The 56613-nt window shown below is 67.6% G+C and carries 53 protein-coding genes and 5 pseudogenes (1 of these 58 only partly in view); 30 read left to right on the top strand and 28 right to left on the bottom strand.

Annotated features, from left to right (window positions below; all coding sequences use genetic code 11):
• Both Raf01_RS51005 and Raf01_RS35300 read right to left on the bottom strand, forming a co-directional pair.
• Positions 1–559, bottom strand: the 5' portion of a protein-coding gene (locus Raf01_RS51005) for an alpha/beta fold hydrolase (protein ID WP_373319668.1). It extends 125 nt beyond the left edge of the window; 559 of the gene's 684 nt are visible here — the first part of the coding sequence; the start codon lies at positions 557–559; the stop codon falls past the left edge of the window.
• 481 nt (positions 560–1040) lie between these two features.
• Positions 1041–1610: a DinB family protein gene (locus tag Raf01_RS35300; RefSeq protein ID WP_203922440.1), complete on the bottom strand. Its 570-nt coding sequence runs from the start codon at positions 1608–1610 to the stop codon at positions 1041–1043.
• Positions 1611–1705: 95 nt separating this feature from the next.
• On the opposite strand from Raf01_RS35300, the gene Raf01_RS35295 reads away from it, so the two are divergent.
• Entirely contained in the window at positions 1706–2668 is a 963-nt protein-coding gene (locus Raf01_RS35295; protein WP_203922439.1) for a helix-turn-helix transcriptional regulator, read from the top strand.
• A gap of 327 nt (positions 2669–2995) precedes the next feature.
• On the opposite strand, the gene Raf01_RS35290 is transcribed toward Raf01_RS35295, so the two are convergent.
• Complete coding sequence (locus Raf01_RS35290; protein ID WP_203922438.1) at positions 2996–3193, bottom strand: hypothetical protein; 198 nt, start codon at positions 3191–3193, stop codon at positions 2996–2998.
• Positions 3194–3901: 708 nt separating this feature from the next.
• Positions 3902–4315: a VOC family protein gene (locus Raf01_RS35285; RefSeq protein WP_203922437.1), complete on the bottom strand. Its 414-nt coding sequence runs from the start codon at positions 4313–4315 to the stop codon at positions 3902–3904.
• Positions 4316–4626: 311 nt separating this feature from the next.
• Between Raf01_RS35285 and Raf01_RS35280 the strand changes: the two genes are divergently transcribed.
• The 5 genes and pseudogenes from Raf01_RS35280 (at position 4627) to Raf01_RS35260 (ending at position 8877) form a co-directional block, all read left to right on the top strand.
• A complete protein-coding gene (locus tag Raf01_RS35280) occupies positions 4627–5133 on the top strand; it encodes a hypothetical protein (protein WP_203922436.1) in 507 nt (168 codons plus the stop codon).
• Between the two features lie 188 nt (positions 5134–5321).
• Positions 5322–5627, top strand: coding sequence for a recombinase family protein (locus Raf01_RS51000; RefSeq protein ID WP_203922435.1), 306 nt, complete (start codon positions 5322–5324; stop codon positions 5625–5627).
• A 169-nt stretch (positions 5628–5796) separates the two neighbouring features.
• A complete protein-coding gene (locus Raf01_RS35270) occupies positions 5797–6708 on the top strand; it encodes a dienelactone hydrolase family protein (RefSeq protein WP_203922434.1) in 912 nt (303 codons plus the stop codon).
• A gap of 141 nt (positions 6709–6849) precedes the next feature.
• Positions 6850–7206: a hypothetical protein gene (locus tag Raf01_RS35265; protein WP_203922433.1), complete on the top strand. Its 357-nt coding sequence runs from the start codon at positions 6850–6852 to the stop codon at positions 7204–7206.
• Between the two features lie 612 nt (positions 7207–7818).
• A pseudogene (locus Raf01_RS35260) lies at positions 7819–8877 on the top strand (IS630 family transposase).
• Positions 8878–8884: 7 nt separating this feature from the next.
• Here the strand turns inward: Raf01_RS35260 and Raf01_RS35255 are convergent.
• Positions 8885–9283, bottom strand: a complete 399-nt coding sequence (locus Raf01_RS35255) for a nuclear transport factor 2 family protein (RefSeq protein ID WP_203922432.1) — start codon at positions 9281–9283, stop codon at positions 8885–8887.
• 661 nt (positions 9284–9944) lie between these two features.
• Between Raf01_RS35255 and Raf01_RS35250 the strand changes: the two genes are divergently transcribed.
• From Raf01_RS35250 to Raf01_RS35235, 4 genes are all read left to right on the top strand, one after another.
• Positions 9945–10553: a hypothetical protein gene (locus Raf01_RS35250; RefSeq protein ID WP_203922431.1), complete on the top strand. Its 609-nt coding sequence runs from the start codon at positions 9945–9947 to the stop codon at positions 10551–10553.
• Complete coding sequence (locus Raf01_RS35245; protein ID WP_239134232.1) at positions 10450–11664, top strand: sensor histidine kinase; 1215 nt, start codon at positions 10450–10452, stop codon at positions 11662–11664. The genes Raf01_RS35250 and Raf01_RS35245 overlap by 104 nt, the downstream gene beginning before the upstream one ends.
• Positions 11661–12305, top strand: a complete 645-nt coding sequence (locus tag Raf01_RS35240; protein ID WP_203922429.1) for a response regulator transcription factor — start codon at positions 11661–11663, stop codon at positions 12303–12305. The genes Raf01_RS35245 and Raf01_RS35240 overlap by 4 nt, the downstream gene beginning before the upstream one ends.
• A gap of 1062 nt (positions 12306–13367) precedes the next feature.
• On the top strand, positions 13368–14237 hold the full coding sequence (locus Raf01_RS35235) for an alpha/beta fold hydrolase (RefSeq protein ID WP_203922428.1): 870 nt from the start codon (positions 13368–13370) through the stop codon (positions 14235–14237).
• 479 nt (positions 14238–14716) lie between these two features.
• Here the strand turns inward: Raf01_RS35235 and Raf01_RS35230 are convergent, their stop codons facing one another.
• From Raf01_RS35230 to Raf01_RS35215, 4 genes and pseudogenes are all read right to left on the bottom strand, one after another.
• Positions 14717–15388: a response regulator gene (locus Raf01_RS35230; RefSeq protein WP_203922427.1), complete on the bottom strand. Its 672-nt coding sequence runs from the start codon at positions 15386–15388 to the stop codon at positions 14717–14719.
• Complete coding sequence (locus tag Raf01_RS35225) at positions 15385–17343, bottom strand: sensor histidine kinase (RefSeq protein WP_203922426.1); 1959 nt, start codon at positions 17341–17343, stop codon at positions 15385–15387. The genes Raf01_RS35230 and Raf01_RS35225 overlap by 4 nt, the downstream gene beginning before the upstream one ends.
• Before the next feature lie 56 nt (positions 17344–17399).
• Entirely contained in the window at positions 17400–18095 is a 696-nt protein-coding gene (locus Raf01_RS35220) for a hypothetical protein (RefSeq protein WP_203922425.1), read from the bottom strand.
• Between the two features lie 188 nt (positions 18096–18283).
• Positions 18284–19652: pseudogene (locus Raf01_RS35215) on the bottom strand (ISNCY family transposase); the annotation flags it as partial.
• Between the two features lie 748 nt (positions 19653–20400).
• Here Raf01_RS35215 and Raf01_RS35210 point away from each other — a divergent pair.
• The 10 genes from Raf01_RS35210 to Raf01_RS35165 all read left to right on the top strand — a co-directional run bounded on the left by Raf01_RS35210 (position 20401) and on the right by Raf01_RS35165 (position 33144).
• On the top strand, positions 20401–21444 hold the full coding sequence (locus tag Raf01_RS35210; protein ID WP_239134218.1) for a LacI family DNA-binding transcriptional regulator: 1044 nt from the start codon (positions 20401–20403) through the stop codon (positions 21442–21444).
• A 209-nt stretch (positions 21445–21653) separates the two neighbouring features.
• Positions 21654–23543: a GH39 family glycosyl hydrolase gene (locus Raf01_RS35205; protein WP_203922423.1), complete on the top strand. Its 1890-nt coding sequence runs from the start codon at positions 21654–21656 to the stop codon at positions 23541–23543.
• 14 nt (positions 23544–23557) lie between these two features.
• Positions 23558–25216, top strand: coding sequence for an ABC transporter substrate-binding protein (locus Raf01_RS35200; RefSeq protein ID WP_203922422.1), 1659 nt, complete (start codon positions 23558–23560; stop codon positions 25214–25216).
• A gap of 8 nt (positions 25217–25224) precedes the next feature.
• Positions 25225–26208: an ABC transporter permease gene (locus Raf01_RS35195; RefSeq protein WP_203922421.1), complete on the top strand. Its 984-nt coding sequence runs from the start codon at positions 25225–25227 to the stop codon at positions 26206–26208.
• A 35-nt stretch (positions 26209–26243) separates the two neighbouring features.
• Positions 26244–27149 (top strand): ABC transporter permease, encoded by a 906-nt coding sequence (locus Raf01_RS35190; protein WP_203922420.1) that lies wholly within the window; start codon positions 26244–26246, stop codon positions 27147–27149.
• Positions 27149–28324, top strand: coding sequence for an ABC transporter ATP-binding protein (locus Raf01_RS35185; protein WP_239134231.1), 1176 nt, complete (start codon positions 27149–27151; stop codon positions 28322–28324). The genes Raf01_RS35190 and Raf01_RS35185 overlap by 1 nt, the downstream gene beginning before the upstream one ends.
• Complete coding sequence (locus tag Raf01_RS35180; protein WP_203922418.1) at positions 28314–29216, top strand: ABC transporter ATP-binding protein; 903 nt, start codon at positions 28314–28316, stop codon at positions 29214–29216. Before Raf01_RS35185 ends, Raf01_RS35180 begins: the two co-directional genes overlap by 11 nt.
• 147 nt (positions 29217–29363) lie before the next feature.
• Entirely contained in the window at positions 29364–31034 is a 1671-nt protein-coding gene (locus tag Raf01_RS35175) for a glucoamylase family protein (RefSeq protein WP_203922417.1), read from the top strand.
• A 33-nt stretch (positions 31035–31067) separates the two neighbouring features.
• Positions 31068–31901, top strand: a complete 834-nt coding sequence (locus Raf01_RS50995) for a serine hydrolase (protein ID WP_203922416.1) — start codon at positions 31068–31070, stop codon at positions 31899–31901.
• A 139-nt stretch (positions 31902–32040) separates the two neighbouring features.
• Positions 32041–33144 (top strand): hypothetical protein, encoded by a 1104-nt coding sequence (locus Raf01_RS35165; RefSeq protein WP_203922415.1) that lies wholly within the window; start codon positions 32041–32043, stop codon positions 33142–33144.
• Between the two features lie 203 nt (positions 33145–33347).
• On the opposite strand, the gene Raf01_RS35160 is transcribed toward Raf01_RS35165, so the two are convergent.
• Both Raf01_RS35160 and Raf01_RS35155 read right to left on the bottom strand, forming a co-directional pair.
• On the bottom strand, positions 33348–33512 hold the full coding sequence (locus tag Raf01_RS35160) for a hypothetical protein (RefSeq protein WP_203922414.1): 165 nt from the start codon (positions 33510–33512) through the stop codon (positions 33348–33350).
• 753 nt (positions 33513–34265) lie between these two features.
• Positions 34266–35234: a glycoside hydrolase family 113 protein gene (locus Raf01_RS35155; RefSeq protein ID WP_203922413.1), complete on the bottom strand. Its 969-nt coding sequence runs from the start codon at positions 35232–35234 to the stop codon at positions 34266–34268.
• A 406-nt stretch (positions 35235–35640) separates the two neighbouring features.
• Between Raf01_RS35155 and Raf01_RS50990 the strand changes: the two genes are divergently transcribed.
• On the top strand, positions 35641–36390 hold the full coding sequence (locus Raf01_RS50990) for a GbsR/MarR family transcriptional regulator (RefSeq protein WP_203922412.1): 750 nt from the start codon (positions 35641–35643) through the stop codon (positions 36388–36390).
• Between the two features lie 42 nt (positions 36391–36432).
• On the opposite strand, the gene Raf01_RS35145 is transcribed toward Raf01_RS50990, so the two are convergent.
• Positions 36433–37581: an IS630 family transposase gene (locus Raf01_RS35145; protein WP_203922411.1), complete on the bottom strand. Its 1149-nt coding sequence runs from the start codon at positions 37579–37581 to the stop codon at positions 36433–36435.
• 72 nt (positions 37582–37653) lie between these two features.
• Here Raf01_RS35145 and Raf01_RS35140 point away from each other — a divergent pair, with 72 nt between their 5' ends.
• Entirely contained in the window at positions 37654–38004 is a 351-nt protein-coding gene (locus tag Raf01_RS35140; RefSeq protein ID WP_203922410.1) for a hypothetical protein, read from the top strand.
• Positions 38005–38429: 425 nt separating this feature from the next.
• Here Raf01_RS35140 and Raf01_RS35135 read toward each other — a convergent pair whose 3' ends face one another.
• The 3 genes from Raf01_RS35135 to Raf01_RS35125 all read right to left on the bottom strand — a co-directional run bounded on the left by Raf01_RS35135 (position 38430) and on the right by Raf01_RS35125 (position 40730).
• Positions 38430–38897 (bottom strand): hypothetical protein, encoded by a 468-nt coding sequence (locus tag Raf01_RS35135; RefSeq protein ID WP_203922409.1) that lies wholly within the window; start codon positions 38895–38897, stop codon positions 38430–38432.
• Between the two features lie 198 nt (positions 38898–39095).
• Positions 39096–39524, bottom strand: coding sequence for a hypothetical protein (locus tag Raf01_RS35130; RefSeq protein ID WP_203922408.1), 429 nt, complete (start codon positions 39522–39524; stop codon positions 39096–39098).
• 309 nt (positions 39525–39833) lie between these two features.
• On the bottom strand, positions 39834–40730 hold the full coding sequence (locus Raf01_RS35125; RefSeq protein ID WP_203922407.1) for an SDR family oxidoreductase: 897 nt from the start codon (positions 40728–40730) through the stop codon (positions 39834–39836).
• 128 nt (positions 40731–40858) lie between these two features.
• Between Raf01_RS35125 and Raf01_RS35120 the strand changes: the two genes are divergently transcribed.
• A complete protein-coding gene (locus Raf01_RS35120; protein ID WP_239134229.1) occupies positions 40859–41524 on the top strand; it encodes a winged helix-turn-helix transcriptional regulator in 666 nt (221 codons plus the stop codon).
• On the opposite strand, the gene Raf01_RS35115 is transcribed toward Raf01_RS35120, so the two are convergent.
• A complete protein-coding gene (locus Raf01_RS35115) occupies positions 41466–42116 on the bottom strand; it encodes a recombinase family protein (protein WP_239134216.1) in 651 nt (216 codons plus the stop codon). The genes Raf01_RS35120 and Raf01_RS35115 overlap by 59 nt on opposite strands.
• 718 nt (positions 42117–42834) lie before the next feature.
• Here Raf01_RS35115 and Raf01_RS35110 point away from each other — a divergent pair.
• Positions 42835–43692 (top strand): SAM-dependent methyltransferase, encoded by an 858-nt coding sequence (locus Raf01_RS35110; RefSeq protein WP_203922405.1) that lies wholly within the window; start codon positions 42835–42837, stop codon positions 43690–43692.
• Between the two features lie 234 nt (positions 43693–43926).
• Here the strand turns inward: Raf01_RS35110 and Raf01_RS35105 are convergent, their stop codons facing one another.
• From Raf01_RS35105 to Raf01_RS35095, 3 genes and pseudogenes are all read right to left on the bottom strand, one after another.
• Positions 43927–44775 carry an ATP-binding protein gene (locus Raf01_RS35105; protein ID WP_203922404.1) on the bottom strand — a complete coding sequence of 283 codons (849 nt, stop codon included), beginning with the start codon at positions 44773–44775 and terminating at the stop codon, positions 43927–43929.
• A 176-nt stretch (positions 44776–44951) separates the two neighbouring features.
• Entirely contained in the window at positions 44952–45992 is a 1041-nt protein-coding gene (locus Raf01_RS35100; protein WP_203922403.1) for a cytochrome c oxidase assembly protein, read from the bottom strand.
• Between the two features lie 111 nt (positions 45993–46103).
• Positions 46104–46241 (bottom strand): annotated as a pseudogene (locus Raf01_RS35095) (IS6 family transposase); the annotation flags it as partial.
• A gap of 364 nt (positions 46242–46605) precedes the next feature.
• Here Raf01_RS35095 and Raf01_RS35090 point away from each other — a divergent pair.
• Positions 46606–47796, top strand: coding sequence for a low temperature requirement protein A (locus Raf01_RS35090; RefSeq protein WP_203922402.1), 1191 nt, complete (start codon positions 46606–46608; stop codon positions 47794–47796).
• Positions 47797–48088: 292 nt separating this feature from the next.
• Here Raf01_RS35090 and Raf01_RS35085 read toward each other — a convergent pair whose 3' ends face one another.
• The 5 genes from Raf01_RS35085 to Raf01_RS35070 form a co-directional block, all read right to left on the bottom strand.
• Positions 48089–48712 carry an NADPH-dependent F420 reductase gene (locus Raf01_RS35085; RefSeq protein ID WP_203922401.1) on the bottom strand — a complete coding sequence of 208 codons (624 nt, stop codon included), beginning with the start codon at positions 48710–48712 and terminating at the stop codon, positions 48089–48091.
• Between the two features lie 238 nt (positions 48713–48950).
• Positions 48951–49073 (bottom strand): hypothetical protein, encoded by a 123-nt coding sequence (locus Raf01_RS50675; protein WP_275413122.1) that lies wholly within the window; start codon positions 49071–49073, stop codon positions 48951–48953.
• Positions 49074–49176: 103 nt separating this feature from the next.
• Entirely contained in the window at positions 49177–49911 is a 735-nt protein-coding gene (locus Raf01_RS35080; protein ID WP_203922400.1) for an SDR family NAD(P)-dependent oxidoreductase, read from the bottom strand.
• Positions 49912–49987: 76 nt separating this feature from the next.
• Positions 49988–50929 (bottom strand): SDR family oxidoreductase, encoded by a 942-nt coding sequence (locus tag Raf01_RS35075; RefSeq protein ID WP_203922399.1) that lies wholly within the window; start codon positions 50927–50929, stop codon positions 49988–49990.
• Positions 50930–51026: 97 nt separating this feature from the next.
• Positions 51027–51650, bottom strand: coding sequence for an NADPH-dependent F420 reductase (locus Raf01_RS35070; protein WP_203922398.1), 624 nt, complete (start codon positions 51648–51650; stop codon positions 51027–51029).
• A 284-nt stretch (positions 51651–51934) separates the two neighbouring features.
• On the opposite strand from Raf01_RS35070, the gene Raf01_RS35065 reads away from it, so the two are divergent.
• The gene (locus Raf01_RS35065; RefSeq protein ID WP_203922397.1) at positions 51935–52846 is read left to right on the top strand and encodes a LysR family transcriptional regulator; all 912 of its coding nucleotides are present in this window, start codon (positions 51935–51937) and stop codon (positions 52844–52846) included.
• Between the two features lie 517 nt (positions 52847–53363).
• Here the strand turns inward: Raf01_RS35065 and Raf01_RS35060 are convergent.
• Together Raf01_RS35060 and Raf01_RS35055 are read right to left on the bottom strand one after the other, a co-directional pair.
• Positions 53364–53447 (bottom strand): annotated as a pseudogene (locus Raf01_RS35060) (NUDIX domain-containing protein); the annotation flags it as partial.
• 69 nt (positions 53448–53516) lie between these two features.
• Positions 53517–53759 (bottom strand): annotated as a pseudogene (locus Raf01_RS35055) (IS30 family transposase); the annotation flags it as partial.
• Here Raf01_RS35055 and Raf01_RS35050 point away from each other — a divergent pair.
• On the top strand, positions 53739–54128 hold the full coding sequence (locus Raf01_RS35050; RefSeq protein ID WP_203922396.1) for a hypothetical protein: 390 nt from the start codon (positions 53739–53741) through the stop codon (positions 54126–54128). The pseudogene Raf01_RS35055 and the gene Raf01_RS35050 sit on opposite strands and share 21 nt — an antisense overlap.
• Before the next feature lie 365 nt (positions 54129–54493).
• Positions 54494–55339 carry a class I SAM-dependent methyltransferase gene (locus Raf01_RS35045; protein ID WP_203922395.1) on the top strand — a complete coding sequence of 282 codons (846 nt, stop codon included), beginning with the start codon at positions 54494–54496 and terminating at the stop codon, positions 55337–55339.
• A gap of 66 nt (positions 55340–55405) precedes the next feature.
• Here Raf01_RS35045 and Raf01_RS50670 read toward each other — a convergent pair whose 3' ends face one another.
• Both Raf01_RS50670 and Raf01_RS50985 read right to left on the bottom strand, forming a co-directional pair.
• Positions 55406–55705, bottom strand: a complete 300-nt coding sequence (locus Raf01_RS50670; protein WP_203922394.1) for a low temperature requirement protein A — start codon at positions 55703–55705, stop codon at positions 55406–55408.
• A complete protein-coding gene (locus tag Raf01_RS50985) occupies positions 55654–56097 on the bottom strand; it encodes a low temperature requirement protein A (protein ID WP_373319665.1) in 444 nt (147 codons plus the stop codon). The genes Raf01_RS50670 and Raf01_RS50985 overlap by 52 nt, the downstream gene beginning before the upstream one ends.
• Before the next feature lie 125 nt (positions 56098–56222).
• Here Raf01_RS50985 and Raf01_RS50980 point away from each other — a divergent pair, with 125 nt between their 5' ends.
• Both Raf01_RS50980 and Raf01_RS35030 read left to right on the top strand, forming a co-directional pair.
• The gene (locus tag Raf01_RS50980) at positions 56223–56357 is read left to right on the top strand and encodes a hypothetical protein (protein WP_373319664.1); all 135 of its coding nucleotides are present in this window, start codon (positions 56223–56225) and stop codon (positions 56355–56357) included.
• Positions 56358–56362: 5 nt separating this feature from the next.
• Positions 56363–56560 carry a hypothetical protein gene (locus Raf01_RS35030; protein WP_203922393.1) on the top strand — a complete coding sequence of 66 codons (198 nt, stop codon included), beginning with the start codon at positions 56363–56365 and terminating at the stop codon, positions 56558–56560.
• Positions 56561–56613: the final 53 nt, after the last annotated feature.

Here is a 56613-nt window from a genome sequence, read left to right as displayed (position 1 = left end):
CGGCAAGACGCCGACCGGTGGATCGGGCCACGACGTCACGACCGGGGACCACAACTGCTGCACCGTGCACGGCAGCGGCAACAACAGCGGCCGCGGCGCGTCGAAATCGAAGCCGAAGAAGTGTGGCACGTTCGACCTGAAGTGCCACGCCAAGAAGCTGGCTCACGCGGCGAACACGTTCTACCAGGCACACAAGGCAATCATCGCCACCGTCGCCGACTACGCGGTCGGCACGCTCGCCTTCGGGCTCTACGAGGCCGCCACGGACGGGGCCGGAACCATCGCCTGCGCGGCCCTCGGCGGAGCCCTCGGCAACCTGGTCAACCACGCCCTGAACCCACAAGCCGGCGACGACAGCGATGGCGGGCGGCCCGGAGGCGTCGTGTGCCACCAGCACGACCCGATCGGCGTCTAGCTGGCTACCGACGGCGTCGATGACCGCGGCCAGGTCGCCGGCCTGGTTGGTCGCGGTGTACGGGTAGCCGGCCGGCTTGTTCGACCGGCCCCAGCCGAGGAAGTCGACCCTCACCACTGGTACCCGGCCCGCGAGGTGCGGCATGAGCCGGTCGTAGAGGTGCAGGCTGTCCGGGAAGCCGTGCATCAGGATCACCGGTACCCCGGGTGCCGGGCGTCACCTCGGCGTGCATGCGGTGCGGTCCACGAGGCACGCTCAGCGCCCGCTGCCTGCGTTGTCGTGTCCATCGGTACCGTCCACAGAGCGCGCGTAGCAACTCCCGCTCGGTCGTGGCGGCAGGAAACCAAACTGTGAGTTTCGGTCAGGCGACAGCGTGGGGTAGCTCTCCGGATCGCCACGCCAGTGCCGGACCTGTGCATTGTCGAACATCTCCAGGCTACGAGGGCGTCATTCGCCGGTCGCGCCATCGGTCGGTTCGCGGGCGGGTGTCGAGCGGCGCCGGGGCCCGCCGGCTGTACTTTGGTGGCCGGTGCGCCTGGGCGCAGACCGGCCCACCCGCGCAGCCGGGTCCGCCAGACCAACCCCGCCCTCACCCTGAACAGGCATTCCTTTACCACGCCGCTGGTTAGCCCATACTTTTAGCGCCGTCGAGTGACTCGCGAATGATGTCGGCGTGGCCGGCGTGCTGAGCGGTCTCGGCGATGATGTGTATCAGCACCCGGCGGGCCGACCACCGCGCGCCGGGCTCGAACCACGGGGCCTTCGGTAGCGGCTGGGTGGCGTCCAGGTCGGGCAGGGCGGCGACCAGCTCGTCGGTCTGGCGGGCCACCTCGGCGTAGTTGGCCAGCACTTGGGCCAGTGTCTCATCGGGTAGTAGCCGGAATTCGTCGGCCCGTCGGGCCCAGTCGGCCTCGGTCATGGTGGTGAAGTCGCCCATCGCCGATGGCCCCTTCAGGATGAAGTCCGCCCAGGTCCGCTCGACCGTGGTGACGTGTTTGATCAGGCCGCCCAGGCACAGCTCGCTGGCGGTGGTCCGCCGCCCGGCCTGCTCGTCGGTGAGGTCGCGGGTGGTGAAGCGCAGAAAGTGCCGGTGTTTGGCCAGCATCGCCAGCAGGTCGGCGCGCTCGCTCGTGGCGGGCGGCGCGTCGGCCAGGTCGTGGGTCGTCCGCTCATCGACGGTCGTGGTCTCGCTCATGGTCTGCGCCTTCCTTGTCCTGTTCCGTCGGTCGGGATCCACGCTAGGCTGCACTGCGGACACTTTCTGACCTAAATAGCGCGAGAATCGAAGATATGGCGAACACCAGCACCCGGACGCTGCGGCTGCTGTCCCTGCTGCAGACCCACCGGTACTGGCCGGGCGCCGAACTGGCGCAGCGGCTGGAGGTCTCGGTCCGCACCCTGCGCCGGGACATCGACCGGCTGCGCGAGCTGGGCTATCCGGTTGAAGCCCAGCGCGGCGTGGACGGCGGCTACCAGCTCACCGCGGGCGCGGCACTGCCGCCGCTCGTGGTCGACGACGAGGAGGCGGTCGCCCTGGCGGTAGGGCTGCAGGCCGCCGCGCGAAGCGCCGTGGAGGGCCTCGCCGAGTCCTCGGTGCGGGTGCTGGCCAAGGTGGTGCAGGTGATGCCGGCCCGGCTACGGCGCCAGGTCGAGGCGCTGGGCGCGATGACAACGCCCGCCGGCTGGGACGGCCCGGCCAGGCCAGGCGTCGACCCCGGTGTGCTCACCGTGGTCGCGCTGGCATGCCGGGACAGCGAGTACCTCCGCTTCTCCTACACCGCCGCCGGCGGCCAGCACACCGACCGGCACGTCGAACCGCATCGGCTGGTCTCCCTCGGCCGCCGCTGGTACCTGGCCGCCTACGACCTCACCCGGCACCAGTGGCGCAGCTTCCGGGTCGACCGCCTCACCGCGCCATACGGCACCGGCTCCCGGTTCCGCCCCCGCGACCTGCCCGCTGCCGACGCCGCCGAGTTCGTCCGCACCAGCCTGGGCGACCTGCCCCACCCGTACCGGGTGGAGGTCTTGGTCGACGCCCCAGCCGCGGCGGTGCGCGAGCGGATCGGCCGGTGGAGCACAGTCGAGCAACTCGACGCCGAGCACTGCCGGGTGCGTATGACCGCCGACTCCCTGGACTGGCCGACCATGGCACTGGGCACGCTCGGCGCCGACTTCCACGTCGTCGATCCGCCCGAACTGCTTGAGCAGATCCACGAATGGGGAGCCCGGTTCAAACGGGCCACGGGCGCGTGACTGTTGGCTGATACCCCGATCCGCCGACGACCATGGTTGCTGAACACGCCGTTAGATGAGAATGCCCTTTGGCGGCAGCAGAATCAGGCTTGCTGAAGGTCCATGCCTGCTGAGAACGGAGGGACATCTCGTAGGTGCGACTTTCTCATACTCGGGCGGTGGGTGCCGCCGAGTTCGACAAGTCGAATCTGGCGTCGGCGGCCGGTCTGGTGCCGGTGCTCGCGTTGGCTGGACGGTGTGGGCCCAGGCGCGACTGGGTGAGGTCGTGTTCCGTGGAACTTCAGTGATGGTCGACAACGGCAGCGGACGCATGCCGCCGGCCAGTACCTACTCATACGGCAAGCCCCTGGAGCTGAGCGAGATCGGTTGTTCGTCGATGTGGTCCACGTCGAAGACCCGCGACAGCGCGTCGAGAGAGGGCCCGTCGTCCCGGTCACCGTCGGCGGGGCACGGAACGCCAGCGGCCATCGCCGCCGTCCGGTAGGACGCCACCGCACGGCGCAGAACTTGCATGTCGTCGAGCATCAGACCTACCTTGACCGGGGCCCAGCACGGGCCACAGCTGCGAAACTGCGCCGGTGCTCATCCTGCCGGAAGCACGCGGAGCGCTGGTGTCGCATCGCCGTCCGGTAGGCCGCAGCTCTTGGCCCGGATCGAGCCATCGAAGCTTTCGCGGACAGGTCGGCGTGGCCGGCGCTCACATCACGAATCCAGGAGCTCGAGTGGTTGCGACAGGCGGCCGAGGTCGGGGTGCCCTTGGGCTGACGCTTCACCAGTTGCGGATACACCCGCTCGAGGTGCAGACCTTTACGTCACCGAGAACTCGGCCATTCTCCGAGCGGCGTACGGACGGCTCACGGACCTCGTCGGGCACTTCTTCAGTGCTGGCATCACTCCTACCTCCGTGACGTTGAGAATTTCCGACGAACCCCGAGCGGATCAGCGCGAGCAAAGATGTCGCGCTGAGTCCGTGCGACACACGGAACCACTGGGGGAATGCTGAGAGTCGATCAGCCTTTGCTTGCCAGACGTGCCGCCCGGCGGAGCAGGGCGTTGCCGCGCGCGGTCAGCGAGGTGAGCTTCCCGTGCGACGGTCACAGGGTCCAGGTGACCGCGGCCCGGCCGGATGATGAGACGCTCGTTCGGCCTCGACGCGATTCCCGCGTCGAGGCCGAACGACCGTGATCGGCCGGGGTCGAGTCGCCAGCACTCGCCAGAATTTCTCCTTGGCGACTACTCCGCGTAGGGCTGGTCCTTTCCCTGGGCGCTGTAACCGATGTCCCAGATGTAGCCGTCCAGGTCGGCGAAGGAACCGCCGTACCCACCCCACGGCTTGTTGGCGGCGGGCTTGAGGATCGTGGCGCCGGCCTTCTCAGCCTCCGCGATGATTTCGTCGACCCGCGCTTCGCTGCGGACTACGTACTTGAGGACCAGCCCGCTGAACCCGCTGCCCTCCGGACTCGCGCCCACCTCGGAGGCCAGGCCCTCGCGGCCGTAGAAGCCAACGAGCGAGCCGCCGTCCGAGACGAAGAACACCGAGACGCCGTAGTCCTGCTCAACCTTCCAGCCGAGACCCTCTGTGTAGAACCGCTTGGAGCGATCCATGTCGCGGACGCCGAGGAGGATCGAACTCACATGCGCTTTCATGCCTTGTCTCCTTTGATACGTGGCGGTCATGCACATGGCACGCTACGGACGCCTCCCTGACCGGCGCTTCTCGAATCCTGATCGATTCGGTCGCCTGTTTCGCCATCCAGCCCGCGGCCACCTTGGGCATCCTGCTGCGGGAGTCCACCCACGGGCATACCCGGACAGCAGGTCCATTACGGTCGCCCGGCGCCTCCGCCTCCATGCCCAGCAGAAACGCTGACCGCGGACCGGGCCCTGTCCGGTCTTGACGACCGATCATGAGTAGCGGAAACTCGTCCGGACGTGATGACGTTCGGGGAGGTAGCGCGGTGAAGATCCATCAGGTCAACAGCGCGACCATCTCGAAGCGTCTCGCGGTTAACGGCGTGTTCTTCCTGTTCCTCGCCCTTATTGTCAGGCTAGCTATCGACCGCGACGCGCACGCCGTCGCGGTCGGGCTGTACGTCTTCCTCGCCGTGGGGTTCGTCGTTCTTTTCTTCCGTTTGCTGTCGTTGCCAGGCAAGTGCTGGGTGGAGGTTACGTCCGAGAAGATCAGCTGGCGTGCCCCAGGCAAGCCGCGCCGGTTCGTGACGCCCACCGGCTCGGTGCCCCTGGCTGCGGTCGCAGGCTTCGAGGTCATGCCGCAGCAGCTCGAGATGCGCAAGGGTCGTCCGCTCAACGGCGAAACGGTCCGTCTGACCTTGACCGATGGCGGTACGGTCACGCTGCCACTTTGGTGCTCTGCGCTGCGTCGGACCCAACCATTCGAAGTACTTCTGGCGCAGCTGCGGTCAGCCACGAAAGATCACACCAACCGAGCCGACGCCACCCCCTGAGCCGTCGGATCGCAAGGCCAAACCTGTCGAACCACACTGACGGCAACTGGGCACATGCCTGATGTCCGGCTTTGTGTTATGGGCCAGCGACGTGAATGCGCTGCCGCTCGTGGTGCGATCGCCGATACTCGCCTGGGGAAACAAGTACACGTACGAGGTGAAGACCTTCTTCCACTGACAGGGACGGAATGCTGGAGGAAGAGTTGCCGCAGGTCCCTGACAGGAAGGACAAGGCGTCTGGACTGCGTGAGGACCGGCCGGGATTGGCCCGACTGCTGAAGGCCGGGGTGGCCGGCGAGTTCACGATGGTCAGGGTGACTGGTCAGGACCGTTTGGCCCGGTTCTGCACCCAGTGGCTTCCGGCGTTGCTGGCCCGTGATGGGTCAGTGTGGAGGTGCTGCATCCGAAGGTCCGTGCGGTCCTTGACGAGACGATCTCGCGTACGCCGGCGGCCGCACCGGACCCGATCAGCATCTCGCCGTTGGAGACGGTGAGCAGCTGACGAGCCCGGTGTCGCCGGACCGCCCGGCCTTCAGCCTGCGCACCGTGGCCTCCGCGACGTTGTACCTCGATCGGGACTCGGCGTCGCTGCTGTGACCCGATGGCGGTGCCAGCCGCCGGCCGGCGTCGCGCTGCCGTCCGAGGCAGTCGCATGATGTTGGCATGGACAGCCAGACAGCGCGACGCACCGAGCTTCGAGCCCTGCTGGGCGACCTGCCGGACCTCGACACCACCCCGACTGCCACCGTCGTCGCGATCGAGCACTATCCCGGGTACGAGGTACACCGGCTGCTGCTCGACCTCAACGGCATCGAGCCCGTGCCGGCCTGCTTCGTCAAGCCCGTCGACCGGGAGCGCGACCGGCTGCCGGTCGTGCTCTACACCCACGCGCACGGCGGCGACCTCACGATCGGCAAGGAGGAGCTGCTGCGCGGGCGACCCGAGTTGAGGACTCCACCGTACGCGCACGCGCTGACCCGGGCCGGGTACGCCGCGCTGTGTCTGGACATGTGGGGCTTCGGCGAGCGCCGCGGCCGCAGCCTCGACGAGCTGTTCAAGGTGATGATCTGGCACGGCCAGGTGCTGTGGGGGATGATGGTGTACGACAGTCTGAGGGCCGTGGACTACTTGGCTTCACGCTCCGATGTGGACACCGGCCGGATCGCCATCCTCGGCATGTCCATGGGCAGCACGATGGCGTGGTGGACGGCGGCGCTGGACACCCGGATCGCTGTCTGCGTTGACATCTGCTGCCTGACCGACTACCAGGCGCTGATCCGCGCCGGGGGGCTGGACCGGCACGGCGTCTACTACTATGTGCCGCGCCTTCTCACCCGCTTCACCACCGCCGGCATCAACGCGCTCATTGCGCCGCGACCGCACCTGGGGCTGGCCGGCCGGTACGACCCGCTCACCCCGGACGATGGCCTTGATGTCATCGACGAGCAGTTGCGGCGGGTCTACGCCGCGCTGGACGCGCCGGACGCCTGGCGGCTGTCGCGCTACCACTGTGGACACATCGAAACCGATGGCATGCGCGCTGAGGCGCTCGCGTTCCTGGCGACCTGGCTCTGACCCGGCCTGCTGCGGCCGGCCTGTGCCGCGCCTCGGCGACCCGGTTTCCGACCCGCTGCCGCGGCTTCCGGTGGGCGGGGAGTGGCTCGACGCTCGCGGCGCTCGCCAGTTGCGGTCAGGACCGTTAATCGGCCCGGAGGGATGGACGCTGCTGGGGTACTGGGTGTCGCCCCGGCGGTCGCCGCAGCACTGGCGAAGCCCGGCGCGAATGAGCGGGTCTGGCCGGCATTTCAGTTCATTCCCCGGGTGGACCTCCCGAACACGGTCGCCGATCCGGTGCTCCGGTTCGTGGCGCTGGCCGAGGGGCAGCAACCCGCGCGGCCGGTACCGCTGCCTCTGCTGTGGACGGTGCGGCAGGAGGACCGCGTGTATGGCTACGTCTCGTACGACAGCGAGGTGTTTGACTCGGACTGCGCGGCCGAGCGGATCCGGGCAAACCTCGCGCTGCTGGACGAACTCACGGTGGGTATCCCGGCGCCACAGACCGAGCCCCGATGACCGGTACCGCCCTCACCAGCCCAAGCGAGAGGTAGCGAGCGCTGGGCACGGCCCGTACCACCTGCTCTGCCGCGGTCATGAGCCGCGGGAAGGTGTCGGACCCGGCGATCACCAACGGCGGGACCTGGATGCCGGCCACGTGGTCGGCGGGCGCCGGGCAGCCCGGTAGCGCTCGCGATCGGAGTATCGCCGGCCGGCGACCGGTCCGGGTCGGGCCGGCGGCCCTGGATGAAGTTGCCGTCGGTGTCGTATGGCCAGACGTTGGGCGTGCGGCCGTTGAGTCCGGGCCCGGCGTCGCGTCACAGGGAACCTATCCGCCCCGGTGGAGGCGGCACGGTCAACCCAGACGCGAACCAGGGCCGCACCGACGTCGAAGCCCGCACCCAGGAAACCCGCTACCCCAACGGACGTCCGGCAGCCAACCAGGCGTAAGACCGGACCGCCCAGACGGGCCCCGGCGGCAACCAGGCAGCCCAAGACCGTTCGGGGCCGCCGGCTACCCAGGACACACTCCTGTTAGCTCACTAGTGTTCCGTGATCCTGTTTGCGTTACTCGGGGTTGTGGCTGATGCTGGCGTGGTGTTGACCGAGGAACACTCCGTAGAGCTGCGGATGTTGATCAACAGTCGGGATGTGTCGGCGACGGTTGCGACTCGGGCGCGGATCGTGTTGTGGACGGCCGAGCGCCGGCGTCGTAAGGATGTCGGCGAGTTAGCTGCGGTGTCACTGCCCACTGTGGATCGTTGGGTCAGGCGGTACCTCGAACGGGGACTGGACGGGTTGCATGACGATCCGCGTGGTGCTGGGCGAGAGCAAGTGCCGGGCTGGGTAGCGGCGCGGATCTTGGCATTGACCCGTATGACACCGCCCGCGGATACCGGGTTGTCACACTGGTCGAGCCGGGAGATGGCCAACTATCTCAGGCGCACTGAGAGAGTGTCGGTGTCCTGGCACTACGTTGCGAAGCTGTGGCGGGACAATGATCTCAGACCGCACCGGCAGGGCACGTTCAAACTGTCGCGGGACCCGCGCTTCGCGGACAAGGTCGCCGATGTGGTCGGGTTGTACCTCGACCCTCCTGGCGGGGCGGTGGTCCTATCGGTCGACGAGAAGACCCAGATCCAGGCATTGGACCGCAGCTAGCCGTTGCTGCCGTTGGACTTCGGTGTCACGGAGCAACGCACTCACGAATACCAGCGCCATGGCATCACCAACCTGTTCGCCGCCCTGGACGTGCGCTCGGGACGCGTGACCGCTACCTGCTACCCCGAACGCACCGGGCGACGGTTCCTGCAATTCCTTCGCGACGCCGTCAGGCCCCACACCGGTAAAGAGATCCATGTGGTGCTGGACAACCTGTCTACCCACACCACCCCGGACGTCAAGGCGTGGCTGGCCGTCAATCCAAACATCACGTTCCACTTCACTCCAGTCGGATCCAGCTGGTTGAACCAGATCGAAATCTGGTTCGGGATCATCACCCGCCGGTCGATCCGCCGTGGCACCTTCACCTCAGTCAACGCTCTCATCACGCGCATCCGCGATTACGTCGCGCATTGGAACACTGACGCCCAGCCGTTCGCATGGACCGCCACAGCCGACGAGATCCTCGCCAAGGTCCGCCTGGTCCAGACCAGCCTCAGGCAACTCGTCGACAACAACCAGAGTTAAGACGCCGTCAGAATTCGCTGCGATCGCAGTCGATCGGTTCGACCCAGCGCGCGCGATATGCGGGAGGATCCCAAGGCTCGGCGATGTAGATCCGTTCCCGGACCGTCTTCCCGCCGCGGAATTCCATAATCGCCACAACCGGGTGGGGGTCGTCGCCGTCGAATCGGAGCGTGAGCTCGACGACCTGTAGGTCAGGGGTACCCACACAACGATGAAGCTCGAACGCGGCGGGTCGTCCCGGGTATGCCTGACGTGAGGCGACGATGTTCGCCTTACCGCGGATACGTTCGCCGCTCTGGACGTACTCGAGAACGGCATCGTCGGCGTAGATCTCGCCGGCCAGCAGTTCGTCGTTGCCGATCGCCTCGAAGTGGCGCGTGATCGCTTGTGCCATCGTGCCGTCCAACTGATCCTCCCTCAGCCTCGCCTTCAGGAAGATAACCGACATCGGACCCGCCGCGCCGGCCCCACAAACGCGGAGACGTCGCAACGCCCAGCGGTGGCCACCAGCCGGCTCACCCGCTCGGCCCCGGATCCCCTTCGACACACCTGGGCCTGCCGTGGTCTTCGTCCTGCTATTCACCAGCAGTAATGGAACCACGGTCGAGTCCGCCGTCCCGGCATGCCAGGCACGGCGTTCTGCCATCCGTCTGCCACCCCGTCCCCGTGAGCAAGCGTCGCAATGACGCCCCGCGAGCATCGTTACCACCTGCTTCTCGGTCAACACCGGGCCGGCGTCAACCAAACCGAAGTAACACAAACAGACTCACGGGACACTAGGAACGGTGCGAGATCCCTCGCCGGAGGGAGCAGATTCCCTCCGGCCAGTGATGAATGCGGGGCAATAGCTCGGCACTGTGGGAGTACGGCGGCCGGACATCCTGGCCTGGCCTGAAGGCCGGAGTATCCACGGAAGGAATCCGATGACGACAGTGACAAAGACACCCGCTACCGGGCGGGGGGCGCCGCCTGCCGGGGGGATCCGGGCGGCCTGGGTGGCCGCTCACGCCCCCGCGGCGGGGGTTCCCCGGTGGGCCCGGGTCGCAGCCTGTGCTGTTCCGTTTACCGTGCTTCCCGCCAGCCTGTGGCGGATCGCCACGTGCACCTTCCACGTGCCGATCGTGCGCGGCGATGTTCTCTCCGGCGTCACCTCCTCAGGGGTGCCGGGACTGCCGCTCTGGCTGTACGTGATACTGCTGTCCATCGTCTCCGAATTGCTCGCGTTCACTGCGGTGGGATTGATTTCCACCTGGGGCGAGGTATTCCCGCGCTGGGTTCCGGTGCTGCGCGGGCGGCGGGTGCCGACCCTGGTCGCGGTCGTCCCCGCCGCGCTGGGCGCGGCCGTGCTGACGCTGCTGTGGACGTGGGTGGCGGTGACCTTGTCGCTGGGGCTGCGCATCGACGGTCGCCCGCAGCTTCAGGATGCCCCGGTGAGCTTCGGCGACTGGAAGGGACTCGTCGCGGTCGCGGCCTACGCGCCGTTGCTACTGTGGGGCCCGCTGCTGGCAGCGGTGACGGTAAGCTACTGGAGGCGCCGCCGCCGTGGCGGATGGCAGGGTGAGAGCCGTGAGCATGTTGCGTTCGGTGCTGAGGTTGCTGCTGGCGCCGGAAAGCTACCTGCGGGCGGTGTTCGTGCTGACCGGCGCGGCGCTCGCGCTGGCGCTCGGTGTCACTGACTTCACTATTGTTTTCCTGATGGCGGCGGCCGGCCCTCCGGTGTGGGTGACGGTTCTCGCCGGGGTGGTGCTCGTCGGCGGGCCGCTGTTAGTGGGCCTGGTCCCGGCGGTGCGGCAGGTCGAGGGCATGGCGGTGCAGAGTCTGCTGGCCGTCGAGTTCAGGGACGGACTGCCGGGGCCGGCCAGCAGCTGGCCCCAACGCCTGCGGACGCTGGGGTGGTTCCTCCTGCACGTGTTCACCGGCGCCGCGGTCGTCGGTGCCGTGCTGGCGCTGATCGCGATGGCGGGCAGCTGGTGGACGCTCCCGGCCGCGGCGGCGACGTTGCTCGGCACGCTGCTGACCGGCCGGTTCCTGGGCCGTCTCGGGCCGGTCCTGCTGGGGCCGTCCTATGCCGAGCGCCTGCAGCGCCTGGAGGCCGCCGCAGTCCGCGCCACCGAACGCAACCGGATCGCCCGCGAGATCCATGACAGCGTGGGGCATGCCCTGTCGGTGGTGAGCGTGCAGGCTGCCGCGGCCCGCAGGCTCATCGGGCGCGATCCCGGGTTCGCCGCCGACGCGCTCGGGACCATCGAGGCGGTCTCGCGCCGAGCGGCGGCGGAACTCGACGACATGCTCGGCTTGCTGCGCGACGAGACGCAGCGCCCCGCCGCGACGCCAACGCCGGATCTGGGCTCCCTCGACGGCCTCCTCGCCACGGCCCGGTCGTCCGGACTGGCCGTCGATGCGGCCGTGTCCGGTGACCTGTCCCTGCTGCCCGCGCTGATCAGCCGGGAGGCATACCGGGTGGTGCAGGAAGGTCTGACCAACGCGTTGAAGTACTCGGCTGACGGCACGGGGAAGCTCCGCCTGTCGCTCGGCCGTGACACCCTCGACATCCGGCTCGGCAACCCGGTCGGCCCGCGGGCGGGCCGCGGGGGCCGGGGGCTGGGCGGGATCAGCGAACGCGCCGCCGCTCTCGGCGGCACCGCCACCGCCGGCCGGCACGGCGCGGCGTGGACGCTTCGCGTGGTCCTGCCGGTCCGCCCGGCCCCACCCGATCACGCCCATCCGGCCGCCTGGCAACAGGGTGATGGGCCCCACCGCCGCGCTGGTCGCGAGGCCCCGCGGTGAGCCAGATCAGGGTCCTGCTGGCCGATGACGAGCCGCTCGTCCGCCGGGGCCTGCGGGCGATCCTGGAGTCCGAACCCGACCTCATCGTGGTTGGGGAGGCGGATGACGGCGCGGCCGTGGTCGCGCAAGCCCGACGGACGCGTCCCGACATCGTGCTGATGGACGTCCGGATGCCGCGCGTCGACGGGATCGCGGCTACCAGGCAGCTCGGTCGGTTCGACGGCGGCGGCCCGGCGGTCATCGTGGTGACCACGTTCGAGAACGACGAGTACGTCTACGACGCGCTGCAGGCGGGTGCACGGGGGTTCCTGCTCAAACGCTCCACCGCCGACGACTTCATCCAGGCGATCCGCGTGGTGCACAACGGCGAGTCACTGCTCTTCCCCGCCGCCATCCGCAGGCTCGCCACGCGCCGCGGCGGGCCGGAAGGCCGCAGACTCGCCGAAGCCAACCTCACCGACCGCGAAGCCGAGGTCCTGCGCCTGGTCGCGCAGGGCCGGTCCAACTCCGAAATCGCGGACGAGCTGTTCCTCGGAGTGGAGACTGTGAAGACCCACGTGCGCAACGTGCTGGCGAAGGTCGGCGTCCGGGACCGGGTCCAAGCCGTCATCGCGGCCTACGAAAGTGGCTTCATCCGCTGATGTGCTCAGCCGGGGGCGCGATGTAGGCCGGCTCTGCACGCCGTGCAGCAGCCGATCGCAGTCTCGTGCTTGTCTGACCCGATGGGCATCCCGGTCTGGAAGTCGTTACCTCCTGGTACCTGGTCGCCAGCGAGGACCACGCGATCCCGCCGGAGGGGCAGCGCAAGTTCGCCACCCGCATGGGCGCAACCACCATCGAGGTCTCTTCCGGCCACCTCGCGATGGTCTCCCGCCCCGGCGAGACGGTGCAGCTCATCGAGATAGCAGCCGAATCCAGCGTTGCGATGCCGGCAGGACGAGCGGGCGGATGACGGCTGCCGATCCAACTGCCCGATCTGCCAAACTGGCCTGGGACTCAGCGAGCTGTGCTGGCAGCGGCCAGACCGTGCTGAACTCCTCGCCAGGCTCGACAACCTTTCAAGCCGAAGGGCCGTGGTTGGACCTGGCCGTACCCGGGGTTGCCGGCCGTTGTCGCACCCGGCCTCGCCCGGGTAGTCGTTGTCGCCGACGAACAGATGGCAGGCGGGGATGGGCGCGCCGGTGTATCCGGAGATCAGTTCGTTGTCGTGCAAGAGGTTGCCGTGCGTCGCGCACTCCCTTGTGTGCCCGGGGTTGGCCGCCACGCAGGTCTCGTCGCAGAACCAGTCGGTGAGGAACCCGTCGGCGCCGGAAATGCCCGCGATTCTTGATGATCTTGCGGAGTTGAACGGCTGCGGCGGGGGCTCGGAATGCCGGGCGAGGTGCTCGGACTCGCCGAGGGGCAGTGCCCCGGATTGGACCCGGTGCGTCTGGGCCGGTCTTGCGGCCAGGTGCACCGGTCGCCAAAGCACGGTCGCGCCGAGCGTCATCGCTGGACAGCCGCCCGCGAATCGGCCGACGGCGAGACCGGCGAATGACGCTCTCCGAGCCCGGAAATGTTCGACAATGAACAGGTCGGGCACTGACGTGGCGATCCGGGAAGCACCCGACGCTGTCGACCGTCCGATCCTCACTGCTTGGTCTGCTGGCGCAACGCGCTCCGCTACGCGGGAGTTGCTTCGCGCATGCTTGCGGAGGGCATCGATGGGCACGACGACGCAGGCAATGCGGGTGCTGAGCGTGGCTCGTGGATCGCACCGCATACACGCCGAGGTGACGCCTGGTGCCGGAGCACCGGTGATCCTGATGCACGGCTTCCCGGACAGCCTGCACCTCTATGACCGGCTCATGCCGCACCTGGCGGGCCGGGTTCCGGTGGTCCGGTTCGACTTCCTCGGCTGGGGCCGGTCGGACAAGCCGGCCGGCTACCCGTACACCGCGACCAACCAGGCCGGCGACCTCGCCGCGGTCATCGACGCCGTGGGTAATCACGTGGACGCCGATCGGGTTGTGCTGGTGGCGCACGATGCCTCTGGGCCGCCGGCCATCGACTGGGCGCTGGCCAATCCCGGCCGGGTCGCCGGGCTGGTGCTGCTCAACACCTACTACCACTGGATCCCGAGCCTGCGGCGGCCGCCGGCCATCGCGCTCTACTCCACGCCGGTGCTGCGTTCCCTGGCCCGCGCGGCGGCACGGCGCTGGCCGGAACTGGATCGCCGTCTGTATCGGTGGCAGGTGGGCCGGTTCGTCGTTGACCCGGCGATCCGCGGACCGCTCGTGGACGAGTTCTATCCCCGGTACCTTCGGGCGCAGCCGGCTTTCTGGCGTCTGAACGACGACCTGCTCGGTGCGGTGATCAGCCGCCGCCGGCGCATCGGCGACATGCGTTGCTTCCAGCCGCCGGTGCGGGTGATCTTCGGCGCTCGCGACCGCTCGCTCAACCCTCGGGTGGCCCACCGATTCGCCACCCTGTTCCCGCACAGCGAGCGGCACCTCCTGCCCAACGCCGGACACTACGTGCAAGTCGACGAACCGGCCCGGGTCGGCGACCTGATTGCCACCTTTCAGCGCTGATCGGGTATCCCGGGTGAGACAACCAGCTACGGGGTGCCTCTCCGGGGCGGTCACGAGCAGTTCCTACGTCTCGGTGTCGAACTGGCCGGCAAGCGACACCAATATCTGGCGCTTCGACCACCAGTGCAGCAGATCCTCACTGGGGCGGACGTTCCTCAGCGTTGGCACATTCCTCGGGTCAAGCGATTGCACGCGGAGTTCAGCAGGTCCGGACCGCTTTGCTGGCGCCCGGCGTCCGTGCTGTCCAGCGGGCCGCTCCAGTGGAGACCGTAGGCGTCCCAGGTGTTGCGGTCGTGGTCGTAGGCCGAAGCGACCTGGCGAGCCAGGTAGGTGCTGTACAGGTGGTCGGACAGCGCTGTGTTGAAGATACGCAGGTCGCGCGCGTAGATGCCCTTGAACGAGAGTTGGTCCCCGTCGCATCCACTTGCCCTTCCGGTCGTCGATCGCGTCGTTTGATGTGTTCGCGGCTGAGCCGTGTGCTACGGCTGGGCGTGTGCGGGGGGTTCGCCGAGGCCGGCTCGCCGGGCGCGGACGATGGCCTGTGCCCGGTCCTCGACGCGCAGTTTCGTGAAGATGTTCGAGACGTTGTTGCGGATCGTCTTGTCGGACAGGTGTAGTCGCCGTGCGATGTCGGTGTTGTTGAATCCCTCCGCGATCAGTTGCAGTACCTCGATTTCGCGGTTGGTCAATTCGGGGAACGGGCGCGCCGCCCGGCCGGGCGCCCCGGCGGTGGCGAAATAGGCGAGTGCGCGGCTTGCCACGCCTGCGCCGAAGACGACCTCACCGGAGGCGACGGCCTCGATGGCGCGGGTGATCTGTTCCTGTTCGGCGCCCTTGACGAGGTATCCGCGGGCGCCGGCGCGCATCGCGGTGAACAGGGATTCGTCGTTGTCGAACATGGTCAGCACCAGTACGGCGACGCGTGGTGCGAGGTCGGCCAGTTCGCGGGTGGCGTCGATGCCGTTCATGCCGGGCATGTTCAGGTCCATCAGCACCACGTCGGCGCAAAGGGCCATGGCCTGTGCGACCGCCGCGTCTCCGGTGGTCGCCTCGCCCACGACGGTGATGCCGTGCGCGTCGGCCAACGCGGCGCGCAGCCCGTGTCGGAACACCGGATGGTCGTCGGCGATCAGCACGTTGATGGCGTTCATTCGGCCCTCGTCAGGGGGAGCAGGGCGGTGACGAGGGTTCCGCCGGTGGCGGCCGCGGCGACGGTGCAGGAACCGCCGAGCTCGGTTGCCCGCTCGGCCATCGAGCGCAGGCCCAGTCCGGGCCGCTGCGGTGTGGCGTGCAGGCCGACCCCGTCGTCATGTATGGCCAGACGCAGTTGACCGTCGGCGGCGGACACGTCGATCAGACACTGGCCTGCGCGGGCGTGCCGGGTGGTGTTCGTGACGGCCTCCAGCACGATGCGGTACGCGGCGATCTCGACGTCTGCGTTCAGGGCGGGCAACCCGGCCGCGTCGACGTGGACCTTGAGCCCGCCCTGGCTGCGGCGGGTCACCGTCTGCGCGTACTGGCGCAGAGCCTCGATGAGTCCGAGTTGGTCGAGCGTGGTCGGTCGCAGGTCGGCGACGAGCCTTTTGACATCCTCGAGACTGTCGCGGACCTCGCCTTCGAGGTGGCCGAGCAACTCCGCGGTCTCCGGTGCGGCGGCGGCGACGGAGCGGCGCGCGGCGCCGATGCCCAGTGCCACGCCGGCCAGCGTCGGGCCGAGCCCGTCGTGTAAGTCGCGCCGGATGCGGTGACGCTCCTCGTCACGGGCGACAGCGAGTGCGTCGCGGGAGCGGCGCAGCTCGTGAGTGAGTCGCACGCCCGCCACCGCCACACCGGCCTGCCGCGCGACCTCGCGCAGGAGGCGCTCGTCGCCCGGATCGAGAAACCGCTGACCAGGCCGCAGCCCGATGGTGAGCTGCCCGACAACCTCGCCCGTATGGTGCAGCTGCAGGTCCGCGGTGGCACCGATCTGGTGACCGTGCGTCGCCGCGGGTGCCTGCTCTCCGGCCAGGGTGATCGCGACGTGCGGTAGCCGCAGTGCACCGGCGATCGTGGAGACCATGGTCGGCAGCACGTCGTCGGGGGCGATCGCGGTGGATAGCTGCCGGGCAAGTCCGGTCAGTGCCTCATACGGATCGCGTCGCCGGCCGTAGAGCAGGCGGTCGACGGCATGCTGCACCGCGCCGCGCGTCGGGGCCAGGCCGAGGGAGATGACGACGGCGGCGACGACGGCGCCGGTGCCGCGTCCGCCCAGCGCGTTGGACGCGACACCGACGGCGAGCCCGAAGACCCCCGCGACCAGCACCGTCAGGATCGAGTAGACCAGGGTCCGGTTGAGTAGCCGGTCGCCGTCGAACAACCGGTGACGGACCATGGCCACGCCCAGCGCCACCGGTACCAGACCGGCCGCCAATGTCGGTACGAGCGCACTGACCGGTATCACCTGCGCGGCCACCACGACAGCGAACGCCGTGAAGAACCAGCCAATGCGGCGGCGTTCGGACCCGTTGGCACGGACCATCCTCAGCAGCAGGCCCAGCGCGCCGATGATCCCGCAGGCCAGCGACGCGAGGAGGCCGGCCGTGGCGAGTGCCGCCGGGATCGCCGGCGGGTTTGACGCGTCGCGGACGAACAGAAACGCCACGCTGGCCAGGGCGACCGCCGCCGCGGCGACCCACACCATCGGGCGCCACCGTTGCGAGGCCGGGCGGCCGTCCGGGAACAGCGGCGTGAGCAGCCCGGCCGCTGCTGCCATGCCCGGCAGCCAGACATAGCCGCCAATGAATGAGGCGATCCCCGTCAGTGGCAACGCCGGTCGATGGGCGGCGTACTCGGCGAGCATCGCGCTGAGCGCCTGCAGTTGGCCCTCGGCGACCAGTAGCCAGCCCAGCGCGTGGCCGGGCCGGTGCAGGATCACCACCGCACCGACCACGCCGCAGGACACGCCGGCGAGGGCCCCGAGCGGTTCATGCTCGGCGATCAGCCAGGTCATCGTGCGGCCATTGCCGGCCGCAAGAACACCCCACAGCACTGAGGCTGCCGCCGCCAGCACGGCCAACCCGACCGCGACCCGGCCGCGCAGGCCCGGCTCGCCGCGGAAGGCAGCCACGGTAGGCGCCGCACCCCCCTCGGGCGCAGCGCCTACCAGGTGGATGTCTGTTCCGGTCACGGCGTCACCGGCACCGCTTCGACGCTTCGCCCAGGCGTGCGCACCACCGCGATCGCCATCCACACCAAACCGAGGAGCACCAGCGCGGTGGCCGGGAACGGCACGCCGACCGTCTGTGCGACCTGGAACGCGACGGGCAGCACAGCGGCGGCGCGGGGGACGGCGCGGCTGCGCCATACGGCGACCATTGCGATGACGATACCGAGGCTTGCCCCGATGAAGAACATGGCCATGAAGACGACCCCGGGTAGCCCGACCAGGTGATTCGTGACGTCCACGAAGGTCGTGTGGTTGATCTTGTCGCCCTGCGCGACCGTGTAACCGATCGTCTCGACGCCTTCGATCATCGCCTGGCCGGTCAGGCCGAAGACCAACAGGATCGCGCCGATCCAGGCGAGCTTGGGCGACGCGCGCCGGGCCATCAGCAGCCATACGGCAACACTGCCGAGCAGGAACGGCACCGCGAGGATGTCGGCCGTCACCCCGAGGCCCGCCAGTGTGCGGTGCGAGGCCAGGTACGTCATATGGTCCTGGCCGAACCCGATCACATCGGCGGCGAACCAGAGTAGGCCGGAGGCGACCAGGGTGATCGCCGCCCCGGTGCGACCGGCGTACGTCCAGCCGGTCACGGGCGAGGTGAGCCGGGCCTTGACCGGCGCCGGCACGGCAGTTGTTGCGGTGGTGGTGCTCATCAGGTCTCCGTTCCCAAGGTGCCGCGCGGATCACGGCAACAGGGAGACGGTGCGGCCGGCAGTGTCCCGGGCACATCGGCGCGGTGTCCCGGCCGTGACCGGGATTCAGGAGATGACCGAGACCGCCAGAAGGTCCTTGGCCGTGCGGTGGGTCGACCCCAGCCCGTGTCGAACCTGACCCGGTAACCGTTGCGGGCGAGGATGCCGTGTCCGCACCAGATTCGGGTGCCGGTGAGGATGGTCAGGCGTGCGCGGTTCCAGCCATTGCGGTGTTTGAGGTGGCTGATGCGGCCTTCGCAGCCGGTGCGCCATTTGACGAGCCGTCGGAACGCGGGGCGTTGCTCGTGTTTTCGGCGGTTGGCGCCGGTGGTGCCTTTGCGCGGGATGGCGACCCGCTCGACGCCGAGTTCGTGGAGCTGGGTTTCGATGCGGGCCTCGCCATAGCCGCGATCCGCGGCGACGGCGCGGGGAACTCGGCCGGTGCGGTGGTGGATGCGGCGAATCGCTGGCTCCAGTTGCGGTCCGTCGACCGGGTTGCCTTCTTCGACGTTGTGGTCCAGGACGACGCCGTCGGCGTTGTCGACGACCTGGGCCTTAATAGCCGAACTCGACGGGCCGGTCGATGCGGCCCTTGCGGATCGGCCGAGCCTGCGGGTCGTGCAGGCTGACCAGACGGGTGGCCGAATCGGGCTTGCCGCCACCGAGCCGGACGCGGGCTTGAGCGGTCAGCCGCGCGGCCCGAACGAGGAGGGTGTCCAATTCGTTGACCGCACGGACCAGCCGGCCACGGGCACGTCCGTTGATGTGCAACGCCCGCAGGAACCTGCGGGCGTTGCGGGCCACCGCGGTCGTCTCGGTGGCGGCCCTGTCGACCAGCGCGGCCAGTTCGCCAGTGATGCGGAAGACCGTGGCCTGAGTCTCCTGCCGTGCCTCGGCGCCGCGCAGCCGTAGCGTCGAGGCGATCCTGCGGACCCGGCGGGCGCCGGCCCGGCCCCGGTCACGAAACCTCGTGCGGGACGCCGCTGCGGCCGCCTTGATCCGCCGCACCACGCGGCCGATCTTCACGACCGCGCTCGCGAGGAGGCCGGAGTCGGTCGGGTATTTCACGTTCGCCGACACCACGGTGGTGTCGGCGCGGACTTTCCCGTCTTCACCACCCGCGCTTCGACCGCTGTCGCGAGGAGTTGCTCAATTGAGCGCAGCCACTGCTTGTTCGCCGCAACGTGTGGTGATCTTCATCAGTGCCGTCGGGTGCGGTACCCGTTCGTCGATGTCGATCCGGCAGAATCGCCGCCACGAGATCGAGTCGGACACCTCCGCACACAGTGACTCGTATCCGAGCTGGTAGCGGTGCTTGAGGAACATCAGCCGCAGATACGTTTCCATCGGCACGGACGGCCGGCCCATCCGAGCGGAGAAGTGCGCAAACGAACGGCGTGAAGAACCGCTCATCGTCCAGCCACGCATCTACCCGTGGCAGCTGCACCGGCAGCCGCAGGTACACCTCCGGCAAACCGATTCCCACAACGACGGCTGCGCGTCTCGCGTCCGCAGCATGGCCGCAACTCCTCGCGAGTTCGCTTGCGCAGCAACGACTTCCTGTCACCCACCATCGTGACGGACCGGCATGCGCGACTCGACCGGACACGCCGACGATCATCGATCTACTTTTTTCGGTCGAAGCAGCTAGTCCGCCCCAGCTACTCCGATCGGCTCGCAGTCAACGTTGGTCGTGGACTGATAGTCCCTGGCAGTCGGTACAGCGACGGTTCCGGAGCGGCCGGTAGCGGTTACACACGACGCAGCTATTGATGGTGCTCCGCCGCCTGGCGGCATGGTCCTCAGAAGCCTGAGTCCCGCCAGCCCGGGGCTGAGCTCTTCCTGTGCGCCCGCTCGTCGGCGGGGTGACCCTTCGGTGCGGGTTGTTCGCCCTACTCGTCGATGTCCGCTCGTCGGCGAGCCGATCACCGTCGTGATTCGCGCCAGCGCGTTGGGCAACGATCGCGTGGGAGACCTCGTGGGCGAGTAGGCCGGTGAAGAAGACGAGCGCCGCTGCCACGCCGGCAGCCGCGTCGGTCCTTCACAATACGAGGACGCCGCGTGAGCTGCCCGGATGCATTCTCGGCAGGTACACGGCGGCGTGTTCGGCGGCCACCAGCCGGGCCCGGGTGGCGGCGAGGTCGCGCTCGAGCCGGCCGGATCGGGCTGGTGTTCAGGGTCTTTACATCGCCATTCACCTTCGCCATACTGCCTCCTGTACGCGCATACAGTAAGCGCGTACACACAGGATGGGGAGTCGGCCGCTGTGCGAACCGTGCCCACGGTGTATGAGGTTGCCCGGCACGCCCGGGTGTCTACCGCGACTGTGTCCCGGGTGTTGTCGGGCAACGATCGAGTCCGCCCGGAGTACCGGGAGCGGGTGTTCGCGGCGGTCGCTGAACTGGGCTACGTACCCAGCGGCGCTGCCCGCGACCTGGCCGCCAGGCGCGCCGGAGTGCTCGGATTGTGCTTCCCGGACCTGGTCGGGGATCAGGACACCGACTCGGATGCGATGTTCTGGTATGACGAGATCATTCGGGGGATGGAACGTGCGGCCCGACGCCGGGGATACGCGCTACTCATCGCGGCGTGTCACGAGACCGACGACGTCGATCTCGTGACGACCGTCGCCGGTCGGTGCGACGGCATGGTCGTGCTGGCCCGCACGGTGCCGGCGCCGGAGTTGGAACGGATCGCCGGCCGGATCCCGGTCACGATGCTGGCCGGGCCCCGTACCTCGGATGAGGCCGCGCGAGTGGTCGACCACCTCGTGGTAGCCAACCGGGAGGGTGCCCGCGAGCTGACCGGGCATTTGGTGGATGTGCACGGCTATACCGACGTGTGGTTTGTGGCCGGGCCGGACTCGCCTGACTCGGCGGCCCGCTTCGACGGTTTCCAGGCGGCCCTGGCCGAACGTGGGCTGCCGGTCGCGCAGCGTCCCCACGCGGCTGGCGACTTCACCACCGCGGGTGGGCGGCGCGCGGTCGCTCAACTCCTGGCTGACGGGCACCGTCCCAGGGCGCTGGTGTGCGCCAACGATCAGACCGCGTTGGGCGCGTTGACCGCGTTGGCAGGGGCCGGGTTGCGAGTTCCGCAGGATGTGGCGGTGACCGGCTTTGACGGTATCCAACTGGGCCAGCACGTACGGCCCGCCCTCACCACGGCCACGCAGCCGATGCGTCAGCTCGGCGAGAAGGCCGTGAGCATGCTCGAGGAGCGTCTGGCCGATCCGACGCTCGCGGCCCGGCTGGTCGAGATGCCGGTACGGGTCGACGTCCGGGAAAGCTGTGGCTGCACCTCCGAAATCTAACGATGCCCTGGCACTCGTTGGACGCCCTCTCACCGGCGGTCGCGCCGATCACTGCCGGCCGCACCGACAAGGAGTCACAAAATGACGCAACGAGGCGCTGTAGCGCTCCACGAAGATGGCGTGGGTAGCCCGGAGGCCGTGTGTCTCGTCGCGCCGGGTCCACACCCATCTGCCGCGAGCGCATCGCACCTCCACGTGGCCACGGTTCGATGACGTCGACCGACGCGCGTACTGACTTCGAGACGCGCATCTACCAGCGGCTGACCGACACCGCCGGCGCGGACGAGGGCACCCGGCTACCCGCACCGACCGATCTGAGGGCCGAGGCGGCCACGGGACACGTGCGGCTGTCCTGGAAGCCCGTGGCCGGAGCGGCCGGCTACGTGATCGAACGCGCCGAGGCGGGATACGTTCCTGTCATCGTCGACCACGGTGGCGCCGACGTCCCGGCCGTTGCCCAACTTGCCTTCGCCGACACCGGTGTTCGCGACGGGACCACGTACACCTACCGGGTCGGGGCCGTCCTCGGCGCCGACTATCCGGTCTGGACCTGGTCGGAGCCGATTTCCGTCGACACGTCGCAGGGCCATGGTTCGGCCCGTACACCCGTCGTCGCGGTCAAGGTCGACGCCGCGCATGTGGTCGGTAACCTTCGCCGGGTCTGGGAAATGATCGGCTCGGAACGGCTGTCACAGCTGCTGCTCGACGGCGACCAGAAATGGATCGCCGACGAGTTTGCGAGCGCGTTGCGGCGCGTCCACGACGACCTCGGGGTACAACGTGTCCGCGCGCACGCGATCCTTCACGACGATAACGACGTTGTCCGGCGCGGTCGCGATGGCAGTGTCACGTACTGTTTCGATCGCGTCGACGCGATCTACGACCAACTGCTCGACATCGGGATCCGGCCCGTCGTCGAACTGTCGTTCATGCCGGCCGCGCTCGCCCGCGATGCGCAGCAGACGGTGTTCACCTATCGCGGGATCATCTCGCCACCGGCCGACTGGTCCGAGTGGCGTGCGCTGATCACAGCGTTTGCCGAACACCTCATCGGCCGGTACGGCATCGACGAAGTCGCGCAATGGTCGTTCGAGGTCTGGAACGAGCCGAACCTCGTCGTGTTCTGGACGGGGACAGTCGAGGAGTACCTGCGCCTGTACGAGGAATCGGCACGCGCGTTGAAGGCAGTTGATCCGAGACTGGCGGTCGGTGGCCCGTCGACGGCAGCGGCCGAATGGATCGAGCGTCTCGCCGCCCACGCCGAGCACGCCGACGTGCCGCTGGACTTCGTCACCAGTCACACGTACGGCAACCTTCCGCTCGACGTACGGCCGGCACTGCACCGGCACGGCTTCGACGAAACGCCGGTGTGGTGGACCGAATGGGGCGTCGGCTCCACGCATTTCGGCCCGATTCACGACACCGCCTTCGGTGCACCCTTCGTGCTGGCCGGGTACGCCGTGGCGCAGCATCATCTCGACGCGCTCGCCTATTGGGTCGCCAGTGACCACTTCGAGGAGCTCGGCCGGCCGGATCGATTGTTCCACAACGGATTTGGTCTACTGACGGTAGGCAACCTCGCGAAACCGCGCTATTGGGCGGCGCATCTGGCCGCGCATCAAGGCGACCACGTGCTCGCTCACAGTGTGGACGGCGACGGCGCAGCGGTTCTCGTACAGTGCTCGGCCACCCGCCACGACGACGGCACGATCGATGTCCTTACCTGGAACGGCACCATCAACGCGACCCTCATGTCCGGTGACGCACGGCTGGACCGCAACGTCCGGCTGGAAGTCGGCGGAGTCGATCCGGCCATCACCTACGACGTCACCATTTCCCGGATCGACGTGAACCATTCCAACATCGCCGCCGCGTGCCCGGCCGACACCGTCTGGCCGGACGAACAGCTGTGGTCGCGCTTGCGCGCGGCCGATGCGCTCGCGACCGAACCGATCGTCCCCACCGAGGGTGCATCGACCGTGACCGGACTCCGGTTCGACTACTCACTGCCCATGCCGGGCGTGGCGCGTATCCGGTTGCGTCCCGTCCGGTCGACGTCCGGGACGCCCCAGCAGCGGTCCTCGGATCAACCGGACTGACACAAGGAGAGACCATGAAACGCCGCACGCCAATGCTGTTGTGCGCCGCGGCCACAACCGTGGCACTGTTCGGGACCGCCGCCTGCAGCGGCTCGGACGTGAAATCCAGCTCGTCCGCCGGCAGCGGCACGCTGACGATCCAGGGCGACGCGGGCAACCCCACCCTCGTGGAGAACTTCAACCCGTTTGCCAGCACGGCATTGCACGGCCAGTTCCTGATGTACGAGCCATTGGAGATTCCCAGCCCCATCGACGGCACGTACACCCCGTTCCTCGCGACCGGTTACAAGTTCACGAATCCCACGACCCTCGTCTACACCCTGCGTCCCAACGTGAAGTGGAGCGACGGGCAGGCCTTCTCGGCCAACGACGTGACCTTTACGTTCAACCTGCTCAAGAAGTTCCCGGCGCTCGACACGCGGGGCATCTGGGCGCAGGTCGCCAGCGTCAGCGGGGCGGGCAACACGTTCACTGTGACGTTCAAGCAACCGAACGTGCCCTTCGCCGCCCAGGTGGCGCAGGTGCCGATCGTGGCGGAGCACGCCTGGTCGTCGGTCGCTGACCCGGTCAAGTACACCGACACGAAGCCGGTCGTGACCGGTCCGTTCACGCTCGACACGTTTGCGCCGACGCAGTACAAGCTCAAGAAGAACCCCAACTACTGGCAGGCCGACAAGGTCACGCCGTCCGAGGTCGCATTCCCGGCACAGGCCAGCAACCAGGCCACGAATCAGCTCGACGTGACCAGCGGCAAGTTCGACTGGGCCTACACGTTCATCCCCGATGTCAAGAACACCTACGTCAATCGCGACTCGGCTCACAACACGTACTGGTTCCCGCCGGGCGGCACGATCGGGCTGTTCCTGAACCTGACGAAGGCGCCGTACGACAACGTGAGCTTCCGTAAGGGGGTCTCCGAGTCGCTGAACCGCACGACGATCGCTCAGAAGGCGGTAAACGGCTATCTGGATCAGGCCAGCATGTCCGGCCTCATCCTGCCCAACCTGCAAAAGTGGCTCGACCCGAGCATTCCGAACAGCGGCAACATCACGCAGAGCGCCTCGCAGGCGCAGCAGGACTTCGCGGCGGCCGGCTATCACCTCACCGGTGGCAAGCTGATCGGCTCGAACGGCAAGCAGGCCACGATGACGATCGTGATGCCGGGCAACTTCAGTGACTGGGTTGCCGCGGCGAAAGAGGTCGCCACCGAACTCGGTCAGGTCGGCATCAAGGTCTCGCTCGACGAACCCCAGTACGCGCAGTATTCGACCGCCACTCAGGGCGGCACGTTCGACGCGGCGATGGGCGGCTTCGCCGGCTCGGGTGACCCGTACACCGACTTCAACAACGGGCTCAACAGCTCGTTCGCGGCTGCGGTCAAGACGCCGACGGTCAACAACTTCCAGCGATTCAAGGACCCGAGCGTCGACCAGGCACTGGGCGCGCTAGCCGCCGCCACCGATCCATCGGCTCAGCGGAATGCCACCTTCGCCCTCGAGCAGGTCATGTACAACCAGGTGCCGGTCGTGCTGCTCTACTATGGCGGTAGCTGGGGCCTGTTCCGGGACAACCACTTCACCGGTTGGCCGTCCGCGCAGAACCCGTACACGCTGCCGACCAACTACACGAATGCCATGCTCGTCGTGGCTACCCGCCTGCAGTCGGCTTCGTAGGCCCAGCCGTGCGTTACATCCTGCGGAAGGTGGCGCTGTTCGTCATCACGCTCTGGGCCGCGATCACGCTGAACTTCGCGCTGCCCAGGCTCATGCCCGGCTCCCCGGTCGACGCGGCTCTAGCCAAGATCGCGTCGACCGGGCAGGCCATCACGAATACCCAGCGCCACGCGATCGAGGTGCAACTCGGCGTCCCGCACTCCAATGTGTTCAGCCAGTATGGGCAGTACTGGAAGAACATCTTCACGCTCAACTTCGGCCGGTCCTACTCATTTCCGACCGAGACCGTCACCCACACGATCGGCAAGGCGCTGCCCTGGACGATCGTGCTGGTCGGCAGCACAACAATCATCGCGTTCATCGTCGGTACGTTGCTCGGCGTGTACGCCGGCTGGCGGCGAGGCAAGGCGGGCGACTCGGCCGTGACGATCGGCGCAACGTTCTTCGGCGCATTCCCGCCGTTCTGGCTCGGCCTGCTGCTGCTTTATCTGCTGGCATTCAGGTTCGGCGTGTTCCCGCTCAAGGGCGGCTACAACGAAGGCGCGACACCGTCGCTCACGTGGCCGTTCGTCCGGGACGCGATCGTCCACAGCATCCTGCCAGCCGCGACACTCGCGATCACGACCTTGTCCGGTTGGGTGTTCGGCATGCGGAACAACATGATCAACACGTTGGGGGAGGACTACGTGACGTTCGCGGAAGCGAACGGGTTGCGTTCGCGTACGGTCGCGCTGCTCTACGCCGCCCGCAATGCGTTGCTGCCCAACGTCACTGCGTTCGGGCTCTCGCTCGGCGCGGTCGTCGGCGGATCCGTCCTTGTCGAGGGCGTGTTCAGCTATCCGGGCCTCGGGAATCTTCTCTACATCGCGGTATCCAACCACGACTTCCCCTTGATGCAGGCCCTGTTCCTCGTCATCACCGTGAGCATGCTCGTCGCGATCTTCATCGTCGATCTGCTCTACGTACGACTCGATCCGAGGGTGCGCCGATGAGCGTTCTGACCAGCACCCCGACCCCACCACCGCAGGTGCCCGGTGCGGCCGCGGCAGTCACGGCCGGCGGCGAGAGCCGCGTACCCGGCTCGTTGCGTGTTATCGGGCGCGCCTTTCGAACTCTATGGAGCAACGGCAAGGCCCGTATCGGGCTGATCATCATCGCGCTGATGGTCCTGGTCGCGATCTTCGCTCCACTGATCGCCAATCACTCGCCGACCGCCACGACGTTCCAGCCGTACCAGAACCCGAATGGTTCGAACTGGTTCGGCACAACCGGCAACGGTCAGGATGTCTTCTCTCAGATGGTGTACGGTGCCCGGGTCTCGCTGCTGGTCGGACTGGTGTCCGGTGCCGTCGCGACGATTGTCGCCGTCACGATCGGGCTGATCGCCGGCTACCGGCCGGGACCGGTCGACGAAGGCCTCAGCTTCCTCACGAATCTGGTGCTGGTCATTCCCGGTCTGCCACTCATGATCATTCTGGCGGCGTATCTGCAGAGCCATTCGGTGTGGACAATCATCCTCGTCGTCGCATTCACCAGTTGGGCGACCGGCGCTCGGGTCATCCGCAGCCAGGCCACCACGCTGCGAACCCGTGACTTCATCACGTCGGCGCAGTTCTCCGGCGAGCGGCTCCATCGCGTGGTGTTCCGGGAAATCCTGCCCAACATGACGTCACTTGTGGCCGCCAGCTTCTTCGCCGCTGCCACGGCGGCCGTGATGGCCGAGGCGAGCCTGGAGTTCCTCGGCCTCGGCGATCCCAACACCGTGAGCTGGGGCACCATCCTCTACTACGCCCAACAACAGAATTCGGTGCTGACCGGCCAGTGGCTGTTGGTGTTCGCCCCCGGTCTCGCGATCGCGTTGCTCGCCACGGCCTTCACGCTCGTCAATTTCGGCGTCGATGCGTTGTCCAACCCGAGACTCAGGGAGAAGTGATGGCGACGTCGCAACATCCCCGCGAGCCAAGCAGCCCACCGCCGCAACCGGAGGCGAGCGAGTCCCCCCTACTCGCGGCGAAGGGGGTCAACGTCGTCTACGAGCCGGCGCGCGGCGTGCGCATCTGGTCGGTACGCGACGTCAACGTGACACTGCGACCAGGTGAGTTCGTCGGTCTGGTCGGCGAATCCGGATGTGGCAAGTCGACGCTCGGATTTGCACTCACCCGGATGCTGCGCCCACCGGCCCGCCTACGGTCGGGCGAGATCTTCTTCGACGGTAAGGACATTTCGCTGCTCGATGGCGAGGACCTTCGTCGACAGCGACGCGGCGGATTCGCGCTCGTTCTGCAGAGTGGCATGAACACGCTCAATCCGGTCCGGACCGTGGCCCACCATTTCGGCGACATTCTCAAGGCGCACAAGGTTGAGGGCGAACACTGGGGCCAGGCCGAAATCCGCAACCGCGGCACCGAATTGCTCGACAAGGTGCAGCTGGACGCGTCGCTGCTCGACCGCTATCCGCACGAACTGTCCGGCGGCATGCGGCAACGGGTATCGATCGCCCTCGCGTTGTCCCTCCAACCTCGGATGATCATCTTCGATGAACCGACAACCGCGCTGGACGTCATCGCACAGAAGGCGGTCATGCAGACCATCAAGGATCTGCAGCGCGAAGACGGCTTCACCGCGATCCTGATCAGCCACGATCTCGGTGTTGTACTCGAGGCGACCGACCGCGTGATGGTGATGTACGCCGGCGAGATCGTCGAGGATCAGCCGTCGCGGTCGCTCGTCGGCGGCGCACATCATCCGTACACCGAGGCACTCCTGCGTTGCTACGCCGATCCGCGGGCCGAAGAGATCCACCTCGGTGGCATTCCCGGCACCCCGCCCGACCTCTCGCTGTCGCTCGCCGGCTGCCCGTTCACGCCGCGTTGCCCACTCGCCGAAGACATCTGCCGGTTGAAGGACCCGCCGCTGGCGGCCTTGGGCAATGGCCTAGCCGCCTGCCACGTGCGGGCTCGCAAAGACAGCGCGCCGGTCGATGGTGGTGTGCCAGCCACGGTACGGCAACCCACAGCCCAGACATCGGCGGACGCCGAGGCACCCCCGACACCGTCCCGGCAGGTACTGGCTGATGCGGATGGCACGGAGGTACGCGATGTCCACTGACGCGACCGGGCCGGCAACGTCCACGCCAGCCGCACCGCCGACCCGCCACCCGAACACGCAGGCGCTGACCATCGCGCACGCGACGAAGATCTACAAGGCGCGCGGCCAAGGACGTGGCGCGAGGGTCACCGCGGTCGACGACGTCTCGTTCGTGATCGAACCGGGTGCCGCCATCGGGCTCGTCGGCGCGAGCGGCAGCGGAAAGAGTACGTTGGCCAAACTCATCACCGGATCGGAGCGGCCGACGAGCGGGACCATCCGCTTCGGCGACATCGAGGTCAACGCGCTGCGCTCGGGCGGGCTTCGCGACTATCACGGCCGCGTGCAGATGGTATTCCAGGATCCGTACGGCGCGCTGAATCCGTTGCACACGGTCGAGTACACGATTATGCGGCCGTGTCAGAACATCCTCGGGCTGTCCGCGCGGGATGCCGTGCGACGGGTGCATGAGCTCCTGGAGATCGTCGGCCTGATGCCGGCGGCACAGTACGCAACGAAGCTGCCGCACCAACTGTCCGGCGGACAGCGTCAACGTGTCGTGATTGCGCGAGCACTGGCCTGCGATCCCGACGTCATTGTGGCCGACGAACCGGTGTCGATGCTCGACGTGTCGCTGCGCGCCGGCGTGCTGTCGCTGCTACGGCGGCTTCGCCAAGAGCGCGGGCTCAGCCTGCTTTACATCACGCACGACCTGTTGAGCGCACGCGTGGTGACCGATCACATCCTCGTCCTCAACCGCGGTCGAATCGTCGAGCGCGGCCAGACGAAGTACGTCCTCCAACATCCCGAGGACGGCTACACCAAGCGGCTGCTCGATGCCGTGGCGACACCGTTCGTCCGGCAACCACCCGCCGGCGCGGTGGGCGCATCGGCAGATACGACCGCGGCCTGAGGGCTGTGTTTTCGAGCGGTGTCAACCGACGCCGCCCGCCGTCGCAGGGGTCTGTCGCCTGATCGCGGCCGGAAAGGATCTCCGTAGCCAACCGGCGCCGACCCGTAGCGAGGCGCCACGTCACCAGGCACGAAAGAGGGGCTCAGGATGACAAAAAGGCAGTCGACGATCGCGCGCCGAGCGTGCGCGTTGGCCGGCGTGATCGTGCTCGCTGTGTTCGGAGTGGCCCAACCAGGAGTGGCCCAGCCCATGTCGGCCAACGGACATTCGGCCGGATCGCATTCGGTCAAGACGTACACCGGTTTGACCAACGGGCAACGGGCGAACCTCATCGGCATCGCCCGAGATACCTGGAAGTTCTTCGCCGACGATGTCGACCCGGCAACACATCTGCCGATGGACAACGTCAGCTATGCCGGCGGGTCGGCCACGCCGACGTCGACCGGGCAGTACACGGGTGCGTCGAATATCGGGGTCTACCTGTGGTCGGTGGTCTCGGCCGAGGACCTCGGCCTGGTCTCCCGGTCGACGGCGCGGACGCTCATCTCAGCGACGCTTACCGAGGTCAGTCACCTCGATCGCTCGAACGGATTCCTCTACCAGTGGTACGACACGACGAACGGCAAGGTGCTGCTGAATCCTGGTCAGGGTGATTGTCCGCGCGTCGGCAACACGTTCGACAACTGCTCGTTCCTGTCCAACGTCGACAACGGTTGGTACGCCTCGGGTCTGATCGTCGTTCGTCAGGCGATGCCGGAGCTGGCGCGGCAAGCGGACGCTCTGCTGAACCAGATGAACTTCGGCCTCTTCTACGACAATCGCGCGGAGACACATTGCAACGTCAATCCGGCGATCCCAGGCAACCAGCCGACCGGCCAGATGTACGGCGGATACTACGTCGGGTCGCCCCCGGACGTCGGCGACAACTGGACGCACTACTACCACAACGGCGCGCTCTACAGCGATCCGCGGATCTCGGCCTACATCGGCATGGGCCTGCACCAGATGCCCGGCAACGTGTGGTGGCGCAGTTGGCGCGAGTTGCCGCCACCGGCGCCGTTCGCCGACTGCGCAACGGATCCGGACTTCTCGTGGCAGGGCCAGTGGCCGATGGGCGGGCAGTGGGACAGCATCACCGATCCGGTCTCCCACCAGCAGTTCCCGGTATGGGAGGGCCACTACACGTACCCGAACTCGGACCTGAGCTTCATCCCGACCTACTCCGGCGGGATGTTCGAGGGGCTGATGGCCAACGAGGTCGTGCCGGAGACGAGCTGGGGTCCGACGAGCTTCGGTCTGGCCGACTCGCGCACCGCACAGGTCCAGATCAAGTACGCCACGCAGCAGCTGGGTTATCCGGTCTGGGGCATGTCGCCGTCGTCGACCGCTGATGACTCCGGCAATTACGGCGGCTTCGGCGTAGAGGGCCAGCAGTTCCCGTACCACGGTGCCGGTGCAACGACGGTGGACCCGAACGAGGCGCTCTCCCAGTGCAACAACTGCGCCACCGAAGACACGGTCACGCCGCACGCATCGTTCCTCGCGCTCGACGTGGCGCCGCAGCAGGCGTACGCGAACATCCAGAAGCTGCGCACGCAGTTCCCCGGCGTGTACGGCACCAACGGGTTCTACGACTCGGTGAACCCGACGACCGGATCGGTCGGCCACCGGATCCTGGTGCTCGATCAGTCCATGATTATGGCATCGCTGGACAATGCGCTACGCAACCGTGCGGTGCAACGTGATTTCGCGAGCGACCCGGTGTCGTGGGCCGCTCAGACGTACCTCGGCGTCGAGCACATGACGCTCGGCGAGTAACACTGTTCGGCCCAGCGGGCCTGTAGCGCTCATGTGCTGCAGGCCCGCTGTGTTGGTCCGTGGCAGCGCCACTCGACGGCGCCTGGGTGTACCGCTTCGACCACGGGTCGTCGAGCTTCGTCGGCCGCCTCGGCGCCGCCCACGCGGACGGTCGACATCACCCGCCAGAATCCCTCCTGGATCTCCAGCGCCGGTGAGATGATCTCGACTACCAAGGATCTCAACACGTTCATCTCCGCATTGCTGGGCGGGAGGCTTCTGCCACGCCCGTTGCTGGCCGAGATGCTCAAGCCGCACGCGACCAGCGACCCGACGAGCGACCACGGCCTCGGGTTGTTCGAGCTGCACGCGGACGCGAACTGCAGCGGCACCATCCTGATCAACCACAACGGCAGCGTCCAGGGCTACGCGACGCTGATGTACAGCACGCCCGACGGCAGTAAGTCCCTGACGGCCTCGCTGACCTACGTGGACGACGTTGCCGCCGCATCGTCCCTGCAAGGGGTGTACACGACGGCGGTGCAGATGCTCACCAAGTTGGGAGTTCTGCGGCGGATAGGCTGGCTCGGCCGACGGGGCGCAGCGGTTCAGTCAACGGGGTTCATCATAGACGTTCAATGGATAGATCGTAGAGATCCGGTGTACCGGTATGCGTCCTGTATGGCGCCGTCAAGGGAGGCAGATAGCTTCTATGCAATGGAGGCCGAAATTGCCAATGTCAATCTTCAAACGCAACCCAGTAGCCGCCGCCACCGTCCGTCCATCGTGGATTCGACCGGCGGTCATCGCTTTCCTGGTGGCCGCGGCGACCGCGGTTCCGGCCAGCGCCGCCCACGCGGACGGGCTTCCCGTTCCCAGCGGGGGTGACTTGGCCTCGGCGCCGCCGGCGCTCACGCCGCTCACCTCGGCCGCTGACCTGGCCAAGACGGCGCTGGTGCCGCACAACGACGCCGCGGCGACGCTGGCGCAACTCGACAGCGAGATGCCGCTGCGAACGGTGCACCAGGTGCTCGCCAGCGCCAACCACTCGATGACCACCTCATGCAGCGCCACGGAGCAGGAGGCGCTCCCGATCAACCCCTCCGCCACGGCGGCGTACTGTTGGGAAGCCGGTGACGCCGCGACGCAGCTGTGGCTGCCGCAGGGCATAACGACATCCGGCGACGCCGAGGCCGACGGGTTGTACGGCGGCGACAAGGTGATCCTGTCGGGGTGGTCCTACAACGGCAATCCGGAACCGGCCGGCCACAACGCCAGCATGGACGATTGGGCCAGGGTTGCGTTCATCAACGCCAACGACCCCACCAACTTCACGTACCGCTGGGTGTTTCTCGTGGTTCCGACCTCGGGCGGCACCAACTTCCGCCCGCTAATCTCGCACCTCGGCGGGATGGCGTGGTACGGCGACAAGCTGTTCGTGACCGCGCACTGGGGCGACGCCGACAACAACCAGATCTACGTGTTCTCGATGTCGCAGATCCTTCAGGCGCAGGTCAACTCGACCGCGGTGGGCAAGGTTTCCGGGGGGTACGCGGCAGGCGGCTACCAGTACGTGATGCCGGCGATCGGCTCCTACAGCGTCGCTTCCGGGGTGGCGTGCAATCCCTCGACCGACACCGCCGTTCCGTGCTTCGACGCCGGCTCGCTCGACCGCAGCACCTCTCCCGTGAGCCTGCTGGTCAACGACTGGTTCAGCTCGGGCGGGACGCAACCGGCCCGGCTGATCCGCTACAACTTCGGCAGCGATGGCAACCTCAGCCTCAATGCCAGCGGACAGGCGGTCGCGTCCGAAGTGTATGAGACCCCGATCGTAGGCATCCAGGGCTCGATGTCACACGCCGGGCAGTATTATGTCGCTGACGCCCGAGGTTCGGAGGGCCAGCACGGCATCATGAACCGGCTCAACGCCACCACCGCGGGCGCGACGTTCAGTTGCGACTCCGTTCCGAGCGATGCCTGCTGGGCGCAGCACTCGGAGGGCATCTCGCTCTGGGGTGAGACTGTCTGGTCACAGACGGAATGGGCGACCAATGGGAAAATGCACTGGATTGCGCCCGCTGTGCGGCGGCGCGTGCTGTTCGCGATGCCGCTGTCGTCTCTCAGCGGCTAGTGTGCCGCCGCCGTCGGCCACCGTGCCAACGCATGATCTGCGGCGTTGGCACGTTCATCGGCGTGTACTCGTTGGGGGACGATCCGTTGGGGCAGCCGCTTACGGTAGACCTCGGCCCCATCGTGGTCGCCTCAGCCACCGGGGATCCCGCACCTGTCGCGGCTGCAGTAGCTGTGGCCGGGGCCGGAGGCGGACGGCTGTGGTCAGGAGGCGAGCGTGGCCAGTTCACGCTCCTCGGGCAGCGGCATGCCTGAGCCGGCGCCGACGATATGGAGGCAGACGTGGTCGGCACCGGCCTGGCGATGCGCGAGGACGCGCCCGGCATGTGCCATGAGGCCAGCGGTGGAGGCCATGTTGAGAATGGTCACAGCGGAGATCAACTCCAACTGGATGCGGCAACATGACGTAATACAGGCCAGTACACAGACGTGTTAGTATTGGCTGGTCCATTGGATGTGAGGGTATAGGCCGACACGAGGCGACACTCCACAGTGGAGCTGGATCAAGCCTGGGGGTCAAGGGATCGTGGGTTCAAATGCCGCCGTCCCGACGCGGGTCAAAGGGCATATTCCATCGATGGATATGCCATTTCGTCGTCTCTGAGTGACTAACTGCGTGGCTAAGTGGTCCTGATCGTTAATTCGTCGGGGATCACGCGGCAACTGCCGAAACGCCTGACTCGTGGGCGGCGATGTGGGTGAGGGGATGTCGAGGTCCTTCTTCGTGTACCTCCAGTTGAACGGCCTTGCCGCGAGGTTGTAGAGGTCCTGGAAGGCGGTCAACCGGTTCTCCACGTCGGCGAGGTCGTCGAAGTCGTTGGGTGTGACCACTTTGCGTTGCACGACCGAGAAGTAGATCTCGCATTGATTCAGCCAACTGGCATGTACCGGGGTGTGAATCATCCTGGCGGTGGGCCAGGTCTGCGACGTCCGGTTCCAACCATGCGCTAATCCTCGCCGGAAGCGAGGACTTTTGCGGCGCTGACATTGCGGTCGTGGGTGGCAGCACCGGTTGCTGGGCGGCCAGCACGTCATATCAGCGTGCGTCGTCGGCTCCTGTCACTGCTCGAAACGTCCGCCTCTGCCGATTATGTGGTGTTCGCCGGGTAGCTTTGCGGCGCTTCATTGGTATGCCTTGGCCATGGCGTGGAAGGACCGCTTGGGGGCGAGGCTGCCGTCGGGCATGAGTTTGCATACCCCGTAGGAGGCTATGTCGAGGTCGAAGCGCGGGTCGGCGTGGTGCGGGTACTCGTAGCCGGCGAAGGTGAACCAGAAGGCGGTGTCCACGCCTTCCTCGTCGAAGAGGGCGATCATCTCGCGCAGGTAGTGGGCCTGTTCTTCCTCATCGCGGATGTAGTCCCCCTTGATATGGGGCGGGTCGGCGTCGTGATCGACGACATCCATCCAGCCGATGCCGCCGCGTTGGGCCGCGCCTCGGTAGGTGCAGCAGCCGAACTCGGTCGCCGCGAGCGGTTTGCCGTGCTGGAGGTATTCCTGCACGCCTTGGCGGAAGGCGTCGCTGGTGTCGCCGTAGGCGTCGGCGCTCACGATGTCGAAGGGCGTCCAATCGATCTGTTCCCATGTTCCGGAGGCGTAGGTGACTTTGCCGCGGAACCGTTCGCGCACCGTCGCCGCGGTGTCGGCCAGCACGGCGTCCAACCGGGCAGGGATCTCGGCGAGCCGGGTCGCTGCCTCGGGGCAGCCGCTGGCTAGGGCCTTGATCCTGGCGAGGCTGTCGTCTCCGGGGAGGAAACCGGCGGCGAACAGGCTCAGCTCGCAGCCGGCGACGAAGACGTCGGCTCCCACCTCCTGGGCGCGGTCCGCGCAGTCGGCGAAGTACGGCAGCAGCTCCGTTGCGGGCAGTTCGCAGGGGAACGGGGAGAACCAGACCTCCAGCCCAGCGTCGGAGGCATGCCGGGCGGCGATCGCTAGCCGCTCGGGATCGCCGCCGGTGATCCGCACGGCATCGCAGTGCAGATCGTCGGCGATGACACGGATCTCCCGTCGAACCGCGTCGGCGTCGAAGACGGGCCGCGAACTGCGTCCACCGGGAGTGAAGCCGGTGTCGTAAGTGATGCCTTTGGCACGCATGTATCGCTCCTCACTAGTGTGACCGCGCGCGGTCACCGCTCGATATCCGACTCGTCGCGGCGGAACATCGCCGACGGGCCACCCCACGGATCCAGGGGTGCCCGGATCCGCCCGCTCGCAGCGCCTCCCGCTCGCTCGACGGCGGGCTCGGCCATGCTGGTACCCCGCCTGCCAAGGGGAGACCGCCGAGTGCTGTTGTCCAGCTGTCGGGCACCAACGTTAGGCAGAGTGCGAAACACCGGTCAACGAAGTCTCTGCTGAATTCGCATTGTTTTCGCTGTTCGCTGCATCAATCGGCGATTGCAATGACAGTGAAGGTTAATGCACACCGACGCCGCCCATTGCAACGGTTGACGACTAGCTCGCATACTGGCGTCGAGACGACCGAAGCGGAGGAGCCGGCCGGATGCCAGGACGCAGGCTGACCAAAGCCGACCGGCGGCAGATCGCCGTAGGCTTGGCGCAGGGCTTGGACTACGCCGGGATCGCCCGCCGGCTGGGCCGTCCCACCTCGACGGTGAGCCGCGAGGTCGGGCGCAACGGCGGGCCGGGCCGCTACCGCTCGGACCTGGCCCAGCTCGCTACCACCCACCGCGCTCGGCGCAGCCCCCGCCCGCCGGCAGCCGCCCGGCGGGCCGGCGAGCGTAGCGGCCCCGACCCCGATGCGGCGGCCGCGTTTATGGCTGACCTCACCGCGGTCCTCATTGAGACCGGTATGCCGCGTACCGCCGCTGGTGTGATGGCCTGTCTGTTCACCTCCGAGACCGGCAGCCGCACCGCCGCCGAACTGGCGCAGCACCTACAGGTCAGCGCTGCGACCATCTCGCACGCGGTCGGTCTGCTGCAACAGCACGGGCTGATCCGCCGCGGCCGCGACAGTCAGAGCCGGCGCCACCGGTACTTCCTCGACGACAACGCCGGCCTTCGCTCCGCGGTGGTCGGTGTCCGCGCTAACCAGCGATTCGCCACGACCGCCCTACGCGGCGCCGACATCTTCGGGACCGACACCGCTGTTGGAACCCGGCTCGCCACCGCGGGTCGATTCCTCGAACAACTCGGCAACGACATCCTCCGTGCCACCGAAAAGCACTGGCGCGCCACCGTAGGCGCCGTGCCCAAGCACACGCAGACAACTCGCTCAACGACGACGCGATGAACGCCGCGGTGCTAAGCGGTCGTCGTCGTTAATTCGTCGCGGTTACTCGGCAACCGCCGAAACGCCTGACTCGTGGGCGGCGATGCGAGTGAGGAGGATGTCGAGGTCCGTCTTCGTGTATCTCCAGTTGAAGGGCCTCGCGGCGAGGTTGTAGAGGTCCTGGAAGGCGATCAACCGGTTCTCCACATCGGCGAGCTCGTTGAAGTCGTTGGGTGTGATCACTTTGCGTTGCACGATCGAGAAGTAGATCTCGCACTGATTCAACCAGCTCGCGTGTACCGGGGTGTGCACTATCCGGGCGGTAGGCCAGCGATTGCGCATTCGGCCGATCGCGGTCTGGCCGCGGTGGGACGAGCCGTTGTCCACGATCCAGAACACCCTGGCGGCGCTGGCGTATGGCTCGAGCGTCATGACTTGTTCGACCAGCCGGGCGAAGGGGGCGATGCCCGTGGTGGGTTCGCAGCGGCCGAACACCTTGCCCCGGTGCACGTCCCACGCCGCGAGGTAGGCCAGAGCGCCGCCTCGCTGGTACTCGTGCTCGACCCGCATCATCCGTGCTCGCCCCGGCGGCAGGCTCGGGTGGCAGCGGCAGCGGGCCTGGATGGACGTCTTCTCATCCGCGCACAGCACGTAATCGCCGGGACCTAACGGCTGACCATCGAAGACACGGGCGTACAGATCAAGAACCACGGCCGCCCTGCTGGCGAAGTCCGGTGCGCGGGGAGCGATCCAGGACCGGTACTGCCAGGGCTTGATCGCGTCAGCGGCCAACCAGCGGCGCACTGTGGACGGCGAGATGTCGTCCACCACGCCGGCCTCGATCGTCTCGCAGGCCAGCTCGGAACTCGACCAGCGTGACAGCGGCATCCCCCGCAGGGCTGGCAGCTCACAGGCGATCGCGGTGACCTGCGCCCGTGCTACCGGGCTGAACCGGCGCGGCCGACCCGGACGCGGGGCATCGGCAAGCCCACCGAGGCGCCGTAGGGCATGCCGGCGGCGCCACTTGCGCACCGTGTCCTCACAGATACCCAGGTCGCGGGCGATGCTGGCGTTGCTGCCGCCCTCGGCTGCTGCGAGCACGATTCGTGTCCGCAGCAGCATCCGGGCTTGGGCGGTGGGTCGTGTCAACGCCACCAGAGCGGCGCGCTCATCGGTGGTCAGCACGATCTGGTGGGGGGTTGTGAGAGGCACCGGCATGTTGTGCCAGATCACCGCTCGGGGCGCCGTCAGCGACACGCCGGTAGATGGGGCAGGATCGACGCTGTGCCCAAGCCGCCACTCGAATCGACCAAGACCACCCTGCGTCAACGCCTGACCCGCCACGCCGAATCACACTGGCCGACCCTGGCCGCGGTCAACGTGCGCTACCGCGGCGTGTTCGCCTACATCGACGGGCAACTGGCAGGCGGCGTGACCCTGCCGCTATGCCGCCTGCGATTCAACGGCTCGGCCAGCATCTGGGGCTTCGCGATCTACCTGGCCAGCCGCGACGGCTACGAAGACAACTTCCTACCCAGCGGCCTACCCGCCGGCAGCCCCGAAGAAGCCCTCGACTGCGCGTGCGGCCTCTACCTCAACAACCCCACCGCCTGGCTCCAACCCCCGACGAATTAACGGCGACGACCACTAAGCCGCCGGCTCGTAGGCTCGGCTAGAGGGTGCGCGGCGTCGAGAGGTCAGGGCCATGGAGCGGTTTCCCAGCCTGATGCCCCGGTCCAGGACGCGTACGGTGGCCGCCTGGATGTGTGTGGCAATCGGGATCGGTCTTGGGGTCTTCGGGCCGATCATGCTGGTGAGCTTCATCTTCGTTCGTGGCGCTACCAACGCGGGCAGGATTTTTTCAATAGTGATGCTGCCGTTGGCGGTATCCATGGGTAGCTACATTGGCTATGCCGAAGGAATCCGGGTCCTTTCGGAGGATCGGGCCTTCAGGCGCCACCGTGCCCGCAACGTGGAGACCGGCCCTGGCGGGGGTGGGGCGAAGACGAGTTGACGGTCAGGCTGCGTCGTTGGGGTCTGCTCTGCGGAAACCGCCGAAGTCAAGCCTCGTTCGGGATGGGGCCGCGCCGCCACAGCTTCGGCAATAGGGCGATGACGCGAGTCTTCACCTCGTCGGAGATGATGCCGCGGGCATCGTTCATCAACGGGACGACGGTGTGTTCGTGCACCTCGCGGTGCGACTCTGGGGCGGGGCAGGTGAACACGGCCAGCATCCGGAGCGCCCGTAGCACCCCGGGTCCCAGGATGGATAGATGGCCGGCGACCAGCGCGCGCAACGCGGACCAGAACTTGCCGATGACGTGTTCGGCGACGTGCTCGGGTAGTCCTGTCTTGGACGACTTCAGGAGCACAACAACTGTCTCGGACCGGGTTTTGTCTTCGGTGGCGGGTACGACGGACAGCACGTCTTCGGGGAGGGTGTCGCGGCGCACGGTGGGGGCGCCGGTTGGGGTGTCCTCCGGGGCGGGCAGGGTGCCTGCATGACCGGCACCGCCCGGGTGGCACACCCGGCGCAGCGGGTTTGTCTACCCGAGGTGGATGAGACGGCATTGGCGGGGCCCAAGTTCAGCACCGTCCTCCCGCATCGCCTCGCGATGGCCACGCTCGCTTCGAGGCCGGCCGACCTTGCGGGGGCGTGGGGGGCCAGCTCCGACAGCTGCTGGCCTCCGCCACGTCAACCGCGTGTGTACCGGCCCGTGCCGGCCTCAGCGTGCCCGGGTGCAGTGGGTGGCAGCGCCCGAGAACGTAAAGTGGAAGCAGGCACGGGCAAAGTAGGTGGTGCCGTCGTAGTAGTACCCGGTGTTGTCCACGTGGATGTTGTTTCGATCTGATGCCACGGTGTGGGTTCCGGACACCATGTACCAGTGGATGCCGCCGTCAGTTGACCGCTCAAGCCATCCGACGCAGCTCCAGCCGGCGTAGTCGTTCAGGAACCACGCGTACGCATCCAGGTTGCCGTCGACTTGCGACAGGACGATGTGCGCCTCACACCTCCCGGTTTCGGTGCTCTGCACCACGTAGGAGCCATAGGTCTCGTCACCGATCACCTGGGCTTGCGCCGCGGTTTGGACCCCGAGCGTGATAGCGGCCGTTGCGGCGATGGCGAACAGGATGCGAGACAGCTTCCTCGGCATAGGGAGATTGCTCCGTTCTTGTCGTTGGACGGCACGGGATGACACCCGCCCACAGAGGTGGGTATCGCGGCGAAAACTCCGAACTCCGATGAGCCGGACCGCGAGCAGGGTTGCCGCCCGGATGGCATGGTTGGCCCCATCGTGGGTAGTTGGCAGTGGTGGCGGTACTGGTTGTTGCGGTGGGCGAGTTCGTGCGGTGGGTCCGGCGCCGGATCGTGCACCGGCGCCGGCCGGCCGGGGCCGGACACTGACCGGGCTTCTCCGCGGCGGGTCACTCGCGACTGTGCCGAGGCCCGGCTGTCGGCCTACTCACCCCGGGGTAGGCAGGTAGTGGGCGTTGCCGCGGAACACGTCGGCATGGCGGCGGGCGAACTGCGCGAAGGTCGTCGGCTCGATGCCGAAATGTTCGTGGGTGGACAGGTCGATGGTTGAGTGGCCCAGCCTGCTGCGCTCCTGGAAAAGTTGGGCGAACGCGTTCGCGCGTGGCGGCGGGTACCCGGCGTCACGCCAATCCCGCTTTTTGTCCTCGGTGGTGACGTTGCGGTAGATGACCGGCTTGCCGATCGCGTCGGAGATGCGATCGGCGACGTCGGCCATGGTGAGGGCCTCCGGACCGGTCATCGCGTAGGTCTTTCCTTCGTGACCGGACGTGGTGAGCACCGAGTGAGCGACCTTGGCGATGTCGTCGATGTCCACCGGGGCGAGCGTCGTGTCACCGAGCGGAAGGCGGAACTCACCGGAGCCCACGATGTCCGGTACCTCCTCGAAGTACACCTGCATGAACTGGCTTGGCCGCAGGATGGTCCACCGCACGTCCGAAGCGAGGAGATAACGCAGGACCTGCTCGTGGCTCCGGGTGGACCGGAACTTCTCAGGGTCGAAACCCTCGATCGAATCCTTGCCGGAGAACTTCACGATGTGCTCGACTCCGGCCTTGACCGCCGCGTCAATGAACGTGCACTGGGTCTCCAGCAGCTCCGGGCCGGCGTTGGAGATCATCAGCACGCGGTCGACCCCGGTCAACGCGTCGTGCAGTGTTTCGGGCCAGAGCATGTCGCCCTGCCTGATGTCGACGCCCGGCAGCTCCCGCAGGGCGTCCGCCTTGGCTGGATCCCGTACGAGTGCGCGGACCGGCTCGTTGTGCCGCGCGAACTCACGCACGACCGCCGATCCTGGGCGTCCATTGGCCCCGGTGATGAGAATCATCGCTCCCGCTTCCTGTGTCGGACACGAACAGCCAGAGCGGTAGATTACGTTTCGGAACCCGAAAGTTCAAAATCGTAACTACGAAGATTCACGTCGGAACGAGACGCGGCTAGACTCGGCGGGTGAGCATGCGTACCTACGGCGACGCGTGCGCGGCTGCGCATGCGCTTGATTTGATCGGCGAGCGGTGGGCCCTGCTCGTCGTTCGCGAGCTGCTATTTGGCCCCAAACGCTTCAGCGACCTGCGCAGCGGTCTGCCCAACGCCGGTCCGAACCGGCTGTCCCAGCGCCTCGCGGAACTCGAAGAGTCCGGGATCGTACGCCGCCGCAAACTCGGCCCGCCCGCACGAACCTGGGTGTACGAGCTGACGGACTGGGGCCACCAGCTCGAACCGGTCCTCGTCCACCTCGGGCGCTGGGGCCGGTTGTCCCCGTTCCGTGACCTCAGCGCCGGCATCAGTGTCGACTCGCTCATGCTGGCGCTTCGCGGAGACTTCGACCCCACCGTGTGCGGTGACCTGTCGGCAACCTACGCCCTGGTCTTCGACGACGACCGCATCACGGTGCGCATCGCGGACGGCCGTATCGACATCACTCGCGGCGAATCCCTTACCCCGCCCGACGTGACTCTCGTTACCGACCCGGTGACCTTCGCCGCCGTGATGACCAGGAAACGACCCCTCGATGAGGCCGTACGCGCCGGAGACGTCACGGTGTCCGGCAATGTCGCCCTCGTCAAGCGGCTCCTTGACGCGCTGCCTCGACCCCAAACCGTCGAGCCGCCCTCGGCATAGCGGGCCGACCGGTCTCATCGAGACCGGTCGTGTCGAGCAGATAGCCGACCTGATCGTGGCCGCTGAGCCCAGCATGCCCATCCAGTTCGCCGCCCTCAGCCACGCCGGAAAGTTCGACCTGCCACTGGGCTCCTCGGCTGCGCGGGCCGCGCTGGCAATGTTGGAGAGGCATCCCGAGCGCATCGGTGTGGCCGACGACGCGGACTCCTTCGGCAGCGACCTCGATGCCCTGTGGGCCGCCATCGCTTTCGTGACGGCTGCGGCGTCCCATGGTGTCGCCGAGCGGGCGAGGCTGTGGAAGATCTTGAGTCTCTACCTGGACGGCCTGGACCGCGACGACCTGTTCCTCACTGACCAGTGGCGGGTGGGCGAGTTCTTGGGAGATGACCCATCCGGACGCCGCGGCCCGGCGCTGAACATCATGCTGCCGCTCGACGGAGCCTTCATCCGCGTGGAGGGCGTCGTGGTCGCTGGGTTCGCGGTTCCAGACCTGCCGGCCGGTGTAGCGCGGGCTGACCAGAATCGCCGCGACGGTAGTCAGCATCCACCGGTCGCCGCGGCGATGCGGGTTACGCGCCGGATCGATGCCCACGGACAGGGCACGCCGTTGCCGTTGAGGGCGCGGGCGATGCAGCCACGCTACGACCGGCGAGCCGGGGTCGGGTTCCAGGCGGTATCGGGCCCGGGACACTTCCCGCTGGGAGTGCACGCCGAGCAGGTCCAACAGCGCTGCCGGCGGTTCCTGGCGCTCGTGTCCGACGCTGCGACGCGGCCCACTTGCCCTTTGGCGGCCGATCTCTGCGGCGCACGGGGTGGCGCTGGTCGCCCACCTGTACGAGGACCGGACGGGATCGGACAACAACGCGATGAGCGAGATCGACACGGTGGACCCGTCAACCGGCCGGGTGCTCCACCGGGCGTACGACGTCAACCCGACGAACTCGACGGAGGCGACGACCAACTTCAACTTCACCTCCAACCGGGGCCCGCAGATCGATCCGGTCACGCCGGACCCCCTGGGTGGTCGCGCCGTACGCGGACGAGTTGCCGCGCTTGCGTTACTGACCTCCTTCAGATGTGAACGGCCCGGGGCGGGGAGTCCGTGGGGACTTCCCGCCCCGGCTACTGCTGCGCGAGTACGGGAGTCATCTGCCGCCGTCGGTTACATCCCGTGGCCAGCCAGCGCGTCGGCGGCAGCCGGACGTTCACAACTGTGGCGGGCGCTGAGATCAAGTCAGGATCTTCAGGTACTACGATGTCGATCGTGCGGGCGTACCGGGAGGGTTCCCACAGCACTGGGCCGGCATCACATGAGGACAGGGGCGGCTGTGAACAGTGAGCGATCTGAATCGTCGCCGGCCGGTCGGGATGCGCTGTCGTCGAAGATCGACACCTCGGTGGCCCACCCCGCCCGCCGCTACGACTATTGGCTGGGCGGTAAGGACAACTTCGCCGCCGACCGCCGCTCGGGCGATGCCGTGTCGGCCGCGTTCCCCACGATCAGGACAACCGCCATCGAGAACCGGCGGTTCCTGCGACGTGCGGTCACGTATCTGAGTCGGGAGGTGGGCATCCGCCAGTTCCTGGACATCGGCACCGGCATTCCGACGGCCAATAACACTCACCAGGTCGCCCAGGCCATCGCTCCGGACGCGCGCGTCGTCTACGTCGACAACGACCCGATCGTGCTGGCCCATGCCCGCGCGCTGCTGACCAGCTCCCGGCAGGGAGCCACCACATACCTCGACGCCGATCTGCGACAGCCGGATCAGATCCTCAATCATCCGGACCTGCTCAGCACCCTCGACCTGTCCCAGCCGGTCGGGTTGATGCTGGTCGCGATCCTGCACTTCATCAAGGACACCGACGACCCGTACGGCGTGGTGAATCGACTGGTGTCGGCGATGCCGTCAGGCAGCTACCTGGCGCTGACCCATGCCACCCACGATTACATGCCGCCCGAGACCTTCGCCGCGGTCAGCGCGGCCGACACCCAGATGCCGTTCCAGTTCCGCTCCCGCGATCAGTTCGCCCGCTTCTTTGACGGACTCGACGTCCAGCCACCCGGCTTCGTGTCCGTGTCTGAATGGCGCGACGGGGACGAGGAACAGCCACGTCCGACGGCCGCCGACACCGCCGTCTACGGTGCGGTCGCCAGAATTGCCTGACCAGCAAGGGAAGCGAGAGCCGACCGGTCCGCTGCACAGCCGGGCAGCGGGCGCGGCAGCCGAAGACGCCGACGAAGTTGATCCCGGTGATGCGGAACGAGGACACCGGGGAGCCGGGTGAATCCCAGAAGGACCTGCCCGGTGGCGGTGGCTCTGGCCGGCCGGAGCGGAGTTTCCCACTGCCGTCTGACGGGCGCCCCGCCGGTGTCGTGAACAGGCCGCCCGGAGCGGTTTCTACCCGGCGAGCGACGCGGCACCGAGGATCTGCGTGACGTACTGGCGTACGGCGAAGTGCTCCGCGTCGCGCAGGCTGCGTACTGTCCCGTTCGCGACCGCCTGATCGATGCCGGACTCGATCGCGGACAAGCTGTCGGGCGTGAGCCCCTGGTCGCGAACCCGGCGCAGCGCGACGCCGGTCAGCACGTCGGGGGAGGGGTAACCGGCCTCGTACCGCAGGAACCGGTCGCGGATCGCCTCGTCGACCAGGTCTGGCCGGTTGGTGGTGAGCACCAGCGCGGTGCGGCTGGTGTCCAGCTCGTCGACGGCGTGGAAGAACACGCTGTCCTCGGAGAAGTGCCACTCTTTGGCCTGATCGCTTCCGCGCGCCATGAGGATCGACTCGATGTCGTCGAAAATGAGGACCGAGCGCTGCCCGTGCAGGCCGAACCCGTGGCGTGCGGCCTCGAACAGCTCCCGGATGCGCTTTTCGGTCTCGCCGTACTTGGCGCGGGCGAGGTCGCTGCCGTCGATGACGACCGCGGTCACCCCGTCGCGCCCAGCCGCCCGCGGGAACCGGCACATCAGCTCGTACGACAGCCGCCGTGCCAGCGTTGTCTTGCCGACGCCGGGTGGGCCGCTGAGGAAGAACCCACGCACGGCTCCCCGGTGGACCTCGTTGCGCCACTGGTGCTCGACGAGCTTGGCCTGCTCGGCGACCAGGGACTGGTAGAGCTCGCCCAGCAACTCTCGGCCGCCGGACCCGGCGACCGGATCGTCGCCGCCGAACTCGCAGCTCAGCCGTTGGGGATCGAGGGGGGTGCCCGGGTAGGTCGGAAATCCACGGTCGTGGTGGTGCTCAGCCATGCCCTCGTCCTGACGATCTGATCCCGGACCGACTCAGGTTCAACGCGTCCGTCGATCCCACAACGCAACGGCGCCCTCGTGGACGATTGTCGCAGGAAGATGTCATGGTTGATGTCGGCTGACGCGCCTTGGTGTTTGCTTGGGCCCAGGCTCGGGGTGGCGCGGGGGACGGCGGGTCAGCTCCTCTGGCGGTACGCGCCGGCGCGGTCGCCGAAGACCGACGCGTCCTTCTCCCACCAGGGCCGGCCCAGTAGGCCGTCGGCCGCCGGGTCCGCCCCGCCGCCGCCATCGACGGCCGGCACGCCGGACCGGGCCCGTTCCACTGAGGCCTCCTCAAGGGCGGCCTGGTCGAGGGTGAGGTCGACGCTGGCGGCGTCGCGGGCGTCCGAGCGGATCCACTGGATGATCAGCAGCGCCAGCACCGGGACGTCGATCGCCTCTCCGATGCACCAGAGCAGATCGGCGCCGAGGTGCTGGTCGCCGAGCACGGTCTGGCTCCAGACCCGGGGCATCGTGGCGTAGTAGGTCGACGCGATCGGGTGGGTGTCCAGTCGCAGCACGATGCCCGGCACAGCGTCGGCGAGCAACTCGATGAGGGAGAAGAACAGCATCAGCGCGTACGGTACGTGCACGTTGATGCTGCCGGCCTCCCACAGCGGTACCAGCACCAGGATGCCGAAGATCAGCAGCAGCACCCGGCTGACCGACGCCACCACGGGGTTGGTCAGGGTCAGCGAGTACAGCGGCGTGAAGTAGATGGCGATCGGCACGACGGCCAGCAGCAGCGGGCTGACCACGGGGACGGTCACGAAGCGGGCGTACCGGCTGCGCAGGATCGCGTCGAAGCGCCGCGCGCCACCGTCGGACAGCGCCGCCTGGGCCAGGGCGATCGGGCGGCCCAGCGCGAGCAGGAATGGCACGACCATGAGCAGCACGATTAGCTGCACGGCGTGGATCGAGAACGTCACGCGGGCGTAGACGGCCGGCGAGGCCATGGTGACCGCCACGAGGCCGAGCAGGCCGGGGCCGAGGAAGGCCAGGGTGCGCCCCGCCGGCCAGCGGGTACCGGTGCGCTGGACCCGGCGCATCCCGGTCAGGTAGGCGTACGCCGCGCCGATCACGATGACCGTGATCACCGGGTCGAAGTACCAGGAACTCCAGGCCCCGTGCAGGGGCGGCGCTGCCGGGCTCGCGTACGCCAGTGCCTGCACCACCATCGCGCCTCCATAAGTCGATCAGCCCGAGATCGATCAGCCCGAGGTTGACCAGCCCACTATCGCAGCGCGGTATCCAGACGCCCGGCCGGGGTTGCCCGCAGTTGCGAGAGCCAGCAGCGGCGCGAAGCGTCGCACCCATCGGTAGATCGTGATGTGGTCGACCTCGACGCCGCGCTCGATCAGCAGTTCTTCGACATCCCGGTAGGACAGGTTGAACCGGAGATACCAGCGGACCGCGACCGCGATCACCTCGGACGGAAACCGGAATCCGGAGAACGCCGAGCGGCCTGCGCCCTCGGCGCGGGCGCCCCGGCCATGGTCTGCACCGAGGGCGACGCGGTCCTGAGGGGGCCCTGGTGCAGCAATGCGCCAGGGCTCCCCGGCAGCCCCGACCCGCTGGAGGCCACTGCCTTTGCTGGTCGTCGCGGTACGCGCGGCACGGCCGGTTCCGCCTTGGACTCCGCGGTTCGCTCAGCGGTCGGTTGGCCGGCCGGCGCTCATTGGCCACGCAGCGGTCGTCGGGCGGAGCGTCTCGTTGGCGACGTTCGACGCCCGTTGGCGTGGTACGACTGCGTCAAGACCCGTGTGAAAGCCGACAGAGCAGGGCGAACCGATGAGGAGTATCGCAGCCACGCTGCTGCGCGGACCTGGGGACCCGGGCCGGGCCACGTTCCTGGAACTGTTCTTCGACCTGGTGTTCGTCTTCGCGCTCTTCCGGCTCTCGCAAGGGTTGCTGGACCGTCTGACGTGGAGCGGCGCCTTCCAGACGGTGGTGTTGCTGCTCGCCGTGTGGTGGGTGTGGGGTAACACCGCAGGGCTAGCCAACAGGTTCGACCCGGCCCAGCCGGCGATACAGGCGCTGGTCATCGGCTGCATGTTCGGCAGCTTTCTGCTCGCAGTGGTGGCGCCTGAGGCGTTCGGTCCGCGCGGTCTGGTGTTCGCCAGCGCGTACGTCGCCGTCCAGGTCGGTCGCAGCCTCGTCCTCGTGCTCGTCACCCGGGGCCACGAGCGGCAGCGCTTCGAGCTGCGAACGCTGTTCTGGTTCGGGGTATCGGCGCCGCTGTGGCTCGCCGGCGCGCTCGCGCACGGTTGGGCCCGTGGGGTGCTGTGGGCGGTCGCGGTGGCTGTGGACTCCGCGGCGCCCAAACTCGGCCTTCCCACGCCGGGACTGCCCAGCGCGAGACCGGCGGAGTTTTCATTCTTGAGCGAGTTCGTGGCCGAGCGGCTTCGGCAGTTCTTCATCATCGCGCTCGGCGAGTTGATCCTGGTGTCCGGACTGGCATTCGCCAGCGGCGGCCTCGTGGCCGACCGCACGGCGGCGGTCGTGGTGGCGTTCGTGACCACGGTGCTGTTGTGGCGCGTCTACATCTACAGGGCCGGTGAGGTGTTGGGCGCGGCTGTCGCCGCGGCCCCGGATCCGCTCCGCGTTGTCAACTCCGTGTTGTACGCCCACGCGGTGATGGTCGCCGGTGTTGTCGCGATTTCGGTCGGCGACGAGCTGGTCATCAGGCATCCCTCTGGGCACACCCAGCCGGCGTGGATCGCCGTCGTCCTCGGCGGGCCCGCACTGTTCCTTGCCGGCCGGGCTATTCTCGAGTACGCGGTGTTCGCCCGGGTGTCCCGAGACCGGGTGATCGGAGTGCTGGTACTCGCTGCCATTTCGCCGGCGATGATCCTCGTGCCGCCACTCATCGTCGCCGTCGCCGCCGCCGTCGTCCTCGCCGGGGTAGCGGTCATTGACGCGGCCCGTGCCCGGCGGCGACGCCCCGACGAGCCGCCCTCCCCGCCAGGCGGACCATCGTGAGCTGGGGCGGGGTCAGATCGCGCTCAAGCTGCCCGGCGTCGCCGCGTTAGTGGACGCCGGGCTTCATGCTGCCCAGGGTCTGTGCAGTGGCCGGGGTCGGCGCCGTGAGCGAAGCGGCAAGGCGCCGTGCCCTGGGCGAGCCCGCACAGCGGCCGCTTGCGGCCGCCTTGGAGACGTAAAAGTTCATCAACAAGTCGGTGGTCCACAGTCGGTGATCCAGGCAGTCGGTGATCCATTAACCACTGTCAGGGCGCACGGCGCCCTGTTCGCCGACTGCGCGGCCCCCGGGGGCTCAGCCGGCAAATTCGTTGACGCCGAGGGCGAAGTCCCAGTGGCCAACCCCGTTGCCTGCGAGGCCCACCGTGACCAGGCCCACTCCTTCCAGCCAGTGCGCCATTTTCAGGCCGCCGACGTCCAGCGGGCGCAGCCCGAGGCTCTCGATGAATGCCGCCACGCCCGCCTTGGCCCGCGCATTGTCGCCAGCGATGAAGACGTTGGGCCGGCCCTTCTCCAGGACATTACGGAAGATGGTGTTGAATGCCTTCACCACGCTGGCGCTGGCTGGGGCCACCTTGGCGACTTGCTGCGCGATCGAGGTCTCCTCGCGGTGGGCCAGGCCGTCGAATGTGGCGTTGAAGGGGTTGCTGATGTCGACGATGACCTTGCCCGCGAGGGCGTCTCCGTACTCGGCGACGACCGGAACGACACCGTCGTACAACAGGGCCGTGATGACGATGTCCCCGGCCGGGACGGCGCCCCACTTGCCCGTCGTCGCGCCGCCGCCCAGAGCCTTGGCCAGGTCATCGGCCTTGGACTGATCGCGTCCCATGACCTCGACGGTGTTGCCGCCCGCCACCGCGAGCGTGCCGATGGTACGGGCCATGTTCCCTGTACCGATGAGGGTGATGCTGCTCATGAGGTGTGCTCTCTTCCTGTTCTCGAGGTGTCGCTTTGTCTCGTTCGTGCCGGGTCAGGCGCGGGGCGTCGGCGCGACGTTTCTGGGCCAACCGCCGCGCCTTTCCCGGCACTTCCGGCTCGTCTTCGGCTGGCAGATCGGGATGGGTGAACCTGCCGCCATTCCAGAAAGAGGGGTCAGGTCAGGGAGACGGGACGAGGGCATCCCGTGATCGTTACTCTCCCTTGGCGCGCAGTTCCTAGGGCCGCATGCCAACGAGAGGCGCGAGGTGACCCTGCAACTCGACGGCGGACAGCAGCGGACGCCAAAATGTGGTCACCTCGGCAATCTTGACGTCCGCGTCGAGCAGGATGTAGTCCATCGCTCGCGCAACACTTCGGCGTGTTGCGGATGTCCGCGTTCGAGATCAGTTCGTTGTGGCGACTGGGTTGTGGGGTGTGCCCGCGGCATTTCTGGTGTGTGGTTCAGATGGCGGTGGTGCCGCCGTCGGTGACCAGTTCCAGGCCGTTGACGTAGCTGGAGTCGTCGGAGGCGAGGAACAGGGCGACGGTGGCGATTTCTTCGGGGCGGCCCATCTTTCCGCGGGGGATGAGGGACTCGAATGCGGCCTTGGTTGCCTCGTCGAACAGTTCTTCCTGTTTGGCGGTGGCGACCTGGCCGGGGGTCAGGACGTTGACCCGGATCTTGCGGTCGCGCAGTTCGTTGAGCCAGACGCGGGCCCATGCCTGCTGGACGGCTTTGCTTCCCGCGTAGAGGCTCCAGCCGGGGAAGGCGCCGAGGGAGGCGTTGGATCCGGTCATGAAGATCGAGCCGTTGTCGTTGATCAGCGGCAGTGCCTTCTGCACGGTGAATAGGGTGCCGCGCGCGTTGAGCCAGAAGGCACGGTGAAACTGTTCCTCAGTGATCTCGCCGAGGACTGCGGGTTCGCCCATCCCGGCGCTGGCCCACAGCACGTCGATCGAGCCCTTTTCCCGCTTGACGGTGTCGTACAGGCGGTCCAGGTCGTCCAGTTCGGCCGCGTCACCCTGGACGGCGGTGACGTTGCGGCCGATCAACTTGACGGCGTCGTCCAGTGCTTCCTGCCGCCGGGCCTGGATGAAGACGTGCGCTCCTTCCTCGACGAACAGCTTGGCGCCGGCCAGGGCCATGCCGGTGGATCCGCCGGTGATCACCGCTACCTTGCCATCGAGCTTTCCCACGATCACTCCGTTGAATTGATGGGTATTTGAAACAGTTCGGTTCCTTATATACACATTTCGACTCTGGTCCCCGCGATCATCTGGCGGAGAAGTAGTGGCCGTTGTCCAGACCGGCGAGCAGGCCGGGCTGAGCGGGCTCCCAGCCGAGGGTCCGGCGGGTGATGAGGTTGGACGCCGGGTAGCTCTGCGTGACTATGTTCGCGAGGAACCCGAAATATCCCGGCACCATCAGTTCGTCCACGGGAATGCTCACGGCGGGCAGTCCCAGACGGCTGCCGATGGCCTCGGCGATCTCGCGGAACGGGATACCCCCGTCCCCGACCGCGTGCCAGTATCTGCCGGCCGGCCCCTTCTCCAGCGCCAGGCGGAACAAGGAGGCGACATCACGGATGTGCACGGCGTTCCACAGGTTCGCGCCGTCTCCGGGGTAGCCGACGAAGCCCTTCTCCTTCGCGAGCGCGACCAGCCGCACGAGGAAGCCGGCACGATCGGTTGTGCTGTGCGCGATGTTGGCAATCCGCACGACCGAAGACCGCACTCCCCGCTCGGCCAGGCCGATGACGGCGGTTTCCACGGCGTTACGAGCGTGCAGGGTGCCCTTGTGCGCATCGGTGACAGGGAGGGCCGGGTCCTCCTCGGTGGCCGCCCGGCCCAGGTACCGCTGCCCGGGCGAACCAATGCTCCCCGCGGTGACCAGCGGCTTTCCGGTTCCCGCCAGTGCCTCGCCGTATGCGAGCATGATCGGGACCTCCGCGGCGGCCACGGCGTTCATCCCGCCGGAGATGAGCAAGTCCTGCCTGTGCGCCACGTGGATGACGCCGTCGGAGTCCGCGGCCGCCTGCTTGAGCCTGTTGAGATCCTCGATGTCGCCGCGACGCACCTTCGCGCCGAGCGCGGACACCGCCGCCGCGGCCGTGTCCGACCGGGCCAGGCCGGTGACCTCGTGCCCGGCGGCGAGGAGCTCGGGGATGATGTACGAGCCGGAATGGCCGGTTCCGCCAGTGACGAAAACGCGCATACTACTGTCCTTGAGAGGGTAGGTGGACAAGCTGTTCTTCTCGTGACCTAGATCAACTGGCGTGATGTGGTGAGAGAAGCGATCGTGCAGGGTGCGCTCAGCTGAGAATGCTGACGCCGAGGGCGAAGTTGAAGTCCCCCACGCCGTGGCGGGCCAGGCTGATCATCAGCAGGCCTGCCCCTTCCAGCCAGCGCGCCATCTCCAGGCCTCCGGCATCCAGGGGACGCAACCCGAGGCTCTCGATGAACGCCGACACGCTCTCCTTGGCCCGCGCGTCGTCGCCGGCGAAGAGCACGTCCAGTGGGCGGCCCGGTGCCATGACGTGGCCGAAGACGGTGTTAAACGCCTTCACGACGTGCGCGCTCGCCGGGGCAGCCTTGGCGATCTCCTCCGCGGCGGAACTGCCGTCAGGGGTGACCAGCCCGCTGGCGGCGGCGTTCACGGGGTTGGTGATGTCGACGATGACCTTGCCGGCCAGCGCGTTCGCGTACTGAGCGACGACCGGCACGGCGCTGGCGTTCGGCACGGCGAGGATGACGATGTCGCCGGCCGGGGTGGTGCCGAATGTCCCGGCCGTAGCACCGCCGCCGAGCGCGGCGGCCACTTCCTTGGCCTTGGCCGCGTCGCGACCGACCACCTCGACGGCGTTGCCGCCCTCGACCGCGCGGGCGCCTATGGCGCGGGCCATCCCCCCTAGGCCGATAATGCTGATCCCGCTCATGGGTGCGTGCCTGCTTTCTGAAGCTGGACAAGATGCCACACTCACCCATCGTCGTTAACGGTTCTGTCGTCGATGCCGTCGATTGATGCGATGGGCGGTGCTCAATTACTGATGTGCTCATTCTGGGCGCTGGGCCCTGCGATCAAATTCCGATGCGAATTTCTGTTCCGAATTCGCTTCGGCCCTAGTGGCTACTCATCCAGATTGCCATTGGCCTGAGTGGCTGTCCAAGACCTCTTTCAGCCGTGGTGATACCCTCAAGACATCACCGGACCGGAGGGGCCATGGATCTGGACCTGCGCAAACTGCGCTACTTCGTCGCCGTGGCCGACCGGCTGCACTTCGGTCGCGCCGCCGAGGAGCTGCATATCGCGCAGCCGGTGCTCAGCCGACAGATCCGAGCGCTGGAGCAGGATCTCGGCGCCGCGCTGTTCACCAGAGATCGCCACGGCGTCGTGCTGACCGACGCGGGCCGGCAACTGCTGACCGACGCCGGCCTGCTGCTGGCCTCCGCGCACGCGGTCCGCCGCCGGGTGTCCGCGGCCGCCCGCGGCAGCCATCGGCTGGTGGTCGGTTTCCGGGCAGGCATCCCGGTCATCCCTGCGGCGCGGGCGTTCGAGGCCCGGCACCCGGACGTGGTCGTGGACGTGCAGCGGATCGAATGGGACGACCAGGCGCCGATGCTGCTCGACGGCCGCATCGATGTCGGTTACGTGCGGCTGCCCATCGACGAGGCCGGCCTACGCGTAACCCCCCTGTACACCGAGCCGCGGGTGGCGGTACTGCCCGCCGGCCACCGCTTAGCCGGTAAGGAGGCGGTCACCGAGGCCGACCTGGCTGGCGAACCGCTGGTCTGGCATGCCGACCCGAGCACACAGCCCACCAGGCGTCCGCACCCCAACGCCGGGTACCTCGTACGCGGGGTGGACGAGACGCTCGAGCACGTCGCGGCCGGCCGGGGCATCTCATTCCTGGCCCGTTCGGCGACCGTGTTCTACTCACATCCGGACGTCAGCTATGTACCCATCCCGGAACTCGCGCCCGACCAGGTGTGCCTAGCGGTCGCGGCATCCCGCACCTCGCCGCTGGTCGACGACTTCATCGCCGCGGCTCAGGAGACGGCCGAGATCACGGCAGAATGCGGGAACTATGAAATGTGGCAGCTTGCAAGCGATGCCGTTTCAAAGCACAGTTGAGCAGCGATAAGATGACCTACAACTAAAGTGGCCATACGAAGCGAACTGCAACAGCGATACGGCAGCCACTAGGTGCGTGGACTTCTTTTTCAGATTTGCCGTTCGTCCGAGCGGGGTGGTGGTGTCGCAATGCACTGTATCAAGCAGAAGCGGACGTTGTGATCTCCGCGAGGCCGTGGATAGCCGCGCAAGCACAAAGGGGGGACAGGGAGGTTACATGCCGAGCATCACTGGCGTGCCTGCGATGTCACCGGCGATCAGCGCCGCCAGCGGTGTGACGATGTCACGGGGTGAGAACAGGTCGGTTCCGCGGTATCTGGCGACGTCTTCGTGCCGCCACCATCGCGTCCCGCCGATGTGCTCGGCGGCGAGTTCGTCATCGGACAGTGCACCACGGGGATCAAAGCGTGGGGGTGCGGACGAGGATGTAGTCGTTCACCACCCCGTTGTAGCCGTCCGCGTGGCCTCGAGCGGTGACCTCCTGGTGTCAGACGTGAGGCGGGTCGACGTCAATGACAAGCCCGGTTTCTTCGTGCAACTCCCGTCGCAGTGCCGTCAATGGCAATCTGCCGGGCTCGATGCCGGCGCCTGGAGCCGCCCAGACGACTATTGCGCCAGTGGGTACAGCTGGATGCGGGAAGCTGAAGCGGCAGAGCAGGACAGCGCGAGTTCAACCTGTCGTTGCAACACCGGTCTGTTGGATCGAGCGTAGCTGGTCCTCGAACACCTCGGCCGGGGTGCGCCAGCCGAGGATTTTGCGGGGTCGGTCGTTGAGCGCGAGGGCGATGGCTTCGAGGTCGTCGGCGGTCCACCTCGACAGGTCGGTGCCCTTCGGGAAGTACTGACGCAGCAGCCCGTTCGTGTTCTCGTTCGTGGGTCGCTGCCAGGGTGAGTGGGGGTCGGCGAAGAACACGAGGCGAACTGGGGCACGCTGCAACTCAAGACCAACCAGTACGCAACCGGCGTCACCATCGACGGCATCTCGCAGGACCAATATCTGGCGAGCCTCCATCTCGCGTTGACGGCGATTGCGAGCACGACAAATGTCCGGGACGGTGACTCGGCGGCGACCGCCAACGACGGTGGCGTCTACACGTTCTTCAAGGGCGCGATGAACCCCACGTTCCCCCAGTACCTGACGTTCAACTGGGCCTCACCGCAGCAGGTCAGCGCGGTCACGTACGTGTGTGACTGGTGCCTGAAGGGCGTCCGGCTGCAGATCAACAACGCGAAGCTCGACTTCGGCCAGTACCAGATCGACGAGGTCGAAATCACCCCGTAGTAGCACTACGAGCCTGCCCGCCCAGGTGCGGGCAGGCTCGTAGTTTGCCAAACGCCCAGCAGACGCACACTGCCTACTGAGGCTCTACCCCAGCACCGGACGCCGGCCTCGGTCGATGGGGATCAGGGTGCCCGTCGAGGATGGCCCATAGCTGCCGGGACTCCTGGTGGACGGCCTGCCCGCTTCAGGCCGGGCGCGGAAAGCAAGCAGGTCGAGGGCTGGTGTGATGACGGCGCCCTCACACCACGCGGACCTCCAGGTAGTTGTCGAACCGCGTCGGGTAGACCCGGTGTGGGTCTCCGACGGCCGGGAGTTGACGGCGGGCCTGTTGCCGACGTGAGCGGCGGAAGTGCGAGTCTTGGTGGGTGGCCGAGCAACAGGTGGCGAACGCGGTGCAGGCGCAGCGGTGGAACGGTGACACCGGGCGGCGGTGGATCGCCCAGCGTGAGCGGCACGCCGCCGTACGCCAGCGACTGATGCCGTACCTGTTGCGGGCGGCGGCGGTCCGGCCCGGTGACCGAGTGCTCGAGGTTGGCTGTGGCTGCGGTGAGCTGACGGTGGCGCTCGCGCGGGCGGCCCGCCCCGGGGGCAGAGTGCTGGGCTTGGACCTGTCCGGCCCGATCCTCGCCGTCGCCCGGCGGTTGGCGGCGGAGGCAGGCGCCGCCGAGGTCCGGTTCGTGCGGGGCGACGCCCAGGTGCGCCGGCTGCCCGCGGCCGCGTACGACGTGGTGGTCAGCGGCTTCGGGGTGATGTTCTTCGACGACCCGGCCGCCGCGTTCGGCAACCTGCTCGGTGCGCTGCGGCCGGACGGGCGGCTGGCCTTTCTGTGCTGGCAGGACGAGTTGGACAACGAGGTCTTCTCGATCCCGCTGCGGGCGTGCCTGGCCCACAGCCGGCTGACCGGGGTTGGCGGTGGCGATCCGTTCGCCGATCCCGGCTGGGTAAGCGCTTTGCTCGGCCGGGTGGGCTACACGGACGTGCAGGTCGTTCCGGTGCGGGAGCCGGCGCGGATCGGCATGGACGTGTCCGACGTGCTGGGGTATCTGTGTGACACGTCAAGGGTTCGCGAGCTGATGGCGCGGCTCGGTGACGAGTCGGCGGCGGCTTGGGTGCGCGCGGCGATGGCGGAGCAGCTCACCGAGCGCCAGCGTCCGGACGGGGTGTGGGTCGAGGCGGCGGCGTGGCTGGTCACCGCCGTCGCGCCGGGGTGACGGGTTGCCCGTCCGTCCCGCGGGTACGAGCATGCATCAGCTCGGGGTTGGCGAAGGCCCGGGCCGTCAGAGCCGGGTGGCGGGCGGCCGGGCTCCCCGGGCGTGGGTACGGCGCGTGTCGACACCGGCGACCGTCGCGAGTGCCGCGACGGCGGCGGCATCGGCGGCCAGCGGTGGAAGATGCCACATCGCCGCTGCCAGCAGCCCGAGGACGAGCACCCCGACCACCCGCGATCGGGAGATCCGTCCGAAGACCTCCCGCTCGAACGGTGCCCGCCCGAACAGGAAGAGCGCGGGCCCGCCGAGGATGGCGATCAGCCACCGGGGTGCGGTGGACGAGCGGTTCGACGATGACCAACTCGGCACCGACGCCGCCGAGGACGACGCTGGCGATCATGACAAGGTGGTTGCCGGCGGCCGACACGATCGCCGGCTGGGGGCACGGGAGCGCCGATGGCCATCGGGAGGATGGTTCCGGCCCGGTGGAGGTAGATCGGCCAGAGCAGCACGGTGGCCACCAGCGCCTGCCCGAACCCGGCCTCGTTCGGGATCCGGAACGCGCTGGTGCTGAACGCCCGGCCGGCCACGAAGATCACCTCACCCAGCGCGATCAGCAGGAACTGCTGGAGCCGCTCGGCGAAGTGCTCACCGGCGACCTGCCCGCTGGGCCGGCGTCGGAAGCCGGCCGCGAACCCGATGTAGTCGATGGCCAGCGCAAGACCCCACAGTCCACCGCGTACGCGCAGGTCGTCGGCCACAGCGTCGACGATCCACGGGACACCGGACGCGACGATCGGGTACAGCAGCGGTACGGGGAGTGGACGATCGTCGGTGCGCGTGATGCCAGCGTGAATGAGCGGGCGATGTGGAGGAAGTACACGTCATGAGTGAGAAGAAGCCTGGGGATCTGGCGGGGATATCGGCGGGGCAGGCTGCCGAGTACGCGATGAGCCATATCTTGGCGCGTCGTTCGCTGATGCTGAAGTGGTCCGGGAGCGTCGGCCGGCAAAGATGGTGACCGCGTTGCGCATTGATCTGGATGTTCAGCGGGAGATTGAGGCGGCCGCTGCGGCGCGGGGTGTTGGGGCGTCGACGTTGATGCGTCAGATCATTGAGGACTGGGTGGCGGCGCATCGGGAGGCTCCGGCACCCGATCAGATCGGTGAACTGGTGCGGTATCTGGATGCCGCACGGCGTGCGGCCGGAACGTCCGAGCCATGACGGGCTTGGTGACTACGTGTCCGTGACCATTTCGCTGGCCTTCTCGAGCTGGG

The organism is Rugosimonospora africana (assembly GCF_016862975.1).
Lineage (GTDB): Bacteria > Actinomycetota > Actinomycetes > Mycobacteriales > Micromonosporaceae > Rugosimonospora > Rugosimonospora africana.
This window is presented reverse-complemented; position numbering and strand designations above follow the sequence as displayed.

What these genes read in the sequence shown, in the direction of transcription:
- Raf01_RS35300 (WP_203922440.1), bottom strand. Translation starts at nt 1,610, where the DNA reads ATGAGCGAGACCACGACCGTCGATGAGCGGACGACCCACGACCTGGCC.
- Raf01_RS35295 (WP_203922439.1), top strand. Translation starts at nt 1,706, where the DNA reads ATGGCGAACACCAGCACCCGGACGCTGCGGCTGCTGTCCCTGCTGCAG.
- Raf01_RS35290 (WP_203922438.1), bottom strand. Translation starts at nt 3,193, where the DNA reads ATGCTCGACGACATGCAAGTTCTGCGCCGTGCGGTGGCGTCCTACCGG.
- Raf01_RS35285 (WP_203922437.1), bottom strand. Translation starts at nt 4,315, where the DNA reads ATGAAAGCGCATGTGAGTTCGATCCTCCTCGGCGTCCGCGACATGGAT.
- Raf01_RS51000 (WP_203922435.1), top strand. Translation starts at nt 5,322, where the DNA reads ATGCTGGAGGAAGAGTTGCCGCAGGTCCCTGACAGGAAGGACAAGGCG.
- Raf01_RS35270 (WP_203922434.1), top strand. Translation starts at nt 5,797, where the DNA reads ATGGACAGCCAGACAGCGCGACGCACCGAGCTTCGAGCCCTGCTGGGC.
- Raf01_RS35265 (WP_203922433.1), top strand. Translation starts at nt 6,850, where the DNA reads ATGGACGCTGCTGGGGTACTGGGTGTCGCCCCGGCGGTCGCCGCAGCA.
- Raf01_RS35245 (WP_239134232.1), top strand. Translation starts at nt 10,450, where the DNA reads ATGTTGCGTTCGGTGCTGAGGTTGCTGCTGGCGCCGGAAAGCTACCTG.
- Raf01_RS35235 (WP_203922428.1), top strand. Translation starts at nt 13,368, where the DNA reads ATGGGCACGACGACGCAGGCAATGCGGGTGCTGAGCGTGGCTCGTGGA.
- Raf01_RS35230 (WP_203922427.1), bottom strand. Translation starts at nt 15,388, where the DNA reads ATGAACGCCATCAACGTGCTGATCGCCGACGACCATCCGGTGTTCCGA.
- Raf01_RS35220 (WP_203922425.1), bottom strand. Translation starts at nt 18,095, where the DNA reads ATGAGCACCACCACCGCAACAACTGCCGTGCCGGCGCCGGTCAAGGCC.
- Raf01_RS35205 (WP_203922423.1), top strand. Translation starts at nt 21,654, where the DNA reads ATGACGTCGACCGACGCGCGTACTGACTTCGAGACGCGCATCTACCAG.
- Raf01_RS35200 (WP_203922422.1), top strand. Translation starts at nt 23,558, where the DNA reads ATGAAACGCCGCACGCCAATGCTGTTGTGCGCCGCGGCCACAACCGTG.
- Raf01_RS35185 (WP_239134231.1), top strand. Translation starts at nt 27,149, where the DNA reads ATGGCGACGTCGCAACATCCCCGCGAGCCAAGCAGCCCACCGCCGCAA.
- Raf01_RS35180 (WP_203922418.1), top strand. Translation starts at nt 28,314, where the DNA reads ATGTCCACTGACGCGACCGGGCCGGCAACGTCCACGCCAGCCGCACCG.
- Raf01_RS35175 (WP_203922417.1), top strand. Translation starts at nt 29,364, where the DNA reads ATGACAAAAAGGCAGTCGACGATCGCGCGCCGAGCGTGCGCGTTGGCC.
- Raf01_RS35155 (WP_203922413.1), bottom strand. Translation starts at nt 35,234, where the DNA reads ATGCGTGCCAAAGGCATCACTTACGACACCGGCTTCACTCCCGGTGGA.
- Raf01_RS50990 (WP_203922412.1), top strand. Translation starts at nt 35,641, where the DNA reads ATGCCAGGACGCAGGCTGACCAAAGCCGACCGGCGGCAGATCGCCGTA.
- Raf01_RS35130 (WP_203922408.1), bottom strand. Translation starts at nt 39,524, where the DNA reads ATGCCGAGGAAGCTGTCTCGCATCCTGTTCGCCATCGCCGCAACGGCC.
- Raf01_RS35125 (WP_203922407.1), bottom strand. Translation starts at nt 40,730, where the DNA reads ATGATTCTCATCACCGGGGCCAATGGACGCCCAGGATCGGCGGTCGTG.
- Raf01_RS35120 (WP_239134229.1), top strand. Translation starts at nt 40,859, where the DNA reads ATGCGTACCTACGGCGACGCGTGCGCGGCTGCGCATGCGCTTGATTTG.
- Raf01_RS35110 (WP_203922405.1), top strand. Translation starts at nt 42,835, where the DNA reads ATGAGGACAGGGGCGGCTGTGAACAGTGAGCGATCTGAATCGTCGCCG.
- Raf01_RS35105 (WP_203922404.1), bottom strand. Translation starts at nt 44,775, where the DNA reads ATGGCTGAGCACCACCACGACCGTGGATTTCCGACCTACCCGGGCACC.
- Raf01_RS35100 (WP_203922403.1), bottom strand. Translation starts at nt 45,992, where the DNA reads ATGGTGGTGCAGGCACTGGCGTACGCGAGCCCGGCAGCGCCGCCCCTG.
- Raf01_RS35090 (WP_203922402.1), top strand. Translation starts at nt 46,606, where the DNA reads ATGAGGAGTATCGCAGCCACGCTGCTGCGCGGACCTGGGGACCCGGGC.
- Raf01_RS35085 (WP_203922401.1), bottom strand. Translation starts at nt 48,712, where the DNA reads ATGAGCAGCATCACCCTCATCGGTACAGGGAACATGGCCCGTACCATC.
- Raf01_RS50675 (WP_275413122.1), bottom strand. Translation starts at nt 49,073, where the DNA reads ATGGACTACATCCTGCTCGACGCGGACGTCAAGATTGCCGAGGTGACC.
- Raf01_RS35075 (WP_203922399.1), bottom strand. Translation starts at nt 50,929, where the DNA reads ATGCGCGTTTTCGTCACTGGCGGAACCGGCCATTCCGGCTCGTACATC.
- Raf01_RS35070 (WP_203922398.1), bottom strand. Translation starts at nt 51,650, where the DNA reads ATGAGCGGGATCAGCATTATCGGCCTAGGGGGGATGGCCCGCGCCATA.
- Raf01_RS35065 (WP_203922397.1), top strand. Translation starts at nt 51,935, where the DNA reads ATGGATCTGGACCTGCGCAAACTGCGCTACTTCGTCGCCGTGGCCGAC.
- Raf01_RS50980 (WP_373319664.1), top strand. Translation starts at nt 56,223, where the DNA reads ATGAGTGAGAAGAAGCCTGGGGATCTGGCGGGGATATCGGCGGGGCAG.